The sequence below is a fragment of the Vibrio sp. Vb0349 genome, assembly GCF_033338975.1.
Genome location: NZ_JAWOTS010000022.1, coordinates 1 through 57,671 on the forward strand (window position 1 = coordinate 1; position 57,671 = coordinate 57,671).

The following is a 57,671-nucleotide window of genomic DNA, read 5'->3' on the forward strand; positions in this document are numbered from 1 at the left end:
TTAGCATGAGTAGTTTTACAGGCAAAGCCGAAACGGATGATAACCACCTACTGAAGTAGGTGGTTTAGGGCTGAAAATAAAAAACCCCGAAGATTCGGGGTTTTGATTCATACTGCTTTTTCTTTATTAATTACTTAGTTTTACTAGAAGAAGCCTAACGGGTCGATGCTGTAGCTAATCAGCAAGTTCTTAGTATTCTGGTAGTGGTCCAGCATCATCTTGTGCGTTTCACGCCCGATACCCGATTTTTTGTAACCACCGAACGCTGCGTGTGCAGGGTAAGCGTGGTAACAGTTAATCCAGATTCGACCAGCTTCAATATTACGGCCCATACGATATGCGACGTTCGCATCACGTGTCCAAACACCTGCGCCTAAGCCATATTCGGTGTCGTTTGCGATTTCCAACGCTTCAGCCTCATCTTTGAATTTGGTGATAGCAATCACTGGGCCAAAGATTTCTTCTTGGAAGATTCGCATCTTGTTGTGGCCTTCCAACATGGTTGGCTGAATGTAGTACCCCTGGTTGATAGACTCTGGCTGTTCTGACACTCCACCACCAAAGACCACTTTTGCGCCTTCTTCACGGCCGATTTCCAGGTAACTTAAAATCTTATCAAACTGTTCTTGAGAAGCCTGAGCACCGACTTGAGTATCGGTATCGAGCGGATTACCTTGTTTAATCAGCTGTGCACGTTCCGTCAGTTTCTCTACAAACTTGTCATAAATCGCTTCATGAACCAGTACGCGAGATGGACAAGTACAAACTTCACCTTGGTTGAAGAAACCAAGTAACGTACCTTCGATACACTTATCAAGATACTCATCTTCGTAATCGAAGATATCTGAGAAGTAGATGTTTGGAGATTTACCACCTAACTCAACTGTCGATGGGATCAAGTTGTCTGCTGCACATTTCAGAATGTGGTTGCCAACTTGCGTAGACCCGGTAAACGCGAGTTTCGCAATGCGGTTGCTGGTTGCTAATGCTTGACCCGCTTCAGAACCATATCCGTTTACAACGTTGATGACACCAGGAGGAAGAAGGTCACCGATTTTTTCCATCAGAACCAGAATGGATGTTGGGGTTTGCTCTGCTGGCTTCAATACCACACAGCAACCCGCCGCTAGTGCCGGTGCTAGTTTCCAAGCCGCCATCAACATTGGGAAGTTCCACGGAATAATTTGACCAACCACACCAATCGGTTCTGGGAAGTGGTAGCTTGCGGTGTGCTCATCCAGTTCTGCCGCACTGCCTTCTTGTGCGCGAATACAGCCAGCGAAGTAACGGAAGTGATCCACTACTAAAGGTAAATCTGCCGCCAAGGTTTCGCGAACTGGTTTGCCGTTTTCCCAAGTTTCTGCAACTGCAAGCTCTTCTAGGTGTTGCTCAATACGGTCAGCAATTTTCAGCAAGATGTTCGAACGTTCTGTCACGCTAGTTTTGGCCCATTTTGCTTTGATGTTGTGCGCGGCATCCAGTGCTAAATTAATATCTTCCTCGCCAGAGCGAGCAACTTTACAATACGCTTGCCCGTTGATTGGTGAGATATTGTCAAAGTACTCACCACCCGTTGGTTTTACCCATTCCCCACCGATAAAGTTATCGTAATGCGATTTAAAGTTAACAATGGCATTTTCACTACCTGGCTGTGCATAGATCATAACTCTTCCTTTTGTTTCTCGTTCAATGTGTTATTGCAGTGTCGTATCGCACTGTTCACAAAGAGCATTACGCAAGTCACACGCCAACTACGCCACACTTGTTGTTAATTGAATGTAAAACTATGATTACCAAGCGATAACAAACCAAGTGAGCGATGTTTGAGCGGATGTATGGTGTGAACACCAATGTTCAAGTGTTCCAAAATGGCACACCCTCACTGTGACAAAATGGTACAGTCATGGAACTTCAACACATTAGCGGTAACAATTGGCTTTCAACTTCATGGGTCAGAAGTGAACAAGCGGGTTTAAAACAGCGTCGACGCCCTGAAGATATTCGAGTAACGCCAGCAACGCTCCAAGATAGGCGTCACCAACTCAATTTCTTGCTAGAGGCAGTCACTCAATTTGCGCTCCCTTTGTTTAATCAGCTATTTGCTCATAGCGACAGTCGCTTAATTTTGACGGACTCAGATGGTGTCATCATCGGCAGTTGGGGACAACCTAGATTTCGTGAGAAGTTAACGGAAATCTCGCTAAGCTCTGGAGCATGCTGGCAAGAAAAGGTCAAAGGCACCAACGCGATTGGTACAGCTTTGGTTGAAGCAAAGCCCGTTTCTGTTATTGGTGATCAGCACTTTATCCAACACCATCGTTTTATTAGCTGTTCGGCTAATCCTATTTTCGATCATCTTGGTAACCTCATTGGCGTATTAGATATTACGAGCGAGCAAAAGAGACATGACTTCTCAACGCAAGTACTAGTACAAAACATGGTCCAGCAAGTGGAGAATCAACTACTTAACTTGATTCCTCAAGGGCATATTCGTGTGGATTTAGCGTGCGAAAAAGGCTTACTGAATAGTGGTTGGCAAGGAATTATCATTGCAAATGAAGACGGACAAGTTTTGGCTCACAATCAAGTAGCCTCTCAACTTTTTGCGCAAAAAAGTATCATTGGGCAATCCTTAGACGACATTCTATCCACTCGGGGAAATGAGCACCCTTTCGTTTTCAAAACAAAACCGCTTACTGATAAAGATAGCAAGGTCAAGTCTCGTGCTGTAGCGGCGTCCAATGATCTTCATTATGGCGACTCCGCTGTTGAGCACTGTTGGCAGCAAGCTAATCGCGTCATCGATAAAGACATCAGTTTGTTGATTCTCGGAGAGACTGGTGTTGGCAAAAACGAGTTTGTAAAAGCACTCCATAAAAACAGCCAGAGAAAAACGGGACCGTTAGTTTCCGTCAACTGCGGAGCGCTACCAAAAGATCTGGTTGAATCTGAATTGTTTGGCTACGTAGCCGGTGCCTTTACTGGAGCAAACAGCAAAGGCTATCAGGGAAAAATTCGCCAAGCACACAAAGGGATTTTGTTTCTGGATGAAATCGCAGATTTACCCTTGGAAGCTCAAAGCCGGTTGCTCCATGTATTGCAAGATAAAACCGTGCTTCCCGTGGGTTCAAACCAAAGTATTCAAGTCGATACGCAAATCATTGCAGCCACGCATAAAGATCTGGAACATTTGGTCAGCGAAGGATTGTTCCGACAAGATTTGTATTATCGCCTTAATGGCTTGATCATTGAGCTACCTCGCTTTGAGAAACGTGATGACAAACGACAACTGATTGAGAACATTCATCGGCGTCACGCCGAATCTGAACAACAGCTTTGCCCTCACCTCCTTTCTCTGATGCTGTCTTACTCATGGCCAGGAAATTTGCGTGAACTCGATAGTTTAATCAAAGTATCCGCCTTAATGGCGCAAGGTGAAGAAATATTGGAACTCACACACGTCCCAGCCCACCTAAGTAAGAAACTCAGCCAAGCTCAAGAAGGGGCAGCATCCGCTGAACCAACTTCAGAACTGCGTGCAACCGTCGAAGATAAGTTGCTCAAAACATATCAAGCCAACCAGGGGAACATTAGCAAAACGTCTCGTATGCTTGGTGTGAGCCGAAATACCATTTACAGAAAGTTGAAAAGCCTTGGCATATTAAGTTAATTCTACGACCTCAGATACAAAAAGAGCACCGTTGCGGTGCTCTTTCTCTTTGAAACCTAGCTTACAGGCCGCCTTGTTGTTGTGCCTGTTTTACTAATGCCTGACGTTGAGTTTCCTTCTCAGAGATCACTTGATTGTCCTTGTGCATTTCCTGTTCCAATTCTGCTGGAATGAAAACAAAGTACTTGTTAAGAGTCATCTTAGAACCTCAATTTGCTGTGTTAATTACCTTCTTGGTCGACGTAAACAAAACCAGAAAAACATGTTTTACTGGATCCTTGTTGCTAGTTTCAAAAAATAAAGGATGTTCATATAGTAAACATCCTCCATGTGGGCGCTAATTATAGGCGTAGTTTAAAGGCTTACCTAGCACTCTTTTTCACCTTTTATGCAATCTGAGTTTCGATCGAAAAACGGGTTTAATTGCCCGTAGTTACTAAGGTATTGTTAAACAGAGAAAAAAGCTTTTACTGTAACTGACGACAGGGATGAGCTTACGAGTGTAGGTTCACTTGCAATTGTGTATCGTAGAGTTCGAATACGATAATAATAGCGCTACATGCCCTTAATCTGCGTAGTTAAAAACTTTGAAGTGATAGACAACCGAAGTCATATCTGTGCAACTCAGTTTAACGATTTGTCTACCAGTTCAATATTTCACCTTTTTTGAGAAATCTTTAGCCACTTTTTTGTGTGAAACGTCCCAAAAGAGCAGACAATTAAAGTGTGGTATATGACCACAATTGTCTATTCCCACTTAGCTTCGGGAGGCGTTTATGAAAAGTAACAAACTTGGCCATGTAATGTCTTTCAGCAGGATGTTTTCCTTCATTGCATTCTTGACGGCCACATTCGCATGGATTCTCAGCATGTACGCCCTATTTACTGTTTCTTTAGTGGCTCTTGTGGTCAGTGCAATTCTCTACCTAAATGACAGGTTTTATCAAAACAAGAAAACGACCACTGAAAAGAGCGCCTAGGCGCTCTTTTCTATTGGATGTCATTTCCGTGTGACTTGATATAGTTATCAATCCGTTCGAGTTCGTGAAAATAACCATACATACCAATACGATTAATTTCTGGTTCTATACAGTATTTTTCTTCTTTTACCATAGCTTCTACAAACATTCCGCTTGATGCAATTGTGAAAGGTGGACACGCTGAGTAACCATTACTTTCTGCAATATACTTCAATCGCCCAAATTCAAAAATTTGACCTGGAATAGCAACGATAAGGGACAAGACAATTGTTATAGTTATCACTTTAATCGGCACTTTGACTAACTGAGTCATTCGATCAAATAAAATATAGACCAATAATGTAGGGCATAAGAGTAAGCTTGCGATACTTAAAACATATGACGCATCAATGTAGAGCACTTGAAAACCACTACTGAGCTGAAGCGGTAGAGATTCGAAAACGAAATGATGATAAAGGCGATAGATAGAGTAAGTAATCAGTAATATGAACATAAGCAACACGAAAGCTGTGTGAAATGGATGCTTCTGTTGTGTCATTTCTATTACCTTATAGTTGAGGAGACGGCAGAGAGCTGCTTAGCTTCACTCTTCGAAGAGAAATATTAAACTGCTAGCAAATGCATGCTCTCCCATTTCTGAGAAGTGCGTGACGAATCAACGTTTAATGTAACTTTTAAATCTACCAATATCTTACAGACACAAAAAAGGATGCCACTTGGGCATCCCTTTATATCTTTATATTTAGTCGGTTTACTTAAAACGATTACACGTCGTAAGTTGTAGACGCTGTGTCGCCGCCTGTACCAGTCCAGTTAGTGTGGAAGAATTCACCACGGGGACGGTCAATGCGCTCATAAGTGTGAGCACCGAAGTAGTCACGTTGAGCTTGAAGCAGGTTCGCTGGTAGACGAGCTGTTGTGTAACCGTCTAGGAAAGATAGCGCAGAAATCGTACATGGCATTGGGATACCAGACTCTAGAGATTTCGCTGCTACTTTACGCCATGCTGCTAGGCTGCCTTGTAGGATGTTTTTGAAGTACTCATCAGAACCAAGGAATGCGATGTCTGGGTTCGCTTCGTACGCATCACGGATGTTGCCTAGGAACGCAGAGCGGATGATACAACCACCACGCCACATTAGTGCTACGTTACCGTAGTTTAGGTCCCAACCGTTCTCGTTCGATGCTTCGCGCATTAGCATGAAGCCTTGAGCGTAAGAGATGATCTTAGAAGCTAGTAGCGCTTGACGTAGTGCATCAACCCACTCTTGCTTGTCGCCTTCAACCGGAGTGATTGTCTTACCGAATAGAGATTCAGCTTCAACACGTTGGTCTTTCAGTGCAGATAGACAACGAGAGAATACAGACTCAGAGATAAGTGTTAGTGGAATACCTAGGTCTAGTGCGTTAATACCAGTCCATTTACCAGTACCTTTTTGGCCTGCTGTGTCTAGGATCTTCTCAACTAGAGGCTCACCGTCTTCATCTTTGTAGCCAAGGATGTCAGCCGTGATTTCAACAAGGTAGCTGTCTAGCTCAGTCTTGTTCCAATCAGCGAATACTGCTTGCATCTCGTCAGCAGACATACCAAGACCGTCTTTCATGAACTGGTAAGCTTCTGTGATAAGCTGCATGTCACCGTATTCGATGCCGTTGTGTACCATCTTAACGAAGTGACCAGCACCATCGTTACCAACCCAGTCACAACATGGCTCACCAGCGTCAGTTTTCGCAGCGATACCTTGGAAGATAGGCTTAACCGCTTCCCATGCTTCAGCAGCACCGCCAGGCATGATAGATGGACCGAAGCGCGCACCTTCTTCACCACCAGATACACCAGTACCGATGAAGTGGATACCTTTTTCACGTAGTGCAGCAACACGACGGTTTGTATCTGGGTAGTTAGTGTTACCACCGTCAATAATGATGTCGCCTTTGTCTAGCAGAGGTACTAGCGCTTCGATGAACTTGTCTACAACGTCACCAGCGCGAACCATCAACATTACTTTACGCGGCGTTTCTAGCTTCTCTACTAGTTCTTCTAGAGAGTATGCACCGATGATGTTCGTGCCTTTTGCTGGACCTTCCAGGAACTCGTCTACTTTAGCAGCAGTACGGTTGTGAGCAACCACTTTAAAGCCGTGATCGTTCATGTTTAGGATAAGGTTTTGACCCATTACTGCTAGGCCAATTACACCGATATCACCTTTCATTGTTTCTCTCCAATTTTATTTCATCGACGAGCAGCGTCTTAAGCAATTTTTGCTGCCGCGTCTAAATCTAAATACCATTCCGTTAGGCCCGATTTCGCTTGAATCTTAGCCGCTGGGTATGGCAGTGCGTGTGCTGGTGAACTGTTAATTTCTTCAACAATGTCCGCTTTTCCTGCACCAAGCACTAAGTAACTAATGCGTTTCGCTGCTTCTAATACGCGTGCGGTTTTCGACACACGAAGTTGGCCCGATTCAGGATGCGACGCCACAAGAGATAGGTTCGCATCATCATAATTCGTTTGGCCAGGGAACAGAGAAGCTGTATGACCATCTGCACCAACGCCTAATAAGATCCAGTCAAACACAGGTGTGCCGTTTTCACTCGGGATCACCTCTGCCATCTCTTTTGCAAAGCGCTCGGCTTCTGCTTTAGGCTCATCTTCGCCACGGATGCGGTGAATGTTTTCTGCAGGAATATTTACTTGGCTAAACAACAATGTGTTCGCTTCACCGTAGTTGCTTTCTGCATCGTCAGGGGCAACACAACGTTCGTCACCCCACCAAAAGTGGAGGTTTTCCCATTGAATGGAGGTTGCGTAAACCTCTGAAGCCAGTAGTTTAAACAGCATTTTAGGAGTGCTGCCGCCAGAAAGAGAGATGTGAACAGGTCTGCCCATTTCGCTAAACGCTTTCATATCGTTAGCTAGGCTTTCAACTACCTGTTCTGCTGTTTGGTAGATCTTATGGTTGATCATAGTTCACAGTAATCCGTATCTGTTAAGTTTTTACATGGGAAACGCCAAGCGCGACCATCACGCTGTAACAAGTCATCTGACTCTTTAGGTCCCCAAGTGCCGCATGCGTACCCGAAGAGGGATTGTGGATCTTGCTTAAAATCTAAGATTGGCTGTACGTATTGCCAACACGCTTCCACCGCATCACTACGTGCAAATAGCGTAGCATCACCATTCAAAGCATCAAGTAGAAGGCGCTCGTATGCCGTTAGCATTTGCGTTTCTTGCAGGTCAGCGTAATGGAAGTTCATTTTCACTTCCTTCGCTTCAAAGCCTGCGCCTGGCTCTTTCAAGCCAAAGCTCATTTGAATGCCTTCGTCTGGTTGAATACGAATGATCAGCTTGTTTTCTGGTGCGTTTTGACCAAACACAGGATGCGGTGTTTGTTTAAAGTGGATAACCACCTCAGTAACGCGTGTTGGAAGACGCTTACCAGTACGCACGTAAAATGGCACGCCATTCCAACGCCAGTTGTTGATGTACGCTTTCAAACCGATGTAAGTCTCTGTACGAGAATCGTCTGCAACTCCCGGCTCTTCACGGTAGCCGCGTAGGCTTTGCCCACGAACTTCAGACGCCGTGTATTGGCCTAATACTAGGTCATTGCGCAGAGCGTTTTCGTCTAATGGCTTTAGGCATTGAAGCACTTTTACCACTTCATCACGCATCGAGTCTGCATTGATTTGCGCTGGTGGTTCCATACCTACCATTGCTAATACTTGTAGCAAGTGGTTTTGGAACATGTCGCGCACAGCGCCAGAGTTGTCGTAGTAACCACCACGCTCCTCTACGCCAAGGAATTCTGCGCCTGTGATTTCAACGTAATCAATGAAGTTACGGTTCCAAAGCGGCTCAAACATCGCATTAGAGAAACGAAGCACAAGTAGGTTTTGTACCGTTTCTTTACCTAAGTAATGGTCAATTCGGTAGATTTGATGCTCTTGGAAGTGCTCGTGAATTTCTTTGTCCAGAATACGCGCCGATTCAAGATCATAGCCGAATGGTTTCTCAATGATCAGGCGTTTCCAGCCATCCTCTTCACTGTTAAGACCATGTGCTGCAAGACTTGCAGGGATCACACTGTATAAACTTGGTGGGGTTGCTAAGTAAAAAAGCGTATTGCGTTGCTCGAATTGATATTCGTCCGCAAGTTGGTCTAAGCGAGAAGATAGCTTACCGTAATCTTGTGTGTCAGAAGTATTAATTGCTTGGTAGTGCAGATGGTTAATAAATGCATCAAGCGTTTCTGGCTCAGTCTTTTCCATTTCCTGAAGCGATTTTTTCAGCTTCGCGCGGTAAGACTCATCACTGTATTCAGTGCGACTTACACCCAGAATGGCAAAATTCTCTGGAAGCTGCTTGTTCGCGTAGAGGTGGTATAAAGCAGGAATGAGCTTACGGTACGTAAGGTCACCTGAAGCACCAAAAATAACGATGCTGCTGTTTTCTGGTATTACCATCATCTTTCCCTTAAAAACGAGGTACTTATTGTGTGCCCGGATACGGCTAGAGAATGAGCCAACCCTATCAATGGCACCTCAAAATAGAAAATTGGTCTTACCTATTACGTTGATAGGTAAAGTCTATGGGCCCAAAGAACCTCAAGAAGTTGCATTTCCGATTCTTGGAAACACGACGTATTGAGGTCATTTAAGTCACTTATGTCTCAAAAGTACACACTGTACTCGCTGGAGGAGAGTCCGACACGGGGCAATATTGTCTACGACTATTTGATTTACATCAACACTTGCCAGTGCAAACGTTTAAATAAGTTGCACAAAACGTCATAAGCGATTGTATTTTATTGATAAAAAAAGTTTCATCTGAACGCTCCAGAATTTAAGCAAAAACTCTAATATGGGCAATAATTACTCATACTTGCAATCCATTACAGTTTTATCGTGATCTGTGTTACTTACTTTTTATTTCATCATCCTATTGATAATGATACTCAATTAAAGATAATGAAATCACTATTAATGTGAAAGTAGAACGCCATGAAATCAAGCGCCATTAACCCACACCCCATAAACCGAATACAATCGGTGCTTGACTACATTCACACCAACTTAGACAGCACTCTGAGCGTAGATGAAATATCAAAAGCAAGTTGTTGGTCGCGCTGGCAACTGCAACGCGTATTTCAACAACACACTGGCGTATCCGTCGCTCACTACATCAGAGAGCTTAAACTTAGCCTTGCGGCTGAGCGCTTAATCCATACTTCTGACCGCTCGTTAGATATAGCGATAGAAATGGGATTTACATCTGAACACGCATTTAGCCGAGCGTTCAGGAATATGTTTTCAAAAAGCCCCCGTGAATATCGAAAAACGCAACAACTCTCCGGGTTGAGACAACCTTTGACGCTGCGTAAGACACCAAAAGAAGAGAAAAAACATCAGCGCTTTATTGAAGTTCGAATAGAAACAAAACCGGCTTTTGAACTTGCTGGTTATCATGAACCTATTCACGGATTGTTTTCCGCTGCGCCCGATTTCCAATCCAAAGTACCGTCACTTTGGTCACGTCTTTATTCATCTGAAAACCTTAACAATTCGGAAAGTAGTTACTTTGGCGTGATTGATGTGACTCAAGCGTATTCAAACAACCAACAACTTGAGTATTGGGCAGGTTATGAGTGCAGTCCAACAGCAAACGCACCAAGATCAACGAACTCTTCCAACTCGGGGTTAGACCTCTTGGCTGTTCCTGAGCAAACCTACGCCGTCATTACACACATAGGCAAAGCATCAGAGCTCGCCTCAACGCTGGAATGGTTTATTTTACATTGGCTACCCTACTCTAATTATCATGCTATCGATGGTTATGAGTTAGAGCTTTATCCAGAAGGTTATGATGTTGATAGCGAACAAGCACAAATGCAGTATTGGATTCCTGTCGAGCCAAACGACTCGCTATCTTTAAAACCTAAGAACAGAAGAATAAGTTCCAAAGATTAGTGTTTTGCACCAAATTGTTAACTTTTCCTATTTCTTTGAATATAGAATACAAATAACAATCATTATCAATAAATAGAAAAAGTAGTGGAATTTATAAATATGGAAAGTCCGATTCGATTTCATCGTTCAGCGGTTGCTATCGTCGTATCCGCATTGCTCGCTGGCCACGCCAATGCGACTGAGAGCGTATCCCAACACGAAACGATTACGGTGCTAGGAGAAACATACCGAAACACCGCAACTAAAACCGTTTTAGAACCGGAAGAAACACCGCAAGCGATCACGGTAATCACTAAAGATGACATGGACCTACGCGGCGTAAACTCGGTGAGCGAAGCATTGCGTTACGCGCCTGGCGTAAATACAGAATTGCGTGGCGGTGCCGTTTCCCGACTTGACCTATTCAATATTCGTGGTTTTATTAACTACACCAACTTTTATGATGGTCTTCCTTTGCTGTACAACGGTTGGAACCTTCAACCGCAGGTCGATTCCGTTGCTCTTGAGCAAATCGAGGTTTTTAAAGGGCCAACGTCTGTTCTTTACGGCAATATTCCACCAGGAGGTATGGTCAATATTATCGCCAAGGCGCCTCAGTCAACACCCTCACACTCTGTCTCGATTAGTACTGGGACTAACAACCTAAAAGAACTGACGTTCGACACCACAGGACAAGTTGGTGATTCTAATGTTGATTACCGTATCGTCGGCCTGGCAAAACAGCGAGATGGTCAAGCCGATACGTCTGAAGACGAACGTTATGTACTCGCCCCATCTTTCAATTGGCAAGCGACAGAAAGCACATTAGTGAACGTGAATGTTTACTATCAAAATGATCCATCAGCAGGTATCTACACGACTGTGCCTGCATCTGGCTCAGTGATTAAAAACCCACTTGGCTCGATGTCACCAAGCACCTATTTGGGGGATGAGGACTGGAACACTTACGAACGCGAAGTTCTGATGATGGGTTACAAAGTCCAACACGACTTTAACAACAATTGGCAATTTCTACAGAATGCCCGCTACATGACCGCCGATGCCTATCAGGAAAACACATATAACGGTGCACTTGAAGCGGATAACCGTACCGTTGGTCGAAATGCCTATTTAACCGATGAAAAGTCCAAATCCTTTGTGATTGACAACCAACTATCTGGCTACATTAAAACAGGAAATTTTGAACATAACTTATTGTTCGGGCTTGATTATCAGTATCTAGACTCAGATGTAAAATACAAAGACACGCTTGGGTATTCGCTAACTCAGGACATTTTTAATCCTGACCACAACAGCATTGATCGTAATGCACTGAATTTCCAATACAAACAAAACTTGGATATCAAAACGAAGCAGATTGGCGTTTATTTCCAAGATCAAGTTCGTTACGACCAACTTGTAATGATTGCAGGTCTTCGTTGGGATAAATACGATTCAAATACAGACGCCGTTAGCGATTATCTAGGAACAGTATCCAACAGCAAGGAAGAGTTAGACGATACCAACGTATCTTTCCGAGTCGGTGGTTTATATGAGCTAGACTTTGGTCTCTCGCCATACCTTACTTACTCGGAAAGTTTTGAGCCAATTGCGGGTGCCGACTCTTCTGGTAAAGCATTTGAGCCATCAACCGGTCATCAATGGGAGTTAGGCTTTAAATACGCACCATTATCTGGTGATATCTCAGGTAACTTAGCACTCTTCCATATTACGAAGAAAAACGCGATCTTGACCGATCCGAATAATCCATATGCACCGAACTATCAAGCGGGCGAAGTGGTATCACAAGGTATTGAACTTGAGGCAAAATGGCAAGCCACAGCACAAGCTGATTTCACTCTAGGCTATACATATACCGATATGGAGATTACCGAGGACAGTTATTACAACCAAGAAGGTAAAACGCCGGTTTGGGTACCTGAGCAAACGGCCTCTCTATGGGCAAATTACTTCTTTGAAGGAAATCTTTCAGGCCTTCGTACCAGTGCTGGCGTTCGCTATGTCGGAGAAGCACAAATTGATGCACAGAATAGTCAAAAAGTACCGGACTACACCTTGTTTGATTTAGCAGCAAGTTACGATTTCTCAACGGTATCTGAATCAATGAAAGGGGCTAGCGTCACGCTTTCTGCAAGCAATCTATTCGATAAAGAATACTATTCTTGTTACGACAAAAATAACTGTTGGTTTGGCGCTGAGCGCTCTATCGAAGCGAAGTTAGAATACAACTTCTAACCTCTTAGAGCGGAACAGCAGTAATTTGTAAAGCGATGGTTTCTAAAACAAGCCATCGCTTTGTATTTTGCATAGAGCATCAATATAAACGCTACCGTATCACTTTTTTATAGCACCTTTCTGGCCTACCAACAGAGCCATAGTTTAAATCAGCCTCTAGTTCACCAGTGCTGATCAGATACTCCAAATAGCGCCTTGCCGTTGTTCGGCTCACTCCGATTTTTTCACCTGCCTCATCAGCGGTCAGTACACTGCCATTTAGGAACAACTCTCTGATCTTGTCTAGGGTTACACCATCAATCCCTTTTGGTAATCGGTTCGGCAAGTTGTCTTGATTGGCGTGAGACTGCAGCATTTTATCAACGAGGTTCTGATCCAAACTCTCTACGATGTCTAGTTGTTGGCGTTGGGACACATACTTTTTCAGTGCGGCATCTAAGCGTGGAAACATCACTGGTTTTAACAGGTAATCGACAACGCCACCCCTCATCGCCTGTTGTAACGTATCGACATCCCTTGCGGCTGTAATCAAAATGACATCACACGTTTGGTTACTTGCACGCAGTGTATTTAGTATCTCAAGCCCTGTGCCATCGGGAAGATAGACATCCATCAATAGTAAATCTGGCTTAAGAATGTCGAGTTGCATTTCCGCTTCCATTCTCGTGGTCGCAATTCCGACCACTTCCAAACCTGTCAGTTGGCTTAAGTATTTGTGGTGCAGCTCAGCAATAGCCAGATCATCTTCAATGATCATTACGCGAGTCGCCATACTCATAATTGTTCTTCCTTGGGTAAGTACACCGTTATTCTTGTCCCATAATTTGTATTGGGTATCATCTCAACATGGCCGTGATATCGAGTAGCAAGCTGATTGACAAGGTGTAACCCAACACCTCGATTTTGACGAGATTTCGTCGAAACGCCTTTTGTAAATAATGTTTGTGGATCCATTGTTTTTGGGAGGCCACAGCCATGATCTATCACCTCAAGTATCACTTCATTTCCGTAATCGCTAACGGACACATCAATGTTTCTGCGTTCTGACGCAACATTTGATTCATCGCGAATTGAAGTTAACGTGGCATCGAAAGCGTTATCAATCAAATTACCCAAAATTGTGACAAGGTCTTCCGAATTTAGCCACTCAGGTAGGGGCTCCAGACGACTGCCTTCCTCAACCACCAGTTGTAAGCCTAACTCGCGAGCACGTTCAGTTTTTCCAAGCAACATACCTGCAATTAGCGGGTCCTTAACGGTATCTCTTAAAAACTCAATCATTGCTTGATAGTGTGCGGTTTCTTGTCCAATTAACTTTTGCACCGCATCAAGCTCACCCATTTGTACTAGCCCACTAATGGTGTTGAGCTTATTTCGATGCTCATGGGTTTGCGAACGTAACAAATCTGCATATTCCTTGGTTTGTGATAGCTGCTCGGTTAGATCATTAATTTCATCCCTTAAACGGAAACTCGATACCGCCCCCACGATTTTTCCATCAACATAAATTGGAGAGCGATTTGCAATCAGGCGCTTATGATTAAGGAATATTTCAATATCATGATCTTCCTGCCCGCTTTCTAATACTGTATATAGATCGCTATCACGCAGCGTGTCAGTCAAAGGTTTATTGAGCGCTGATTCTCTATCAATACCGAGAATCTGGCAGGCACTACGATTTATCGAGCGAAGTATCCCTTGGGCATCAATGCTTAACACGCCCTCTTTGATGGTGCTCATCGTCACTTCTAATTCGCCGTACAACCGCCCTATCTCTTCAGGCTCAAAGCCTAAAATGGCGCGCTGAAACTTTCTCGACGCATAATTGGATACAATGGCATTAGCGACGACAACTACGATGACCATTAAAATCAAAAAGGCCAAAAATGGTTCGATGCGGTCTTGCAGTCGGTCGAGCAAATAGCCAACCGAAACCACACCAATGATGTTCCCTTGCTCGTCAAAAATCGCAGCTTTACCACGAACTGAATAACCTAACGAGCCCTGTGCCGTCGAAACATAAGACAATCCCCGTTCTAGCGCTCGACGATTGTCGCCACCTCTCATTGGCTTGCCCAACCGCTCATCAACAGGGTGGATTAAGCGTACTCCCTTATGGTCGCCAATAACGATGAATGCAGCACCTATGGCTTCGGTCAATTCTCGAAAGCGAAGTTGGTATGGCTGGGGGTTTTGGGTTTCGATCATTTCACGAACAACCGCTGAGTCCGCTAAAAAACGGGCAACACCCAGTGCTTTTTCTCCCATTTCTTGCTCTTGATTGATTTTGAGATAAGTGAACCCCGCGGCGACAAGCAATAACAGCTCTATCAACCCCGATAGCGTCATGATAATGAGCATCCGCTTACGAAAGCTGATGGTTTTCCAACTCATTGATACATCCTTGTGATTCACTCTTGAGCGTAACGTTAACACTCAGTTAACAGCATGACGTTGTCGCGGTGATAAATCTGTGAGGAAGGCAAACAAACCGCAGAGTTTACGGTTAATTAATCGACGAGCTGAAACATAAAATTACAACCATTCACCAAATTTAGCATTCCTCTCTGATACTCAATTCCATACATAAATTGCCCTTAAAATCATGATCGCGATCACATCGATTTTAGCGGTTTTTGAGGCGTTTTTAGACTTTACAACGTATAATTTTTAATCAACGAAACCAATGAGAGTTTCGGTTTGAAAGCAGTGAAGCTGGAAGTCTATTAAAAGCTCAACATTGACGTCAGTGGTTTGGACACAAATAAAACAAAATACAAATACTGACTATATGACAAACACTTAGACACCATCTGAAAACTGGAAAACTATAAACAGAGGTGCATTTATAGTTAGAAGGAACACCAAACATGGAACGCGATACCTTTGGAATATGCCTGAATAAGGCGATGCTGTCAGAGAATATGTATTCAACATTTACACACGTCAGGGCTTATGAAAAAAACGGAGGCGGTACTTCTGATCTCAAAGTCCTGTTATCGTTCCCTCAAATGAGTGGAAAAGATCTATTGAATACGATGCGAGGTTCTCGTCAGCTGGAGTGGAGAGCGGAGTTTCACTGTCCATATACGAAATAAATTTGTAACATCTCCCGCGCCCAGCACAAATATAACTGGGCGCATACTACTGCCCAATTTTCCCTCCTACTTAACACGCAGTTACGAATCCTTTATATTAGAGCTAATACTCTACGACAAAGCAGCCATTATGAAAAAAACAGGAAAGGTTTGGATACTGGGCTTACTTAGCAGCTCGATTTCCCTTGCCTGTCATGCGGCACCGATCACTTTTGATACCGCATGGCAGCTATTGCTAGAAAACAACTATTCTCTCAAAGCTCAACGCTCAAACGTCGAGAACTACCAATACCAAGAGAGTGCCACCAGCAATCTCAACTTACCTCAGGTTACTATTGGCGCGAATTACACGCGTTTAGATACCGATATCACGCTTTCGGGAAAACAGATCCTAGACAGCACAGGAGCACACATTAACGTACCTCCTGCTTTTCAGCCTATTTTTGGTGCCTTAGCTAATACCACTTCGACCATAACCGAGCGCGATATTTTCTCTTCGTCTATTCGTGCGATTTGGCCAATTTTTACTGGTGGTCGAATTTCTGCGGCTCAATCAGCAGCAGAAGGCAAAACGGATGAGGCGAAAAGTCAGCTTCTAATGGAACAACAAGCGCGTTTTGAAGATTTATCGAAGTACTACTTTTCTGTCGTACTGGCAAAGGAAGTACTCGCAACGCGGCAAGCGGTTGAAGCAGGGCTAAAAAAGCATCGAGATTTTGCCATTAAGCTTGAAGAGCAAGGACAAATCGCGCACGTTGAGCGCCTGCAAGCCGAGGCTTCTTTAGATAAAGCATCTGTAGAAACACGTAAAGCAGCCAGCGATTTGAGTATCGCTCAGGCTGCATTAGGTAAATTACTCGCACAAGATGATGCCGTAGAGCCCGCTGAATCTTTGTTTATCAACGACAGTCTTCCCCCTCTTACTGCTTTTGTCGATCAAACGTTGCTTACCTATCCGGGGTTAGAACTTCTGAGCGCTAAACACAAACAAGCCTCTAGCTTAATCAAAGCAGAAAAAGGGAAATACTACCCTGAAGTTTATCTTTACGGCGACTACAGCTTGTATGAAGACGATTCTCTCGCAAGCCAAATGAAGCCTGACTGGTTAGTTGGTGTTGGTGTCAGCATTCCACTGATTGAATCATCAGGGCGAAGCGAAAAAGTCAAAGCCGCTCAAAGCGTCGTCTCGCAGGTCGACTCATTAAAGTCCCAAGCCAAACAAGACTTATCGCTGTTAGTCCAAAAGACATACTTGGAGGCTCAGCAAGCCATTGATGAAGTACAAGGGCTCGCATCTAGCATTGAACTCGCTAACGAAAATCTGCGCTTGCGTGAAAAAGCATTTACTCAGGGTCTGTCGTCTTCTCTGGATGTTGTGGATGCACAACTTTATGTCGCGAGTATAGAAACACAACGTTCAGCGGCGCGTTTCCGCTATTTAATATCTTTAACCAAGCTACTCGCATTGAGCAGTGAAATGAACAGCTTCGAACAATATCAAAATACCGCTTATATCCCTGCTTCAACATCCAAAGAGGTGAAATAAATCATGGCAGCTAAATCACTAAAACCCGTTTTACTCTCACTTTGTGCTTTGGGTGTTGCCTCTTGGGTTGGGTATCAATTTTACCAAGCCTATCAACCAGAACCGATCCGCTTACAGGGATTAATTGAAGCCCAGCAATACAGCATTTCCTCAAAAGTCCCAGGGCGTATTGATGAGGTCATGGTACGTAAAGGCGACGATGTAGAGAAAGGTCAGCTTATTTTTACCCTTCATAGTCCTGAAATTGAAGCGAAGTTAGAACAAGCAAAAGCAGGTGAAAAAGCGGCGGACGCCTTAGCTCAAGAAGCTGAGAAAGGCGCACGTGAGCAACAAATCCAAGCAGCAAAAGATCAGTGGATGAAAGCCAAAGCCGCTGCGAATTTAATGGAAAAAACCTACAATCGTGTGAATAACCTTTATAACGATGGCGTGGTTGCAGAACAAAAACGCGATGAAGCTTTAACTCAGTGGCAAGCAGCGAAATACACAGAAAGTGCCGCGTTTCAAATGTACGAAATGGCAAAAGAAGGCGCTAGAAGTGAAACCAAAGTGGCTGCGGCGGAAAAAGCGCGCATGGCATCAGGTGCCGTAGCCGAAGTAGAAGCGTATGCGAAAGATACTCAGATCTACAGCTGGTTCGACGGCGAAGTCTCTCAAGTTCTGCTTCAAAGTGGTGAATTAGCACCTCAGGGCTTCCCAGTAGTTACTGTGATAGATACAGAAGATGCCTGGGCGACACTTAATGTGCGTGAAGATTACCTTCAACACTTTAGAAAAGGAGCAACCTTTGATGCCTATTTGCCTGCCTTAAACAAAAATGTTGAGTTCAAAGTAACGCATGTTGCCGTTATGGGTGACTTTGCAACGTGGAGAGCAACCGATGCTTCTCAAGGTTTTGATCTTCGTACCTTTGAAGTAGAAGCTCGTCCAGCTCAACCCGAACCTGAACTGCGTATGGGAATGAGTGTTGTCGTTGAACTTTAATCACAACCACTAGGTTAATGCTATGACGATTAAGATTTCACAGCGGCATATCTTACGACGAGACAAGTGGTTGCTTTCGTGCCTTACTTGGATACCGATTTTGCTCGCGATGATGATTTGGGGTGTGTTCTCTGCGGGCATTGCCCGGGATCTGCCAATCGGTGTGGTTGATCTACAACATTCCCAACTTTCTCGAAAGCTCATTCAATCTTTGGATGCGTCGTCGAGTCTGGCTGTTAACTATCACTACACCAGTACAAGCGAAGCAAAAAATGCGATGATTGAAGGCGATATCTACGCTTACGCGGTCATCCCATCTAAGTTCGACCAAGATATTCTCCAGCACCGCCAACCTCAACTTTCTGTCTTTTACAACAGTCAGTACATTTTGGTAGCGAAACTGATCAACTCTGCCGTTGCGCAAGCACAAGGCTATTTCGACGCTCAGGTTGAAGTAATGGGCAACTTGGCTAAGGGTAACACCACAACGTTAGCAGCGGCTGGACAGGCTGTACCCGTGTCGACACAAATAACTGCATTATTTAACCGTAACAATAACTACGCACAATTTTTGGTAACGGCTATCGTGCCAGCCATTTGGCAAATATGTATTGTAGTAAGCACTATTTTGATTCTTGCCGCGCACTTTCGCATTTATGGTGGAAAGAATAGCTTTGCATTTTTGGGCGAAAAGCCATACGCCAGGCTCACTACCCTATTAAGTCAGTACATTCCGGTCTTTATGGCGCAAGGTGCGTTGTTCTTGTACTGGTTTTATTCCGTGCTTGATTGGCCAATGGAAGGCAGTTTTGTGGTTATGCTACTAGCACAATTGGCGACGGTTATCGCCTGTATCATTATGGGAGCGTTGTTCTTCTTCTTGTCGATGGATCCTGCACGTGCGATGAGTTTTGCTGGCGCGTTTACGGCTCCAAGTTTCGCGTTCATGGGAATTACATTCCCAGTTTCTGACATGAACACGCTCGCTTATGCATGGCGTTCATTATTGCCGATTACCCATTACATTGAAGCACAAGTGAGTCAAGCAAACTATGGAGCATCAGCCGCACAATCTTTAAGCTCGCTATGGCCTATGATTGGTTACGTTGTGCCCCTGATCATTACCGCAGCCTTGATGGGTAAACATCGAACAGATTCATCAACACGCCAAGCGAAGGAGGCGGTATGACATTGTGGCAACTGATTAAAGCGGAACTTAAGGCCGTTCTAACCAATCCAGTCGTTACGTTGACCGTGTTTGGTGGTGTCGTATTTTACTCGTTTTTATACCCTTTGCCTTATGCACAACAAACGCCTCGTGAACAACCAATCGCGATTGTTAATCTAGATGGTAGTCAGACGAGTTTAAAGCTAGAACGTATGGTTGATGCCACTCCGCAAGTCAACGTAGTCACTCGACTTCATACGATTGCCGATGCAAAGCAAGCATTTTTACAACGAGAGATCACCGGTTTTTTAGTCATACCAGAACACTTTTACAAAGACCTAATGCTAGGTAAAAGCCCGACTCTGGCCTACGCTGCGGACGCCTCGTATTTTCTCGTGTACGGAACCGTGGTAGAAGGATTGGCCCAAGCTGGAGGCACATTAGGGGCCCAAGTGAAAGTCAGTAAAATGGTGATAGATGGTGTGCCCATGAGTATGGCTAGCCATAATTACTCTGCTATTAAGCTTAATATGAAACCAACGTTCAACCCAACCATGGGTTACATCGAATACGTAGTGCCGGCAGTATTTGTTCTGATTTTACAACAAACGTTGATCATGGCGGTTGGATTACAAACGGGAACACAGCGTCATGGTCGTGGCTATTGGTCACAAGTATCAACGGGATCGCTGCTGCTTGTGAGAACGTTAGTATTTGTGGCAATTTATTATTTACTCGGCGCCTATTATTTTGGTTTTAGCTTCGAACGTTTAAACGTAAACCATATCGCCAATGCGGGCGAATTGCTGGCTATGTTGTTCCCGTTCTTTTTAGGTTGTTGCGGACTAGGCTTCTGGCTAGGTTACTTATTACCTCGGCGTGAACTTGTCACCTTAGTCGTCTTAGTGAGCTCTATGCCGCTCATTTTCTTGGCTGGTTTTATTTGGCCAATTGAAGCCATACCTACTCCCTTATTATGGATTGCTGATTTAAGCCCAAGCACTTGGGCGATAAAAGCTTTCTTAGCGCTAAACCAAATGGGGGCAACCTGGCAACAAGTCGCTCCACATTGGACGGCGCTTTGGGCACTCACCGTGCTTTGGGGTAGCGTTGCGTACTGGATTGCTAAGCGAAGTCACAAGCCAGTTGTAACAGAGAGCTTGGGGTGACAGCTGACATTTTTTATTACTATATTTTTTATTACTATAAAAAAGCCGGGTAACTAAACCCGGCTGAAAATCTGCGTCCTTGCAGCGGACATATGGTAAAAACACTTTTTGCTCTGGGCTTACCCATTGAGCGAGGTTAGATTAAGCCAAAAACTATGGACTCCATACTCTCATATAGAGGGTTATATCCTTCCAATAGACATTAGCTCTTCGCTAGAACGATAACGTTTTTCAGACACAAAAAAACAAGACTCACATTGAGTCTTGTTGTTGATAGGGATGAGCAGGATACATGTCGCCGCTAAGTCATATCACGGATTATTTTCTCTCGGTATTCTGTAACGACCTTCATGATTGAATTTTTTACATCACCGACTTGCTTGGAGGGTTGGCACCATAGGCCAAAACCAAACTTAAAACCTTCCAATAATTCAGAAGCTTCCACTGGCTCTATATGATTATTAGAAAACTCCGAATGGGCAAACGTTCTGGGGAGAATCGCCCATCCTAAACCTGCTTCAACCATTTTCACTACAAGGGCCAATTGGTCGACCTCTTCATGGTTCGAACTTACGATGACTTTTTCGCCCATTCCCTCTTCAATAAGAGACCGCAGTACAAATTGTTTACTATTCCTCAAGGCTGTCAATACTCGATCTGGTGCCATAGAAGCGAGTTCACCACCTTTCTGGACGAAAGGAACAAATTCAAAATGACCTAAAAACGTCGCATCCAGACTATGTATTGCTCGACTATCATGCACATTGACAATACCGAATTGATAATCACCATTCTGTAAACCCTCTTTAATTTCGTTGCGATTACGAACAAGAAAGTTAACTCGCATCATCGGAAAATCTGCTGCTAATTGAATACGAAGCAATACAAGAAAACGGTGTGGTATAGCGCTTGAATAGGCGATACTAACATTCTCTAACCCACCGTAAGCTAGACTTAATGCGACTTTATCGAAAGTACGTGCTTGTTCGATGGTTTGCTTAGCATAGTGGTAAAGAAGATGACCATCTTCTGTCGGTTCTACCGAGCGCCCCACTCGCTCAAACAGGTTGACCGCCAGTTGATCTTCAAGATTGGTAATCACCTGCCCTATTGTAGTTCGGTGCTTATTGAGTTTGACCGCCGCCTTACTAAACGAAAGCTGTTCATAAACGGTTACGAACGCGAGAAGTTGTTCAAAACTAAAATTCATAGGTTGTGCTTACTTTTTAGAGTTATCTAATTAAATTACCACAAGATCGTAGAATTGCTACTTGGTAACGGTAACAATCTGCGTTTGAATTCCTTCTCGACAACACAAAAAAAACCTACTAGCGTCAGTAGGTTTTCTCTAACTTAGTTGTACTCAACGACACGAGCTAAATAGTTGAATTCTCCTGAGTCACCATGGTAATCACGGTAGACATCGACACTGAAATATTTAGGTTGATCAGCGTAAATGTGGTCAACGACTTTTTGCTCAAGTGACTCCAACGTTTCACCGACCTGAGAGTACACGAACTGCTTGTTCACTTTTTCCAATTTACGTTGTTTCGCTTCTTTGTGTGACACATAGTTGTTGATCTCTTCCCACTTTCCCACGAACTCGACCGCCACGTAACTCGAGTTCTCGTCAATCATAATAAAGGCTGCACCTTCTTCTTTGATTGCAGACAGTTGCTGCATATCACTATCCACTTTTTGCTGGTCAAGATGGGCTCCACTTTGGGCGAATGCAGTCGCGGAAGCGGTAAGCATCATGAGTGTAAGAACGGCTTTTTTCATTGTATCGTTTTCCTGTATTAAGGGAGTTCAGTTACCCAAAGTTGCCCTTGGGTGGCTTTTTTGAATCCATATTCGTAAATCGTCAGCAAGTAGCGGTGATCGAACATATCTTTCGTTACTTTGGCGTATCTGAAATCTTGATCAATGTAGGTAAACTGCATCTCGATATCGTTGATTTCACTGATGTATTTCATTCGATAGAGATCACCACGAGTTTGCGCTAGCGTAAGGCTTGAGACACTCTTCGATACCAAGTCCAAACCTTTGTCTTTTAGTGGACGATACGGCGCTTTTAACGCACCATTGCGAATCACATCCAACTGAGGCGCTTTTTCTAACCCCAAAGCATCTGAGATTTGTTGATAGTTGAAGTTAGACGGATTAAAGAACACCTGCGCTGCGAGACCGCCATCTACGTGTAACTCCTCAAGTGTTTCTCCATCATGTTCAACATCGATAAATTGTGGAGGGAAAACACCAGGGATCGATGCGCTCGCAGCAAGCACCTTGTAAATAAGTTTAGATTTGTCCGCTAAATCACTGTTCGCAATCGCACCAATATTCCAAATCACCAGTTCGCCTGAATCAAAATGGGTACTGCCAATAAAGAGGCGTTTACCATTGCGGTGTTGCTGCGCCATCGCCTCGATCATGGGCTCAGGGTAAGCGTCTGCGATGAAATCATAGAGGTTCTCACCATCGGTAAACGCGTCCTTAAACAGGGTATTTAAGAAGTTCTTCTTACCCAAAATATTCTTATCATTGATGTTGAGCATGACTTCTTTCATCTTTGGCATCGCATCACCGCCAATGAAAACAAAAGGAGCGATTAGGGCACCCGCACTGACTCCAGTAATGATGGCATAATCTTTTAGCTCCCCCTTTTCCTGTAGCCCCATCAAAACGCCGGCCCCGTATGCGCCGTTTACGCCACCACCCGATAAGGCCAAAATATTGAGCTGTTCACCCTCTACTTTGATCGGTGTGGTTTGATTGTGCGCTGAGTAGAGAAAATCCGGCGCTTCATTGGCCCACATTCGAAGTGGCTCATTTGGTGTCGAACTCGCGATCTCGACATCTTTATAGTTGCTTTGAGAAACACGAACATCCAGCGTATGAGGTGAACTACAAGCTACTATCAGCAGCGAAAGTGCAACCGTCACACCAGAGGAAATTAAACGATTCATAATCAGTCTCATTTAATGTTCTCTGGCGTATGACCAGAGACTCAGTTTGAAGTTAATTGGGTCAAAATGAAGTCCGTTTCGTTGTGTGGAGTTACTATAGCTAGGCACGGCTAAACCCCATAATCGCGATTGTAGGATGCTATCCATCAAAGCAATTATGCCAAGTTTCTATATGCTAACTTTACGCTTCTCCGTTAATTAGGTACTGCGCTAAGCAATTTTCACGACGTTGAACTCATGCGTCGGTTCGACAAATTCGTATTGGGCATTGATCGTCTGTAGCTCCCATGTGCCATAGCCTTTGGTGATCTCCAATACACCGTAAACGGCGTTATGTGTATGACGAAAGGCTGCGACAGGAGACATCTTCTTCACCAAACAAGCGGTAAAAATCGCAGAAATTAAATCACCGACACCGACTGGCTGCATAGCAAATTCAACACTAGGGCGTTGGGCCAAATAGCTTGCTTTCGGCGTCGCTAAAATCATACTGAAGGCGTCATCTGTTAGAGCATGCAGATGTTTCACCAATACCATTTTCGGTCCTAACTCTAAGGCTTTTTTACATGCAGTGACCGCATCATAAAGAGAGTCAATTTTCACACCTGTTAACTCGCTCAGTTCAAACTGGTTAGGAACAATCACATCAGCGATGGGCAACAAGCTATGGCTTATCGCTTCTTTGACACCGTCTGCCACAATGCAACCTTTGTCTGGATCACCCATAACTGGGTCACACACATAAAGTGCACTATGGTTACGCGATTTGACTAAACTTACCGCTTCGGCCACCGCTCGAGATTGCTCTGCGCTGCCTTGATAACCGGACAGTATCGCGCCACATTCGCCTAACTTCTCAATGTTATCTAAGCCTCTCATTAGAGAATGAATTTCATCTGCCCCAAACTTCTGTCCAGTCCAACCTTGCTGGTACTGAGTGTGATTTGAAAACTGAACCGTGTGAATTGGCCAGACTTCGAGGCCCATTCTCTGCATCGGGAAGACGGCAGAACTGTTTCCTGCGTGGCCATAAACCACATGAGATTGAATAGAAATAATGCTTTTCATAAGTCACTCTTAATTGAGAAGTTTGTTAGCTTGGCGACTAAATAAACACAATATTGCGCACTGTGCTTATTTGGTCGGAATAGCCTCGACAACGCCGAGGCTTATTCTTAATCAGGTTGGATTCATTAGCCTTTGAACTCAGCAAAGTACTCATCCAACACTTTGCGTGTTGCACGACCGATAAGCTCGTATTCGTGGTGAGTAAGGTTTGCTAGCGAAACTCGAACTGATGCATGCACTACATCGAAGCCTTGGCCTGGAAGTAGGATAACGCCGGTTTCATGTGCAAGGCGGAACAGGAAGTCTTTGCCTTTCTCGCTCGCTTTGAACCATTCAACGAATGCTGGTCCGTACAATTTGCCGCCCAGAGTGTCGAGCTCAAGCAGTGTGTAGTAGTCCACACGATCTTTGTTTTCTTCAATTTCTACACCCATGTTTTTGTACAGAGTTTTGTAACGCTCGCGGATGATGCGTTTACATGCTTCTTTGTAGTTTTGTTCCGAGTCCATCAAGCAGTTCAAAGAGAACAGCGCCATTTGAACTTGTTGAGGAAGAGACAAACCTGCTGTGTGGTTAAGCGCTACGCTGCGGCTGTCTGCTACGATACGGTCAATAAACTTAATCTCACGAGGTTCCGGAGTCAGTGTTTTGTAACGATCGTCCAACTCAAGTTGAAGCGCTTCAGGAAGGCTGCGCATTGCATCGTCAAACACGTTGTTGTGTTGAATCGCAATCGAGCCTAAACGCCAGCCTGTTGCACCGAAGTACTTCGAGAACGAGTAAACACAAAGCGTGTTGTATGGCAGTTTCGCGAACAGTGAGACAAAGTCGTCCGCGAATGTGCCGTATACATCGTCAGTCACAATGAACAGGTCGCTGCGTTCGTTGTTCACAAAATTTGATAGGTTATCCAGAGTCTCATCCGAGAACTTCACAGACGCTGGGTTTGCTGGGTTCACGACACAAAGCAGTTTGATGTCTGTATCTGCAAGCTTTTCGATTTCAGACATCGGCAGCTGCCATGTTGTCTCATCCAAACGTAGTTCAACGATTTCCAGTTCGTATTCACTCAGTTCTGGAATTTCTAGGTACGGCGTAAAGATTGGAGTGATTAGCGCGACCTTGTCACCTTTCTTCAACAGACCGTTGTTGAACATAGTTTGGAACGTGTACGTCATAGACGCTGTGCCGCCTTCCGTTGCAAACAGATCGAAGTCTGTTGTCATTGGCATTGGGCCGTACATCTCTTCTGCGATGTACTGCTTCACAACGGTTTCGATGTTCGTCAACATACGTGGTGGCACTGGGTAGTTACATGCAAGGTATGCATTAACCAGTTCATTCAAGAAAGCTTGCTTCTCTAGACCCAAACGGTCTTTTGCGTAGCTCAGCGACTTTTCTAAGAACTGCACACCTTGGTCTTTCTTATTGTCGCTTGCAAACGTGTCAAAGCGTTCAACAATGCCCACACCATCTGGAATGCCACCGAAACCACCATCTAGGTATGAGTAAGTGCGCTCGGCTTCCAATATTGCGAATTCACCCAAACGAATGAACGCTTTACGTGGTAGTGTCGCTAGAAAATTAGGGTTACCACGACCTGCATCTAATAAAGCGCGGTCAGGAACAGTTTGTGCCACTTCAATAAGTTTATCTTTTAATTCAAATGGGCTTAAATCTGCAAATTTCGAAAAATCAATTGTTGTGTTTTGCGTAGTCATAATATTTACCTGAATCTATTATTTAGTAAAATTTGGATAATACTTCCCCTACCGCCTATTTAATTAGGCGATAAGAGTGTTCGAATTTATTTAAATTACATGCCTGCGTTTAAAGTAATAATGCCGACAATAATTGGGCCCCATAGGGTAAGCAGTACATTGGCGACTGCATAAGTCACAGTGAATGAGAATACTGGCGTTGCGTTACCAGTTTTTTCCATTAAAGCCGCGAATGCTGGGTTCGCACTTCGTCCACCTGTAACACAGCCAAGTGCTTCAACTGGGTTCTTAATCTTCAATACAAAGTATGAGAAGAAGAACGAAATAATCTGAGGGATAATCGTTACACCCATGCCAAGGAACAACAGAGACATACCGTGTTCTTTGATGGTGTCGACCGCTTGAGGGCCAGCCTCAAGGCCAACAATACCTACAAATGCTGCCAAACCGAAATCTCGAATAAAGTTCGCGGCACCCACAGGAAACTGAGCAACATGCGGATTGCGGCTACGCAACCAACCGACGATCAAACCTGAGATCAAACAACCTGCACCAGAACCGATAGTAACGGGAATACCAGCAATCTTAAAACTGATTAGACCAATTAATAGGCCAACCACCATGCCCATACCAAGCACGATTAAGTCAGTCACGTTTGCTGAGCCCATTCGCTGACCAATGTTTTTCTCAACGCGATTGATGTCTTTTGCGGTACCTGTAAGCTGGATGACGTCGTTTTTCTTCACCACAAGATCCGGCGTCATTTCAATTGAGATGCCTTCACGAATATAGTCTGTCACATAAATACCGCGCATAGAGCCTTGGTTCGAAGCCTCTTTAATCTCTTGCAGCGACTTACCAATCAGTTTGCGGTTGTCTGCGATCAGTTGACGGTTTTCTTCTATAACTTCATAGCCTTCTGGAAGTGCAATCTCGTTGTCAGCCAAACCATCTTGCAGCTGATGTACCGCATTACGACGACCTGTTACAACAATGACATCCCCTTCTTTCAGTGCTGTGAATTTGTCCACGTCTAGCACTTTGCCATCGCGTTGAATCAATTCAATACAAGCAGCCAGAGCGTGTTGGTTTAACTGAGCTAAGGTTTTGCCTGCTAGCCCACCATCTTTGCTCACTTTAAATGCTCGTGTAACCAGCGCTGTGATAGCGTTGAACTCACCCGGCGCTAAATCACGCTTACCATTTGAATTTTTCTCTTCTAGAGCAATCGCTTCTGCTCGGATATCCCATTTCATCAGTGTTGGGAATACCCATGTCACCATCAGAATTGGACCAAGCGAACCAAAGATGTACGTAACTGCGTAGCCTACTGCGACGTTGGTCTGCATTAGGTGCTTAGCTTCTTCTGTCACAACACCAAGACGTGCGATCGCATCACCCGCTGTACCGATGATTGCCGATTGAGTCAAACCACCAGCTGCAAGGCCTGCTGCCGTACCTCTGTCTAGATCAAACATCCAAGCTGCTGCTAGTACACAAAGCAGGCCAGACACCGTCATCACTACAGCGGAAAGTAGAATGTTGATGGTTCTAAAGTTCAGTGCTTTGAAGAACTGCGCACCACCTTGATACCCTACTGCGTAAATAAAGAGCGCAAAGAAAATGCTTTTTACGCCGGGATCAATATGAACACCAAATTGCCCAATAATCACACCCATTAATAATGTTCCGGCAACACCGCCAAGAACAAATCGACCAATGGTAATTTTACCAACCATATAACCGAGCGAGAGCGTAATAAAGAGAGCAACAAATGGTGCCATGTCAAAAAGGTTAGAAATAATTTCCATGACAATTTTACTCTTACTAATAAATATAAAACTCAAATAATCTAACGAATAATCTTTCACTCATATTTGTTGGATTATTTAATTTAAAAAGCATCTCGTTTGCTTCGAAGCGAATATTAGAAACAAAACCTCACAACTCGTAATCCCATTTGAAGGATGAAACCATCACTTCGCATATTCAAACGCAAACATTGAACAATAATTGTCGAAAATTTAATAACTTAGTGGTCTGAAATGAACATCAAATAAATTGGAAAATAAATTTATTTTTATTTTCACTGTCCAAAAAGCTACTTTGTTGCGCTATTCCCTCTATATAGCGCATAACACCTTTCGTTTGATGGATTAGATCCTCCAAAAGCGATTATCACGGATGCCATCATTTGCCTTATCTTTCCATTCATCAAGTTAATAGAGAAAAACACCATGAACTCAATGCCACATGAACTTGTGTGGGGCGAAGTTTACTTCCCTCCCTTGTTGCTGGTTATTGCATTGGCTTACATGCTCACCATTTTGGTCGGAACCGTTGCTACAAAACTGGGACTCCACAAATACGTTGCATTTCCTGCACTCGCAGAGCTAAGCCTAATTGTGATTTTTACTGGCGTTATTGGTCGATTCATTACCATATTTTGAGGCAAATTCCGTGATAAAACGTTATCTCATCACACTGCTACTACTGTGTTCAGCTGGCACCGTGATTTTCAGCTACTACCAATCATACACTGACAACCCATGGACTAGAGATGGCCAAGTTAGCGCGCACATCGTTTCTATAACCCCCCGCGTGACAGGACAAATCATCCAAGTCTACGTTGAAGACAATTCGCAAGTGAAACAAGGCGATTTGCTGTTTGAGATTCACCCAAGCATCTATAAAGCGGCGTACCACAAAGCGCTAGCAGCTCAAAAGCAAGCCATTGCATTACTAGCAAAGGCCAAAAATGAAGAGCAGCGAGCACTTAAGTTAGAAAAGCGCACACCTGGCGCTGTACCTGTACTGACATTGAATAACCTAGACAATGCGGTGGAGACAGCCGTTGCCAACGTAGAGCTCGCGAAAGCCAATGTTGAAGAAGCCAAGCTAAACCTTGATTACACAAAAGTTTATGCGCCAACGAATGGTTATATAACTAATTTGAACTTACGCGTCGGCTCTCAAGTCGTCGCTAACTCCCCAGTCGTGGCTTTGATTGATGAAGACAGCTTTTGGATCGAAGGATATTTCAAAGAAACGGATTTAGTTGGCGTTGATCCACAAGATAAAGCCTACGTGACCTTAATGATGCACAATGAAGCTGTGCTGGAAGGAAAAATCAAAAGCATTGGCTACGGCATTGCGAAGCAAGATGGTAGTACTGGTAACGATCTTTTGCCCAATGTGAACCCTAACTTTCAGTGGATACGCTTAGCTCAACGCATTCCAATTAAAGTTAAATTAGATCACTTACCGAAAGATTTTCAACTACGTGTTGGTATGACGGCCTCTATCAAAATCATCAAACAATAATGCGGTGGAATGTATGTTTAATGCCTCAACCAAAGAAGCAATCAAAGCTGCGCTGTCTATCGTTATCGCGATCTGCCTTGCCTTATGGTTTCAATGGGAGAAACCGTATTGGGCAGCGATCGCAGTCGCGGTAATGGCATTAAATGAAAGCTTCGCTCACTCAATAAACAAAGGTCATAATCGCTTATTAGGAACCCTCCTTGGCATCGGTTATGCCTTTTTCCTCATCACGACGTTTTCTCAAGATCGCTTTTTGTTTCTCACCTTCTTCACCTTGTTTTTAGGTGCGTGCATTTTTATGTCGAGCGACGAAAAGTATGGTTATGTGTTCTCTATCGGTTTTGCTGTGTGCTCCATCATCGCATGTATGGGAGGATTTGATAGTCAAGCAACGTTCCACTTCGCTGTTCTTCGCATGCAAGAGACGATTCTTGGTGTGATCACGTTTTCTGTTGTGTACCGATTAGTCTGGCCAGTCAGTACAGAACAAAACTTCATTCAACGTTTTGAGGCCAGCAGAGAGGCGATGCTTAACGCTATGAAATCGCCCAATGATATAGATATTGAAGCTCTTGAGACCAACACCGCCAACATAGAAAAGTTATTCCAACTGGTCGGCTTACCACTTACTGGCAGCTACCACTTGAAAGAACATCGTCAGCTATGGCGTGCGCGTTTAAATGAGATGGCACAAATCCAAGACCGATTGCTAGAACAAGCAGATAAATCGCAAAGTCGTGAGATCGATTGGCCAACGCTAACGCAGCAACTTCAAAGCTTTGATATTAAAAATCCAAGTACGTCTCTCATCGGTCACGTTGCTTGTGTCATGCAAAGAGAGAAAAACACAGTTTGGCATCACGAGCATCGAACGTTTATCCAGCATTTGAATGAAGACGGCAGAAAGGTACTGCAAGGTGTCTCCATGTTCGTGACGTCGCTGTTGATCTGGATTTATCTTCCTGTGCCCGGAGGTTTCATTTTTCCGATGCTAGCAGGCGTGTTCTCTTCAATCGTTCCTACTATGCCACCAAGCATTATTAAAGATGCATTTTTTGGTGTGATAGGCACTGGCACGGTGATTCTATTGCAATACATTTTCCTAATGCCAATGATGACCGAGCTTTGGCAGCTTGGGCTATTCTACTTCATCAACATCATCGTGATTTGGAAGGTATTTTCCACACCAAAGCTGATGGTACACAGAATTCTAGGTATTAACTTATTGGTTGTCTTGACATCAGGAGCGCTCAATTTAACCCCAGCGTATCGAATTGAAACGCCCTTGCTGATGCTGGTAAACATTATGATTATTTTGATGATTGCCAAGTTGTTTACTGATCTGTTTCGTGTTCGCGTTACGGTCTAAGCGTCACCTCCGTTCTTGAAACTAAAGCCCTGCATTGCTTCTGCTCTGCGGGGCTGTTTGTTTGTGAGCTAGCCATTATTCCTCCGTAACCCATAAAGCGAGGATAGTATCCATCAAAAGCGATTAACGGTATTTCTCTTCACCTCATAAAATCCTCTCATTGATTCACGAAATGCAATCGAAAACTCTGCATTCACAACGTCAATCACAGCAAACACATCTATTTAACTGAACAAGAAGTTCAGTGACACATTAACTGTCTGAGTCTCGAAGGTTTGAGACTATTCAGAGTGGAAACTGTCATGAGTTTTTTTGAATTACGCGCCGGCAAGACGTCTTCTCTTACTGTGCTCGCGAGCGCACTAATGCTTACTACCCCCACTTTTGGCTTCGCCGCTGAAGAGACGACGACCTACAACGAAGTAATCGAGCAAGGCCGAGCACTGTTCGACAAATACGGTATCAGTCATGATTTACCAAAACTGGCCATCAGCTCTCTAGTTCAAGGCGAGCATTTGGTCGAGCATGCCCACCGAAGTGTTAAAATCGGTGATAGCGTTCGCGATTCGTCCGTCTACTTGGTCAAGAACACCGATAACAAAGGCAACATTGATCTGCGTATCAAGTACAACCCTGAACAACTCGATGAAAATGAAAAAGTACTTGATGAGATCGAAGCTTTCACACGAACAGAATACCGCCTTCGAAACTACGCGGAGAGTTTTGATCCGTCATCAGTAAGAGCCAAAGAGGATCAGAATGGTAATGTGATCATCAGTTTTAATTACTCAAAATACGGTCTTCCTCAAGATATCGCCTACTTTCGCTTTTTAAGCGTTGATATTGAGTTGGTTAATGGTGAACCGAAACGTATGGTCATTACCAACGATAAACCGTTCACACATCACAACTACCAAGTGGATTCTTACGATCAAGAGATCCTCTTCCAGAAGTTAACATCAGGCAAAATTGCGATTGCCAGTAAAAACACCAAGATAGTTGGTTCAAAGAAAAATAAACCCCTCGAAATGATGAGCAGCGTAAAACCGGTAGCGATTTATGAAGATAAGCTTGGCGTGCAAGTACTAGACGAAAAACGCTTGAATGAGGTCTCTGATCCACGCATGCAAGAAGCCAGTGTTAAGCTAGACCGCGTTTTTCCTTTAATGGGTGATATGGTTCGTCGTCAAGGTATCGATTTGCCTCTGCCGTTTGGTGTATCGCTAGCGTATCGAAATCAAGATATGAATATTCCATTTAATGATTTCACGATTGAAGGCATCGGCCTTAATGAATTGTTTGATCCAGAAGACAGTGTCGGCATCGTGAGTGCTGAGAGCATGACGCTTCGTGGCGATGTAAACATCCTGCCATTTTGGAATGTATTTGGTTACATCGGAAAAGTTAATGTCGATGCCAATGTTGATGCCGCCTACACGGGTGAAGGTGGCCAGTACATAAAAGATAAGCTGAACGATAAACTGCCAGGATTAGGTGATAAGTTTTGCGATGGTTTATCTGCACTTTGTAGTCGCGGACGCCTAGACGTGCCGCTGCATTTGGAATATGACCTTCGTGGTATAGGTACAACCCTTTCGGTTGGCTATAAAGAATTCTTTGCTTCTGTCACTGGTACCTATTCGCAAACTCGCTTAAAGGGCTTAGATGATTGGGGCGATGGTATTGTTACTGTACAGCCGATGTTGGGTTATCAACTTGTCGATTATCGCACGCAGTTCTTTGTCGGAGCAGAATATCAAGGACTGGACGCTCGAATGGACGGGCATGTAAAAAGTGGTGATATCGAATTCGATTACGACATTGGTGTAGATCTTAATCAATGGGCGTTTTTGACTGGTTTCAATAAGCAAATCGGCAAAAACTACAACCTGACCTTTCTCTATAACAAAGGGGAAACTCGAGAGTCAGTAACCTTAAATCTTGGTTACCGTTTCTAGCTCTCATAAAGAGCCCGCCCCTAGACGATGGTAGGACTGCATCCTACAAAGGCGATTACTGAAACTGTCGCCGATGTCCTACCATTTGAGCCATCAATACAACAAGCCATCCAACCATTCACGGATTAATGCCAAAGCGTCAGGACGTCGCTTGTTAGATGCCGTTTAACATTTTCGGTGTACGCACCAAATGACTTTTTGGACATAACAATGACTTTACTCAATCGCTCAACTTTAGCCATTACCATCACTCTTGCCTTAGCAGCTTGCAGTGATGACTCTGGTAAACCTAGCGTTCCTAACGGCCCGAAGCCACTACAACCCTTACCACCAGAGCAAATCGCTTTGGAAATTGGCGATGCAACCATTCAAGCGACCAAAGAGTCCCTTGTCATCACGCCTCTTGATGCGGATGAAAAACTGGCAGCGGTAGAGGCGTTCAAAGGTATCCAGTTTGCGCAAGCAGACCGCTTTCAGCACAGCATTGCAGTCCCACTTGAAGGCGATATTGATGCGACTCAGTTCGGTGATGCGTGTCCGCAATTAAAAACCACGACACAAACGCAGTCAGAAAATTGTTTGAACCTAAACATTTGGCGACCTGCCGGGACAGAAGCGTACGCAGATTTGCCAGTTTATGTCTTTATTCACGGTGGAGACTTTGAATACGGCGCGGGCTCAGAACCGCTGATTCATGGTGATATGGTGGTTGCACAAGGTGCCGACGATGGTAACCCGTTTATTGCTGTTACTTTTAACTATCGTTTGGGCTTGCTGGGCAGTGTTTGGGTCGATGGTTTGGACAACCCTGAGGGCGGTAACTTTGGCCTAGGTGATCAAAAACACGCGCTTGAATGGGTTCAACAAAACATAGAGACATTCGGCGGCAATCCGAAAAACGTGACACTCATGGGTCAAGGTGCGGGTGCCATGTCGGTGGGAATTTTACAGCAATCAAAAGGCGATGCTGCAATCGCAGGTGAGCACTTTCAACGTGCCATCATGCAAAGCAACGCTTACGGCTTTGAATATAAAAGTTACGATGTTGCCAAGAGCCAAAGACCAGAGCAAAGCGTTGAAGATCTTGCGTTACTGCCACTTGAAGAGGTTATGAAGGTACAGAGCGAGATGCTTGACCCTATTCAACGTCTTAAGAGCTGGGTACTGACCGCCGCGAATATTCCGGTTATAAGCCCAACACGCGACAACAGCCCATTAGCTACGTTGATGCCATTTTCGCCTTACATCGAGCATCGCCCACCAGCGTTTCTAGTGAAAGAAGTACCGGGCTATCACTTTACTGAACAAGCGATTGAGAGTGAATGGATCGTACCGACGGTAATTGGCTCAAACAGTGCAGAAAGCAATACTCTGGGCATGCTGCCGAGCCTGACATTTTTGATCCCAACTATTATTGAAATCTTGAGCCAAGAAGCGCCAGAAATCATTGAAAGTGGTGACGAAACCTTAATCGTCGAATACATGGTTGAGTGGCTAGAATCGGAAACGAACTTAAACCGTTTACGTGCTGAATATCGTTCACTACTCAGCGATTCAGCTTCAATTGAACTCGATCTTTCTGACTTATTTGAACTGCTACCTAGCACCGCTTATGAGGCGATGACTAAGTTGTTCTTCGGTTTGGGGAACTCCGATTCAACCACTGAGTTACTTGCTCTGACTGACTTCTTCCCTAACGATGAAAGCGAACTGAATGGCGCGGCCAAAAACATGCAGCAATTCAAAACCACGTTGCATGATTTGCTCTTCACGGGTCCAAACCGTCATAAAGTTTCAACGGAAGAAGCAACAGGAGCAACGCCAAGCTTCTACTACTTTGACTACAAACCTGGATTCAACGTATGGACTTACAACACCAAAGGTGTAAATGGCGATCTCGACGTTGGTGATTTACTCAAAAGCATCAGTTGTATTGTGGGCGCTTGTAATGCATCGGAATTATCATTTGTGTTTAACAAGGCATTAAAGCTTGATGGTTCAAGTGTTCGCCCAGGTAGCAAAGACAAAGCGATGATGAACGAGCTCTCTCGTATGTGGTTTAGCGAACGTTTATTTGAGGACTTCCAATACAACAGCGCGACTGACCGAGTATTGCTGATCGATAACGATGGCGGTATTCAGTCCACACAAGACTGGGACAATGCTCATCACTCAGGCATCGATCCAAAACTGCGCCAAGGTCGCCTCAACGGTCTCGAGGAACTTGGGTTAATTCTTAGCCACATGTAACTTCATCCTCAGCCACTAAAAACTCGTTACCGAATACCTAAAAGCCAGTTCGCTGGCTTTTTTCATCCTTATTCCTTGAACATAATTAGGAAGGTTTACTCATGTTTCCTAACGCCCTTCGTGCTCTGCTACTCTTTATCTTCGGCGCGCTGTTGGTTGGCTGTGCCCAGCCCTACCCTCAAGTTGAACCGGATTTTGAAGCCAATTGGCAAACTACTCAGCATCAATCCGAAGTTTACTTAATTCCTACCGCTCCAGAAGCCTTTGCTCGTCGTGTTGAACTGGTAAGAAACGCTCAGCAAAGCATCGATATGACTTACTTTTCTTGGGAGAGTGACACGCTTGGTTTGATGCTACTCAATGAACTCAAGCAAGCAGCAGATCGAGGCGTGCAAGTTCGACTCACTCTCGATGATTTATTGGTGTTTAACGAGAAATGGCTTGCTGATCTCAGCGCTCACGACAACATTCAAATCCGTTTATTCAATCCGTTTGATTCACGTAAGTCAGGTTGGATTGGTCGCGCCGTCAACTTCTCTACTCATCAACAACGTTTGGACAATCGTCTGCACGAGAAGTACTTCAACGTCGACCATCAATGGATGATTCTAGGTGGACGCAACATTGGCGACGACTATTTTGGTTACAGCCGCAAAGCCAACTTCTTTGATATGGATGTCTTGTTCAAAGGCAGCATTATTCGAGCGTTCGACCAGAACTACCAACAGCTTTGGGACAGCCAGTATGTTACGCCAATAGAAAACATCGTTAACGTTACCCCAAACTATTCCGCGTTTACTAAAGCGCTTAATAAAGGTGAGAAAGACAAAAGCATCATTCTGGCGGAAGTTGAAAAACAAGTTAAGCAACTGACCAGTCCCGAATTCATCACTGCGCAAGTCACCCCCGTTTTCGACTCATTAAACAAGTTAGCAAACAACAAGCCCTACTTTAGAAAACGTGCAGAACACCAAGTTTGGCAACAAATAACCACTGCATCCAAAGCAGTGATATCAACGCCTTATGTGGTACCAAGTGATGGTGAATTTGCCTTTATTGATACCTTGATGGAGCAAAAAGCGGACATCACGTTAATGACGAACTCGTCTGCATCTAACGACTCTGGCTTTATTCCGGCTTATTACGAGGAGCACCGCCAAACCTTGTTGGATAAGGGCGTTCATATACTTGAGTACAAAAACCAAGCGAAAAATGATGACCATTACTTCCATGCGGATACTTATTATCACAACAAGACGGTGATACTCGATGATCGGCTGACTTATATTGGCTCATCAAACTTCGACCCAAGATCGGATTTCCTCAATGTGGAATTTGGTGTGTTGGTCCAAAGCGAAGCCTTTGCAGAACATGTCATGCACTACTTAACTCGACAACAAGATGAACTGTTTTGGCGAGTATCTCGAGATGAACAAGGCCAAACTCAGTGGCAATCAATGAATGAAACCCATACTAAGAATCCAAACTATGGTGGATGGCATAAGGCGCCTAACTGGATATTCAAGAAACTGAATGGTGAGTTCGAACTCTAAACAATCAAGACTTAAAAGGCTCTCTATCTGCAAGGATGAGAGCCTTTTTAATGTCCGCTAAAACTGCGGGCCTAGCGAAAAGTGAACGCAGAATTGGTCTCCTTGTGGGGCATCTAAACCATAAGCAAAGTCCACTTTGACAGGCACGTATTTTGAATTCCATATCAAACTCAACCCTGTACCGCTTTTCCAATCCACCCTATCGTTGAAGGCATCACCAACATCATAAAATGCCCCAAGCCACAATTGGCGGTAGACCTGATATTGATATTCCAGCCCAGCAGTAAACATGTAACGAGCACCGGTTAAATCGCCATTTTCATCTCTCGGAGAGATAGACTCATAACCATAACCACGAAGATTGCCATCACCTCCCGCAAAGAAGCGTAATGATGATGGGATATCACTCAAAGTGTCAGCGACATTAATGCCAACATTGGAACGAAAGTGAAACTTGTGTTTTTCACTAATATCCCAAGACAGCACACTGTTGCCCTCAATACGCAGCAAACGAGAATCGGAGAAAAAATTAGGGTCTGAGTATTCCAATGAGTAGACGTGACGGTGCTTTACTTCTAATTGATCGTTCTTGCGATCAAGCAGTGAAAATGTCACCCCCGGTAATAACAACTGTGATTCGTTATTCTCCGACGCTTGTCGATAACTTTCTTGCAAATAACGAACGTGCATGGTGCTTTGCCAATCACTGTCTAACTGCCAGTGTTTTTCAAACGATAAATCATTAGAAAAACTCGATGTGTCTCGATAGTCGACATGCTTAGATTCAAACTGAATCCCGTAGTAATCCGTTAGAACATTTTGGGTGGGAATTTTATAACCTAGTAATAGCGATTGTTCCGGTTTGGAAGCGTACGCTTGTGCCTCAAAACTGTGTCCACGTGCGTTATACCAAGGCTTGGTCCAGTTCAGCGAAGCGCGTAATCCCAAGTCTGTCGAATATCCTCCACCGACTTGCACAATATTGCATGAATTCGGCTCTGCGAGCACTTCTATCGGCACCTTATAGCCATCGGATGTCTCCTCGAAATCCGCTTTCACAATCACACTGCGAAACCAATCAGTATTGGAGAGGTCGGCCTGATATTGACTCAATTTCAAAGTGTCAAAATCGTCGCCCCTTTCAAATGTTCTCATCGCTTCTATTCGTGCCGTTTCGATACCCGACGTAAGGACAGACAGCTCTCCAAATTGGTAACGAGAACCACTAGAGAAATGCAGATTCACATGGGCTTGATTCACACTAGGAATGACTTCCAAAGACGATTCGATAAAACGTCCATCCAAGTAACCTTTTTGCTGAGCCAATGAAATCAAGTTTCGCTTTAGCGTATCGTACTCAGAATGAAGCAACGGCTGCCCTTGTTTAAGTTGAGCTTGATTAATTAGTTCGATGAAATCCTGGTCGTTACTGGCCTCCCCCGACACAGCAAGGTTAGATTTTTTGACTAACATCACCTCCCCTGCGTCAACCTCAAGCGTGATGAGATCATTCTCTGATCTCTGAACATTGAGCTCGGAATGATAGTAGCCATAAGGGTTTAACGCATTATTAACCATCTGCGTTAGTCGATTTGAGGTAATGTTTGAAACAGAGAGTTTCGTTAGTGGTGTAAGGTGACTTTCAAGATTTTTCTCTAATATTGGTGTTAGCCCTTTGATTTTAAATTGCGCTCCGAGTGCATGATGTAAAGGCATAGAAGCTAAAACTGATATACCTATTATTTGTTTAATGAGAGGAGACACACCGCTACCTAGTTTAGCAATACACTCGACAAGGTTAATGATGGAATGGCATATCAGTTAATCGCGTTTGTAGGATTGCTCCCTACGAAATCCTCTCGAAAATTCACGTTTCACAAGTAGATACTTTGAACGATAAATTGGCTCAAGCTAGGAGGTGGCAAATCATGCGGTCTGAAATAGGTATACTGTTTGTCAAAAATACAAAACCCAACGCTGTATGGATCTCATCAAGCGTTGGGTTACATTGATAATGTGTTTTTTAATCTAAAAAGCGGTCTGTTAGTAAAACTAGATCGAAGAACAGTTTCCTTTTTCTGCCATGTCTACTTTTAGTACTTCTGCTTTACCTTTGCTTTCGTCTACGAGTTCCACGCCCGCACCACCAACAAATACACCCATTTTAATGTATTGATTAACGAAATAGTTACGGCCCTCTTCCGTTAAGATAGTTAAGTGATTTTCAGAAAACTCAGACTCTGTACTTACTTGATGTTCTTTATTGCCTTCGACCTCATGGTAGAAGAATACACCAGGAGCGGTTTCACCAATACATTCCCCATCGACGTAAACATACTTTTTAAGCGCTGCTCCGACAAAAGCATCTTCTCGGTAAATGTAAATCCCTGCGTTCCCCTTTTGAGGTGCTTCAAATGATTTCATTTGATTTGATACTGTCGAATCAACAGTAGGAACAGAAGCACAACCTGACAAACCCAAAAGGAATGCGGAACACAGAATTACTTTATTTTTCATGTTATTAACCTAGCTACGATAAAATCGCGCCAACCATACTATAAATAAATACGTTCACTTATTGGTATTTTTGAAATTTGTGATTCAACCTATGCAATAGCACTCATTTAACGTATGGATTGAGCAAACATTAGCCATATAATAATCACGAGAATAAAATACCCCGTATCTAACGATCACTAAATGCCACTTTACTCGCTAGACTGATAAGTAGAATACCTGAAACACCTTCAAGAGTTCTTGCATAACGCTGAGAGTGTGGACGACTAAATACCCAATTACCCACAGAGGCGTACAAAACGTTACATGTCGTCGCAAGTACGCTGAACAGCAAGCCAAGTACTAATAATTGCATTGATGTTGAGCTTGCAGACGTATCAATAAATTGAGGCAGAAACGAGAGAAAGAATAGCGCTACTTTTGGATTCAAGACGCTGACGATAACCCCCTGAACAAACACATTTTTATTATTATCAACATTTTTGTTTTCAACGATTTTATTTTCTCCACGCCACATGGACAGTAATGACTGAACACCTAAATAAACTAGGTAAGCGGCCCCTAACCATTTAACAACGCTAAAAGCCAAAGATGAACTCAGAATTATTGCTGACAAACCTAAACATGCCGCTAGTGTATGAAAAAAGTAACCAACACCAAGCCCCAGAGCCGCTTTCAGCCCAGCAGATAATTTACCTTTCATTGTATTGGAAACAATATAAATTACATCAGGTCCAGGAATCATGTTGATAGCGAGACAAGCGACAACAAATAATAATAGTGAGTTTGAATCCATTCTTTTCTCCAAATTAACGTCTTGCGGGATAACATTTCATCGAACTACAAGTAATGCAACGTCCAAGTTTCAATTGGTTATATTTCGTATTAACAACACGTTACTAATACTACAGCACTGCGCGAAGAGCACAATCATGAACAGTGATACGAATTAAATTATGGGCCTTTGTTAGCCCTTTGAATGATAATATTTAGCATCATTTGGTTGTAAGCTTTTTCTAGCCAGCAGCTCTTATGGAAGTTAACAAATCGGCTACTTAGTATACTTAATAGACCGTCAAATCAGATAGATTATCTATTCTTATTTCTTCAAGCCTTTTGTGCTTCATTTTCCTGCCTCACTAAGCAGCAACTTAATACTTGCTACACCAAAAAATAACGCGAACACGCCTTCAAAAACTGCTTTGGATCTGAGATAGGTTTGTCTGACCTTTTTATGCGCGAAAAGAAAAGCATAGCCAAAGAAAACCAAAGCACTAACCAGCCCCACAACAAAAATGACCGACAACAATTCCAACGGACTGGCCGTAGGAGGAACCCCTATCGAATAAAGCGCACCAAAAAACAGAATAGCCTTTGGGTTAGTTAAGTGAATTAACACTCCGGTTAAGTAGTTACCCTTCTCTGTCGTTACGTATGTTTTGGGTAACTTTAGCTGCTCGATGTTGCAGGCAGAATGTACAGACTTTAAAGCCAAATATAAAAGATAAAATGCCCCACAATATCTAAGAATTTCAAAAAGCCAAACATTGCTATAGAGTATGGTTGCGAGACCAAAAGCGGCTGAGGTTGACCAAAATAAAGACCCCGTTAAAACACCTGCAGCCAAATACCCACCAAAGCGCCGACCGTGGTTCATTGACGTGCCTGCTATCGCAAGAGTTGCAGGTCCGGGGCTAGCGATGGCAGCGATAGCTGATACGACAATCAGTGAATAATTTATCTCTTCCATTTTTACTCTAAGCCTCCAAATGGAGTTTTATCAACACTTATCGCAGAATAGTCTATTGAACGTACATCAGAAGCGTAATACTGATTAAAACACCAAGTGTCACGAATCGAGTTGAGATTCTTTGGTATTTTACTGCTCCAAAATAACATCAAATCCGCCATAAATGAGACGCTTTCCATCAAAGGGCATTGGGTTATTATCTGGACTCATTCGAGGATCACCCATGATCCGCTGCCACCCTGAGTCCCGAACTTCTTTTGAAGGCCAGACTACCCACGAAAACACAACGGTTTCGTTGCTTTCAGCGTTAACTGCCATGGGAAATGATGTGATCTCACCATCTGGTACTTCACTCCCCCACGTCTCAACAACCTTTAAGGCCCCAAACTCCCTGAACATTTCTGCTGCTATTTTTGCGTGTGCGATATACTTTTCTTTATTCGCTGTCGGTACTGCAGCGACAAAACCATCAATGTATGACATAAGTAAACTCCTTTCATTGGAGTTATAACCATAGCTCAATAAAAAGAATGCACATGATGCCAAACCATAGGAGCAGGTACGTAATACAGCTTGAGAGCTACATTCCTAGCTTGGACTTTATATACATATTTGAAAGGTATGTGTTTGGATCAAGCTTAGTTAGCATATTTATAATCTCCAAAACACTCGAATACTCAATACGTTCCTCTTCAGCATGCCCGATCCCACCTATTGTAAAATGAGTAAAGCGGTAATCACGATAAACGTTTTGCAGCTGGCTAGAAATATCTTTGAGTAATCTTTTACTGAGGGCGAATGCAGGGTATTCACTACTTTCTGAAAGCTCTGCTGTAGAGCCAATAGATACAATATTGCATTTATCGTTAAGTGAACCTAAAGCGTTAAGCTCATTGACTAAATTAAGATACCCAATCGGACCAACATTCATAAACTCAATCAGTTCGCTTGTTGTCAATTCTGAAGACTCTCCCCACATCGACGCCAAATAAACGATGATGTCAAACTCTACACCTTTGAAGCACGTATAATCTGGCTTTTTACCGGGATCAACGTCAATACAAACAGAAGCGACTCCCTCCTCAACTAGCTTTGATCTAGAAACCGCATAAATATCTGTACCCTGTAAGTTCGTAGCCAAGAACCTTCCTAGCCCCTTACTACCTCCAACAATTAAAATCTGCATAACCCTATTCCTTGATTAAGGTTGTCTTTCATATTGTCCGTCAAACTGTTCATTAGGCATCACTTTAACGTTTCTATTGCCCTACTTAGTTCTATCTTCAATTTCATCGAATGGTTCAACTGAAATACGCTCTGCAATTTCACTCATCTTCTTCATTTTTTCTGGGTTACTAGTTCCCCAAAACCGCTCCCAGTCTTCACGTGTTCGCCACTTGGCAATAGTTAAAACCTTTTCCGGTACATCGTAAGAACGAAGCATAAAACTACCAAGCGCCCCATCTACTGACTGATGAATTGAATCTGTCGTCGAACGCCATATATTTTGAAACTCATCCATTTTTTCACTTGGCACACGCCATTCATACACAACTCTAAACATAACACTTCCATTAAAATTTCTAGATTTAATACGGCAAAGTATCAAGAACACTAAGCCAGGTTAATAGATGAATAAAGCAACATAGTAGAGCGTAGAGCAATCTAAAAAACAAAGCGTAAACGCTCTAAATCACTCCGATTCGATTAGTCATGCACACATTCAAAGATTTCGTATTGCCGTTTAACATTGGCTGTTACTTTTCCCCAATGTGAGGCTTGAACTCTTTCCTGATGTTGTTTAAAAGAGGCTTTGTCGACGAACTCCTCATAGACATCAAAACGAAACGGATTAGTCGAGCTTTGAGTCACAAGAAAAGTAAGGCAGCCCGACTCTTCTAACGTGAGCCTTTTGTGAATTATTAACTCATGTTTTACTAATTCTAAATCCTTTTCCGGAACTAAAATAAAGCCTTTCAATGTTACTTTCGACATATCATCCTCTCACCCCTGTAACCTTTCGTTCAGAAGTAGCCAACACGCCCTCAATCTCAACCTTCATATCGCAAATGTGAATCTCACCATGAATTAAATGCCACGTGTTAGGAATCTATTTCTAATGCCCTATCGACTTACGAGCATAAGGTTATCTCTACCCTTTCTTTGCCTTTACCGATGTTCTTGCGTTTTAATTGAATTTGGCCGACTTCTGATGTGCGCTTTAAGTGAGTGCCACCGCAAGGCACTTGCGCAAACCCATCCACTCTCCAATACCTTCTTTTACTCTCTTGATCGGAAAAGTCACTAATAATAACTGAATCAGAGTTAATCAAATCTTGCACATCAGTTTCAATTTCTTTCAATAGCGGGCCAATACTTTCAGACCACTCGAAATCTATGCGACTCTTATTTTCAGAAATATGCGCGCCTATCTTAACAATGCCTTCCCGACGCTGATAAAACATCTCGAGCACCACTTCAGCCGCAAAGTGTAGCTTCATTAAGGCGTATCTACGCTTCCAATCAATATTCGTAGTTACAATGTCACCAAGAGTAAAATTTGGAGAGGATTCCAATGTGTAAATAAGTCGAACACCTAACTTTTGAGCAATCAAAACCGGAATACCGTTAATCGTTCCTTTATCACTCTCTTGGCCTCCAGACTCTGCAAAGAAGATAGTCTGGTCCAATTCAACCTTATTTCCGTCTACATTGGTCACTCTTGAGTTAAGTTCTGTTTGGTAGGGATTAACCCAAAATAATTTCTCGCTCATGCTGCTATCCTTGCAGTAAGTCCTATCCTTGATAGTACATTCAGTGACCACCAAGTCAATTCAAGAAACCTCACCGTCAAATGTAAGGCTGTGTATAGAGCACGAGCAGGCTAGACCTATTAGATGCGTTTAAGGCCGGATACTAAACGCTGTCTAGGGGTTTAGCTAACAACCCGTAAATTGCGGAATCTGAGACTACTCCATTCACTTCCCAACGCTGCCTTAGGAAACCTTCCTTTATAAAACCTAACCGTTCCAAGACTTTACCTGAAGAAGTATTGTCTGGATCTATCTCAGCCTCGATTCGACGTAGATTCAGTGTTTTGAATGCGTGTTCGATTAATGCAGTTCCCGCCTCTAATACCATGCCTTTACCCCAGAAATGACGACTAACGCCAAAGCCAATTTCTGCGCGCCTAGACTCTTTCACGTGATTAAACAGCATTATCTTACCCAGAAGTTGGCCATTGCTCTTTAGGAAGATGCCTAGTGTCACTTCTGTATTGCTATTCATGGCCTGTGTACTCTTGGCTATAAATGTCCGCGCTTCTTCAATTGAAACCCAAGGGCCAGAGTTCCAATATTTCATGACCTCATGGTCTGAGAAGATGTCAAACAATTCGCTTGCATCATCTTCAACTAGCTCTCTTAGAATTAATCGTTCCGTTTCAATCTTTGTTACTAACATTTTGGAGCCAGCCTTTTGGTTTGTTATTGGTGACGAAAATACAATAAAAGTGTGAGACACGTAATACAAATGATTTCGTATGAGACTTTTAAACAAGCTCAACGCACGGTAAAAGCGCCACGTGTCACGATTCTATATTGAAGCAAATTTTAGACATTCAAGTGCGTCAACAAGTAACCGCTGAACGCATCAAAGCTTGGAGTGAGTTGATCATAAGTCCTAAACTCAGGCTCAAAATAGTCCATATACTTTATTATCGCTTAGTGACGATTTCCTTCAGTACTCTGGCTGGGTTGCCACCAACAACGACATTGTCTCTAAAACTCTTTGTAACGACTGCGCCAGAGGCTACCACCACGTTGTTCCCAAGTGTTACGCCAGGGTTGATTACGGCATGGCCACCTATCCAACAATTGTCACCAATGTTTATGGGCTTTGCTAGCTCTAAACCACTGTTCCTCTCGATAGGATCTAAGGGATGAGTCGCAGTATAAATTCCAACTTGAGGCCCAAGTAAACAGTTATCACCAAACTTAACTTCCGCAACATCCAAAATCACACAACCAAAATTAGCGTAAAAATTATCTCCAACGTGAATGTTGGATCCGTAGTCGCAATTGAAAGAAGATTCAACATGAATATCGTCACCTGTTGTGCCGAACAAGCGCTTAGTTATTTGAACTCGCTTTTGTTTATGCTCAACAGACGTGGCATTCAATTTTTCAGTTAGTAACCTAGCGCTCAACCTTAACTTTAATAACTCTTCATCACTTGGGTCATAAAGCTCACCTGCTAACATTTTCTCTTTTTCTGACATAAAACTTGGACTCCAATACCAATTTTCTTACAACGCTACATTAAGTATGTGAGTAACGCTACCTCCTAAGCGAGGCTGTTCCACCACGAAAACAAAGCCCGACTTGAACCCTAGTCCTCAGCGCTATCAATTTAGTGCACTACCACCACCGTTCTCACTAACTTATCACCGAGCCGTTGCCTCTTTTTACCAAGAATGAAAATTGAGTCAATAAAACCTAAGAATGGAGTAATAACATTTCGAAAGAGCGACTGAAAAATATTGCACTTTTTACCCGTTCTTGCACTTATAACTGCAATGCCCAAAAGTTTTTTACCCACACTTTGACCATTTGGTAAACAATCAGAAAAAAGGTAATACGATACAGTCGCAGTTACTGCTGTAGCGCGCACAAGCTCTTTTTCAATACCGATTTCTAAGCCGCCCCATAAAACGAGAGTAAAAATGCTAAAACTGACAAAAAGATCAATCATTTGTCCAACACACCTAACTCCCGGACTAGCCAAAACGTAATTTTCTAGAGTAAATTTTTCTGCATTTTTCATTTTAAAATTTGGACTAACAATTGCTTATTGGTGAACTAACATTATTGAGACAGTAACATCCCCACTAAACCTAATCCATACTTCCGCAGAGCACGGTCGAACCTAATTTTTCTATCTTTTCAATATATTACCACGCTCGTTCTAAAGGCTAGATTGGTAATATTTCAACATCTCTTCTTGATTAAGCGCTTTACTTTCTAACTTTTGTTGATCTTTAAAGATTTGAGCTAATGAAGGGAGAATTGAGCGATTTACTTTATAGTCATCAGACCAAAGTTTCCCTCTCATCACCGCTTTCGCACAATGAAAGTACATACTCTCTATGACTATTTTGATAACAACCTTAGGATCTTTACTTCCATCGGGGCAAGCAGATATCAAGTAGGCATCGGTGTGAATACTTGCGATTCCTTTAATACGGAGCACTTCATCAATACCATTTACCATCAATAACAATCCTACCTTGGGGTTACTAATGATATTTTTTAGACTATCGATACGATTGTTCCCCGAGCTATCAGGGAGCAACAATGTTGATTCATCTAAAACTTTTACGAAGCCAGGCTCCCCTCCTTTAGGAGAAAGATCGATATACCCTTGTGAATCAGCGGTACTTAGAACTGCAAAATGGCAATTATTAATTAATGTAATCGCATGAACATCCAGCACAGGCAGAGCTTTATTTTTAGCTCTCGCACTTGGCTCTGCGTAAATTTCTTTTAACTGCTCTATTGTTTTGATTTCACTCATTCAATGTTATTCCTTCACTATCGTATAATGCTTTGCTTGTAAGCAAGCAGTAACTCTGATTTCTTGTATAGGCACTCGACATAACTCATCGTAAAAATACTAGGAATACAAATTATCTCTTTAATGCCTTGTTATCTAAAGATTTAAAGTTTTTCACTAAACTCCCCACACTGCTTACACTTATAACCATGCTTGTAAAAAAACAGTGGAAAACCCAGTAAAATAAAAACTAAGAAAGCTGGGCGTTTACCTTTTGTAAATGCAAATAGATCTTTACTACCACATTTAGGGCAAACGTCTTTTTCTTCATCAACGTCAACTTCGTTTCCCAATGATTCTGAGAAATCGCTACTAAGTATTTGTTTCACATCTTCTGCATCACTTTCAGCCACCATCAGACGGACGCCGCCTATTGCATTTGAATAAAGCCACTGAGTATTTACCGTGTGCTCGTCAGCGATGTAACTTTCTATTCCGACACTATCTAGGCTTGCTCTCGCAATATGAGCTTCATGAGGAAAAGAAAACCTTGCTACTACAATCACATATTGCTCCTTGTGGGAAAACGCGCTCGTAAGGTATAAGCAACGCTAATTGGAAATGCCACGTGTAGTATTTCTTTTTGAACAATTTATTAGCCCACTACAGACTAATACATATACCCTAACCAATCTATATGACCAACAGCCCAAGTTTTACCGCTGATAGGTTTAACATATAAATCATATAGTTGCTCTACAGCAACACCGTAATTTTTATGTTCATGAACGCGCAACCAAGAACTTAGAGAGTTAAGGCGCTGATAACCATTAGCCAGATAAAAGCGCTCCAAATCGGAGACTAAAATGATGAAGTCGACATCTTTAGTGGACGCATACTCGCTGAGTTGAGACAACATTGTTGTGCCAATACCTTGTCTTTGAACTTTGCTCTCGACACAAAAGTCACTCACACCTAATACTTTATAAATTTCATCACCAACGCGAACAACTCTGTAGTCTAATCCCATGTAACCAACTAACTGATCACCTTCGTAATTCAGAACTCTCATATGCGGGAGTTGCTTATAGTAAGAGCGAGTAACTTGGTGTTCAGGAAACGACTTGTTTCTAAGAGCTTCAATTGCATTATGCTGCGCTTTAGATAATTCGATTTCTGGGTAAATATCCATATTTGACCTTTGAGTATTAATGACCTTTTGGAGTTGAGCAACGCAATACAAAAGCCGCCGCATACCGCCTTAAACACTAAAACCAACGCATAGTAAAAATGCTACGCGTTGCGAATCGCTATTGAACAGTTTGTTAGAATAAATTTATTTACAGCACTTTTTCCGCTGTTTAGTTGAACCGCAAAAGCACAGATCATTTTTTGAAGTTACTTCTTGCGCTAGTTTTTCAAGCTTTGAATACGCTAGAGCACGTCTAAAGTCGAACTCGTTAGCTACTTGCGCCGTTATTGCTCCAGCACCTGAAAGATGCAAAGCCTCAAATTCTGCCTCAATGTCTAAAACTTGTTGAACAAGCTCATGTTCTTTTATTGCCATATGCTTTATCGGCATACGACCATTTTTGATGAGAACGGAGATTTCAGGGTCTGGTATGAACTTTACTTTTTTTTGCATTTAACGCCGATGGCGATACACAGACTAATTTTCCGTCGGGCTTCTGAACAACTACGTGTGCAGTTAGTCTTAGAACAAGATTACCCCAGACTGAAGTTATCCAGCCAAACACCATCGTGCCAGCATTGTTTTCTAAATGCTTTTGAACATTGTTATAAATAATTCAATTGAGAGAACGACTCCGGTTGAATTGGCACATCTAAAACGCTTGATAAACCTAACTTAGTGAGAGCACTTGAAGGAATTATTTTTGGTTCGAACGACTTATATTTAGATATCATCTCTGAAGCTTCCAATTTATTCTAACGCCTTGCTAAGGTGTGAGTAACGCAATACAAAAGCTACCGCACAGCGCCTTAATCACATAAGCCACTGCAAAGTAAAAATGCCACGCGTTACGAATCACTCTTAAGCAATTTGTTAGTACATGCGCTACTTCTATTTATGCGCTCCAAGATATTGAAAAGTGAGATGATATGAAAGGCTTTGAACACTGAAGTGAGACGGGCAACTACAAAACTTCAACTCGATTAAGAGACGAGAGTTGGCTAGAAGACAAATGCACTGAGTTTCCCTACTTTCACTGGTTTCGAATTAGAAAAGGATTCGATCCTCGCACTTCGACAGCAGCACCAAAGATAACAAAGGCTCACTCAGAACCCGCGACAAAAATGAAGAAGCGCCAAAGAAATAGGCTAAGAGTTAGAAACCGTAAACGATGAAATCAAAGCGAGCACTCAACATATAGTGCCACCGGAAAGAACGTGAAAGGCACTAACTGAAAGGTGTAAAGACGAGCGCCAAAACAGATAAACACCAAAAATTATGACCTTCGATGTCAAACCCATACTAACGCCCTGTTAAGGGGTGAGCAACGCAATACCGATGCCGCCGCGTACCACCTTAAACACTTAAACCAACGCATAGTGAAAATGCCACGCGTTGCGAATCCCTCTTGAACAGTTTGTTAGGCTACTAACCCACTCTCACCGCTGAAGTTAATGTATCACCAATATTAATTTGGCAATTCTTAAAGAGGAGTTTCTCAAAATCTTTAACTACCACAAACATGGCTTCGACAGTTTCAGGCGTTAGGTTAACATCCCAAGGACAACTCATTCTTTCACGGAGTTCTTCACGAGTATTAACCTCAGTGTCAATTTCGATGGGCTTACCATGAGCAACATCATCTCGTAACTTCTTTAATTGCCATAGTTGTGCGTAAATACCGACATTTTTGTCGAACTCTACACCAGCTTTGGCACATACTTTTGTGATTTTATTTATGTATCGATCAAACTCTTTCCACTTATCGATCTTCTTGTACCCCACAAAGTTAACCAATGCTTCGACAGAAAAAGCCAAAGAGATTAAACAAGAAAGACAATCTAGTTTAATCCCATCACGATCTTCATTAGCAACTTTTCCACGAATCGTTTCTCGCTGATAATGAGCTAAATTCATAAGGTCATTATGTGGGTAAACTCTTACTCGATGTGTCATATTTTCTCCTTGTAGCCTAACGCCCTGTTAAGGTGTGAGCAACGCAATACCGATGCCGCCGCATACCGCCTTAAACACTAAACGCAACGCATAGCGAAAATGCCACGCGTTGCGAATCACTCTTAAACAGTTTGTTAGCACTTAGATTATCGCTGCTTCATAAACGCTATTGCTAACCCAGAAGACACGAATGTGATACCTGCACCAATATTTAACCCTGATACTAGTTTAGGCTTGTTTCTAAACCACTCAGAAAATTGAGAAGAAAACACACCCATTAAGCTAAAGCCAATTGCTGTTAATGCTGCAAACCACACACCGTAGCCAATCATTTGAGTTGTCACTGAGCCTAAACTTGGGTTTACAAATTGAGGTACAAAAGCAAGAACAAACATACCTGGCTTCGGATTAAGTGCTGCTGATAGAAACCCAGTAGAAAAGATAAGCTTCAGAGACTGTTTTTTCGCTGGTTCCAGTGAGAACAGGTTTCTCGTAAGGAGTACTTTCACACCTAACCATATTAGGTAAGCAGCACCAACCAGTTTTACAACATAAAACGCCACTTCAGAGGTTTGAATTAAAAGGGTTAGCCCGAATGTTGCTGCGACTACATGAAATAAAATACCAGCACCAGAAGACATGCCTAACATTACTGCCGCCAGTCGACCTTGGCTTAAACCTCTACCTATAGCGAGCAAGTTATCCGGACCCGGCGAGATCACCAAAAGTAAACAAGCTAATGTATAAGTAACAAATACCTCTAATGGAAACATAAAACCTCCTTGTTGAATGATTCTGAGTGCTAACGCCTTGTTAAGGTGTGAGGCACGCAAGACCGAAGCTTCTGCATACCACCTTAACCGCTAAAACCAACACATAGTCAAAATGCCACGCGTGCCGAATCACTCTTGAACAATTTGTTAGCATACTTTTTCAACGCTCATAGATCTTTAAGTGATTCTCTAAGTTTATCCATAGTTTGAATCCCAAGTTCACTACTAATCCAACCATACTGGTTGCCATGGAACCGAGGGAAAATATGCAAATGGTAATGGTCGAGCTCGTTGAAATGAGGTGCCTCTCCGTTGTTTTGCATAAAGCCGATACCAGCGGGATTGAACTTAGCTTCTATACGCTTATATAAATCTCTTGCGACGTCGGTGATCTCTAAAAACACAGACTCGGGCAAGTCGATGAAAGTGCGGTATTGAGTCTTGGGACAAATTAAAATATGTCCAAAGTTGATTGGGTCATGGTCTGCAAAAGCTATAACTTGGTCAGATTCGTACACGATGACCGAGTCAATTTCACGATTAACAATTTGTTCGACTATCGTAGTCATCTAAACTCCTATCAAAGTATGCTAACGCCGCATTAAGGTGTGAGCAACGCTACTACAAAACTAAACCTTATCACCGTAAACACGAAACCCAACAATGAAATGAAAAATGCCATGCGTTGGGAATCACTCTTAAATGCTTTGTTATGCGTTTGAACGGTGATATATAAAGCATTGTAAAAGCTCAGAAAGCATGTCTCTGTGCCCTTTTTCCATGTCATCAAAATTGTACTGCTTGAAACGCTTTGCAGCTCTAATACGACCAGCAATCGCCAGCACTAAATTCTGTTCATCAATGTCATTATACGAGCCATTTTCTAGAATCCAGCCGTAGTCTTGCCCAATCCAGAGTTTACCTTGCTTTCTGATTGTAGAGTCTTCCAAAGCACTGTACTTGGCAATAATATCTTCAAACTTATGATAATTCTTAGGTGCAACTACTGCATCTAGCTCATCAAAGAGCTGATTCAGATAACAAGCAAAGCTATCTTCACTTTCTGTAAGTTTATCGCCCACCCAATCTAGCTCGTATTCAGGTTTAATATAATACAGAGGCTTAGTAACTAGGCGTTCAAAGTAATCTGAATTTTGAAAAAAAGTGCGCATTTACTATCCTGACGCATAACGCCCTGTTAAGGGGTGAGCAACGCAATACCGAAGTCGCCGCATACCACCTTAAACACTAAAACCAACGCATAGTGAAAATGCCACGCGTTGCGAATCCCTCTTAAACAGTTTGTTATACGAATTACTCCAGCTGCCAAATCTCTGTAGATTTAAATGCATACATATACAACGGATACAGGTAAACAAACATTAGTCCCATTCCTGTAACGAAAAAGAACAAGGTTCCCGGGCTTAGATAAGTCAGTAAGAAGAACACACTAAATATCGCAAAGCCCAGCATGGAAAGTGCATTTATCCCAAAGATGATGATCGCTAGCACTTTGCTACCGACAGCAACTCGATAACTGAAGCCGTAGAAGCTGACAAGAGATATTGCGGATATAAATGAGCCTATAAATGCTCCAATACTTAACTCTTCAGAAAACGGGAGTTGAATAATGCTTAAAACCGTTAAGAAACACATTACCCAGAATACAAACTTCCACTTTTTCACGAATCCTCCTCATTCGTATAACGCCCTGTTAAGGTGTGAGCAACACAATACAAGAACCGCCGCAAACCACCTTAATCACTAAAACCAACGCATGGTAAAAATGCCATGCGTTGCGAATCGCTCTTAAACAGTTTGTTATACATCATTTACTGTGACTTCGATAACCTGAGCTTTTGCCTGCAGAAACTCATATGCAGCTCTAGTTTTCTTTACAAAAGCTATGTCTCTAGAAAAGACGAAGTCTGCGAAACTGCCTATTGATGCATGCCCAGCATCACTCATAGCAGCAGTGAACCTTTTCTCTTTTTTCATTTTCGAATCTGGGTGATAGCCAACAATATTTAGTACATTGTATATCGATGTTATTTTTTCGAAGAGGTACATTTCTCGGTTGTAAATAGGATTCAAGCTAATGCCGTAGAATTGCTCAATGGTGAAATTTAGCCCAACATAACCGTCAACATATTTATGTGCTTCCCATATTTGCTCAAGAACGTTTGGTGGTTCAATGTTATTGAGTTGAACAGGACCAATGCCAGTACTTTCCCTGTAATCACTCACTCCTGAGTAATTACTTTCGTCTGAAACATGCTTACGTAACTTTTTTGAGGCTTGCTTAAGTGCTTCATCATGTGACTTTTTTAGTTGTAGTGTATAAGCAGATACTTGTTTGATAATCTCAGGGGAAAACTTCTGAACTTCATCCACGCTTACCAAAGTCTGAATATGACTTAATAAATTATCAAACGCACCAATTTGCTCATTATTTATATCATCAAAAGTATCTCCGAGCCGACCACCATAGAATTTTAGTAGTGATTGAGATGTCGATTTTTCCAATTGCTCATAAACTGGCTCAGTGTTTTCGCAATAATTCCTGAACGCATCCACTGGCTTCGTGATACTTATCCTTGCATCACCGGTAAATTCGAACTGGGGAGTTAGCGCTAACCTTAAATGCATAGCCTCTAGGTCATCTAATACATCCAAGTAAAGCGAACCATTTTCGCCAGTCCGTCTTATCTCCTTGAGGTTTTCGTCTGAGTATAAAATCTGGAACTTTTGCCGAAGTTCTTCTTTGAAGCTCAATGAGGGATTTTTTACTAATAAATCCAAGATATTATGATCAAGGTAAGCTGTTGGCTTTCCCTGATATGTAGGAACAGAATTTTTCACCTAGCCATCCTTTGATGTATAACGCCCAATTAAGGTGTGAGCCACGCAACCACGACACTAAAATTGAACACCGTAAACACTACACCCGACCTAAGCCGAAAATGCCAAGCGTGGGGAATCACTCTTAAATTGCTTGTTATGTTCGGAGCTCACGTAGTCCCTGAATTGCTCTTTCGGTAGACTTAACTAAGTGTTCCTGCTTTAATTCTTTTCTGATAAGCAATGCTCCATTTAACTGTCTCAGAGCTTCATCGTAGTTGCCAGCTTCAACATTCAATTTACCTAAATGTTGCAAACTAAAACTTAATGTCAGATCACAGCTATAGGCTTGGCTTGATATAAAAGCCCTTTTTGCCTCAGCTAAGTTGCCTGCATAGTGAAGTGCAACACCAGAAGCATGTAAAGACCAGAATTTATGTTTTTCGTTTACAGTCGTCGCCTGCACTCTTGTAGCCAACCAATAGGCTAAATTGTTGATACCTATAATCCGTAAACAATCAGCGATTAGTATCTGCTGCCATTCTAGTTTTTCTATTTGCCCAAGCACTTTAAAAGAAACTGCCTTGTAGATATGTGAAAGTAATTTGAAGAAAGTTTTAGTCGATACCTTATCTCTCTGAAATTTCAATATTTACTCCTAGAACATAACGCCCTGTTAAGGGGTGAGCAACGCAGACCACCAAACTAAAAGCATGATGCCGTAAACACCGAAGCTAAAGCAAACCAAAAATGCCAAGCGTTGGGAATCCGTCTTAAATGCTTTGTTATACGCGCTATTTTCGATACCAAGTACGTTCTGGTTCCTGTCCTAACTGCCACTCTATATATGCTTCTGGTGGTCTAGTTATATTAATAATGTGTTGCGGCTCAAATGGAATCTCCGCACCAAAACATAAATAGAAATCATCATTACCTTGTTCTATTGTTGCTGGCTGAAAATCTAAGATACCTAAGTATTGCTCACCGATAACTTCGCTGACGATTACATATCCACGTTCGCCTGAAATTATTAATGAGCCATCTTCATCTTCACATTCGATTTCCAAGATAATCCTAGCAGCATCACCTCTTTTTAATGCTTTTCTGGCATCTAAGGAAGGTATCCAAAAGGTTTCTGGGTTTTCCTCGTTACACTTTTCTCCATTGCGTAACTCCCAGAAGTCATTTTTAATTGTCGCTAATTCCATTTATCCCCCTAGCGTATAACGCCGCGTTAAGTGGTGAACAACGCCTACCACCAAACCCAAACCCCTTGCACCTTAAACACTTAAGCTGACTTGAACTGAAATCGCCAAGCGTTGTGAATCCGCCTTAAACGCCTTGTTAGGTGTGTGTTCCAATTGTTTTGAAGAAGACAGAACCAAACAAATACAAAATCAGTGGCGATACGATACTTTAGACATCTTCGTGCCAAATTTGGCTTAACGCCACTCCCTTACTGAAGACTTTTTCACTGTCGTCTTCAAAGTTAACTACCACTTGGATGTCATTTTCGTCATCAGACAGTTGCACCCAATCAACCCATTCTATAGCAGGTGAAATTTGTCCATCTTCATAGACTATCCGAAACCCTTCACCCAAATTTTCAGACAATACTAATTCTATCTTTTCTTTATTCATGCGCAGTTTTTCCATGAAAACTTGAATACACCTAACGCCGCGTTAAGTGGTGAACAACGCCAACCACCAAACCTAAACCATTGCACCTTAAACACTTAAGCTGACTTGAACTAAAATCGCCAAGCGTTGTGAATCCGTCTTAAACGCCTTGTTAGGTGCGTAGCCAAAGTTGGTAAAAGTCTGTTTCATGGTGCTTGGGATTCTTACGCACGAACTCCCAACCATAACGCTTATAGAATGTGAGGGCTCGATGGTTAGTTCGGCTTACTGACAGTACAGCACGTAAACAACCTGCTTGACTCAAAGTGCTTACAATATAATCCTGCACTTTTGGAGCGAGCCCCAACCCACGAAAACTCGGCTTTAAGTAAATGAGATGTACATAGCCAGTTTCCGGTTCAGGTGAAAAACTGCGAAACTCCAACTGCCCTGCGAACTGACCATTCACAAATATATGGGTATAAAACCATCCTGATGTTACTAACCGGTCTAAGAGTCGTTCGCGATAACCACTGATGAAGTCGTCGAAACCATCGTAATGCCCGAAACTACAAAAGTATGCATCTTTTCTCGCAGCAACGCATAATTCGAAATCATCAATGTTTATCTGCCGAAAAACAATTTCCATACTTACTTTTTCCTTCAAGCACCTAACGCCGCATTAAGGCGTGAACAACACTATACAACGGCTACCGCATTGCACCTTAAACACAAAATTCGACGCAAACCAAAAGTGCCACGCGTTGTGAATCGCTCTTAAATGCTTTGTTATACGCCCGACGCTGAAGCTACGATTTTAAGCCAAGCCCCACTTTGTAAGCACGAACTTTTATGTGTATTGATGCACTTTTGTGAGACTAAGACATTCAGCGATTTTTGATTGAAGTGCACTTGAAACACACAACACCAAAGAAAGCAGTATTTCAGCAAGCACATAAGCTTTTGGGCAGACAACTTGATAGGGCTGAGTTTCAACAACCACTACCGCGTCGAATTTGGATCTGAAGGCTTCGGGGAGATTACCTGATGATTTAACTAAAACACGAGGAAATACAAAGCGATGAACCACAAGAAAAGGTGACTTTGACACAAGGAATAATCAGCAAAACTCGCCCTGCGTATAACGCCTTGCTAAGGTGTGAGTAACGCAATACAAAAGCTACCGCACGGCGCCTTAATCACCCTAAGCCACCGCAAAGTAAAAATGCCACGCGTTACGAATCACTCTTAAGCAATTTGTTAGTACATGCGCTACTTCCATTTGTGCGCTCCAAGATATTGAAAAGTGGCATACTATGAAAGGCTTTGAACACTGAAGTGAGACGGGCAGCTACAAAACTTTACCTCGATTGAAAGACGGAAGTTGGCTCGAAGAAAAACGCACTGAACTCCCCTACTTTTACTGGCTTCAACTTAGAAAAGGATTCGGTCCTCGTACTCCGACGACAGCATCAATTCCAGCCAAGATTCACTCAGAAGCCGCCACAAAAATGAAGAAGCACCAAAGAAATAGGCTAAGAGTTAGAAACCGTAAACGGTGAAATCAAAGCGGACACTCCGCATATAGTGCCACCGGAAAGAACGTGAAAGGCATTAACTGAAAGGTGTAAAGACGGGCGCAAAAACAGATAAACACCAAAACTTATGACCTTTGATGTCAAACCCGTACTAACGCCCTGCTAAGGGGTGAGCAACGCAATACAAAAGCCGCCGCAAACCATCTTAATCACTAAATTCAACGCATAGTAAAAATGCCACGCGTTGCGAATCCCTCTTGAGCAGTTTGTTAGCTGTGTTTTACAACACGAGCTTTGCTCCCAACATACCAAGAGCTGCGATAGCTACCATCGTAAACCAAAGGTAAATCATAAAAGATAGGTATAACGAAAATAAACCTCTCACAGCTTTATCTAAGTTTGCACCTTCATCGTGCTGTAAGAAGTACGCTAGTTCTGCTGTAGGTATTGATCCAGCAAAGCTCTTAAATTTGAACTTTACCATCATCAAGCCCATTGAGACTGGAAGACTAGATACTAATAAAATGATTCCCACCGAAATCCAGACATTCTCAGGGGATTCATTACCTAAAACTACTGCTGCCCCGATCAACACTAAAAGCATTCCCAGAAAGCCCTTAAAAGATGACAACAATGAGTCTCTTGTTTTTATATATAGCCAGAATAGCGGCTTATCGAATTTTCTCATTTTTTCCTCAAACAGCTAACGCCTTGTTAAGGGGTGAAGCACGCAACACCGATGCTACCGCATACCACCTTAATCACTTAAACCAACGCATAGTAAAAATGCCACGCGTGCTGAATCCCTCTTGAACAATTTGTTATACGCGTCCTATCGGTTGTACTTAACCTTATTCAGAACTTCTTTTAGTTCATGCGTTTTCTCAAGGTTTACACCG

The 57,671-nt window shown here is 42.9% G+C and carries 57 protein-coding genes (1 of these 57 running past the window's edge); 15 read left to right on the forward strand and 42 right to left on the reverse strand.

The features are described from left to right. Nucleotides 1–143: 143 nt before the first annotated feature. Nucleotides 144–1,664, reverse strand: coding sequence for an aldehyde dehydrogenase family protein (locus R7Q47_RS18515; protein ID WP_017634560.1), 1,521 nt, complete (start codon nt 1,662–1,664; stop codon nt 144–146). Nucleotides 1,665–1,903: 239 nt separating this feature from the next. Between R7Q47_RS18515 and R7Q47_RS18520 the strand changes: the two genes are divergently transcribed. Next, nucleotides 1,904–3,670 carry a sigma-54-dependent Fis family transcriptional regulator gene (locus tag R7Q47_RS18520; protein ID WP_318089316.1) on the forward strand — a complete coding sequence of 589 codons (1,767 nt, stop codon included), beginning with the start codon at nt 1,904–1,906 and terminating at the stop codon, nt 3,668–3,670. A gap of 61 nt (nt 3,671–3,731) precedes the next feature. Here R7Q47_RS18520 and R7Q47_RS18525 read toward each other — a convergent pair whose 3' ends face one another. After that, complete coding sequence (locus tag R7Q47_RS18525) at nt 3,732–3,869, reverse strand: hypothetical protein (RefSeq protein ID WP_005377165.1); 138 nt, start codon at nt 3,867–3,869, stop codon at nt 3,732–3,734. Between the two features lie 577 nt (nt 3,870–4,446). Here R7Q47_RS18525 and R7Q47_RS18530 point away from each other — a divergent pair. Then, entirely contained in the window at nt 4,447–4,650 is a 204-nt protein-coding gene (locus R7Q47_RS18530; protein WP_318089317.1) for a hypothetical protein, read from the forward strand. A gap of 10 nt (nt 4,651–4,660) precedes the next feature. Here the strand turns inward: R7Q47_RS18530 and R7Q47_RS18535 are convergent, their stop codons facing one another. The 4 genes from R7Q47_RS18535 to zwf form a co-directional block, all read right to left on the reverse strand. Further along, on the reverse strand, nt 4,661–5,188 hold the full coding sequence (locus R7Q47_RS18535) for a hypothetical protein (protein WP_033906174.1): 528 nt from the start codon (nt 5,186–5,188) through the stop codon (nt 4,661–4,663). A gap of 226 nt (nt 5,189–5,414) precedes the next feature. Continuing rightward, nucleotides 5,415–6,863 carry a decarboxylating NADP(+)-dependent phosphogluconate dehydrogenase gene (gene gnd / locus R7Q47_RS18540; RefSeq protein ID WP_005377160.1) on the reverse strand — a complete coding sequence of 483 codons (1,449 nt, stop codon included), beginning with the start codon at nt 6,861–6,863 and terminating at the stop codon, nt 5,415–5,417. Between the two features lie 38 nt (nt 6,864–6,901). Then, nucleotides 6,902–7,618 carry a 6-phosphogluconolactonase gene (gene pgl / locus R7Q47_RS18545; RefSeq protein ID WP_154204531.1) on the reverse strand — a complete coding sequence of 239 codons (717 nt, stop codon included), beginning with the start codon at nt 7,616–7,618 and terminating at the stop codon, nt 6,902–6,904. Further along, nucleotides 7,615–9,117: a glucose-6-phosphate dehydrogenase gene (zwf, locus tag R7Q47_RS18550; protein WP_017634563.1), complete on the reverse strand. Its 1,503-nt coding sequence runs from the start codon at nt 9,115–9,117 to the stop codon at nt 7,615–7,617. Before zwf ends, pgl begins: the two co-directional genes overlap by 4 nt. Nucleotides 9,118–9,654: 537 nt before the next feature. Here zwf and R7Q47_RS18555 point away from each other — a divergent pair. Further along, complete coding sequence (locus tag R7Q47_RS18555) at nt 9,655–10,620, forward strand: helix-turn-helix domain-containing protein (protein WP_137282067.1); 966 nt, start codon at nt 9,655–9,657, stop codon at nt 10,618–10,620. Between the two features lie 99 nt (nt 10,621–10,719). Further along, nucleotides 10,720–12,855 (forward strand): TonB-dependent siderophore receptor, encoded by a 2,136-nt coding sequence (locus tag R7Q47_RS18560; protein ID WP_262639587.1) that lies wholly within the window; start codon nt 10,720–10,722, stop codon nt 12,853–12,855. Between the two features lie 91 nt (nt 12,856–12,946). Here the strand turns inward: R7Q47_RS18560 and R7Q47_RS18565 are convergent, their stop codons facing one another. After that, complete coding sequence (locus R7Q47_RS18565; protein ID WP_318089318.1) at nt 12,947–13,633, reverse strand: response regulator; 687 nt, start codon at nt 13,631–13,633, stop codon at nt 12,947–12,949. Continuing rightward, nucleotides 13,630–15,249, reverse strand: coding sequence for a sensor histidine kinase (locus tag R7Q47_RS18570; RefSeq protein WP_104975367.1), 1,620 nt, complete (start codon nt 15,247–15,249; stop codon nt 13,630–13,632). The genes R7Q47_RS18565 and R7Q47_RS18570 overlap by 4 nt, the downstream gene beginning before the upstream one ends. Nucleotides 15,250–15,725: 476 nt before the next feature. On the opposite strand from R7Q47_RS18570, the gene R7Q47_RS18575 reads away from it, so the two are divergent. The 5 genes from R7Q47_RS18575 to R7Q47_RS18595 all read left to right on the forward strand — a co-directional run bounded on the left by R7Q47_RS18575 (nt 15,726) and on the right by R7Q47_RS18595 (nt 20,820). Then, nucleotides 15,726–15,953, forward strand: coding sequence for a hypothetical protein (locus tag R7Q47_RS18575; protein WP_005377125.1), 228 nt, complete (start codon nt 15,726–15,728; stop codon nt 15,951–15,953). A 130-nt stretch (nt 15,954–16,083) separates the two neighbouring features. Next, nucleotides 16,084–17,499 (forward strand): TolC family protein, encoded by a 1,416-nt coding sequence (locus R7Q47_RS18580; RefSeq protein ID WP_104975368.1) that lies wholly within the window; start codon nt 16,084–16,086, stop codon nt 17,497–17,499. A gap of 3 nt (nt 17,500–17,502) precedes the next feature. Continuing rightward, the gene (locus R7Q47_RS18585) at nt 17,503–18,483 is read left to right on the forward strand and encodes an HlyD family secretion protein (protein WP_033906180.1); all 981 of its coding nucleotides are present in this window, start codon (nt 17,503–17,505) and stop codon (nt 18,481–18,483) included. 22 nt (nt 18,484–18,505) lie between these two features. Further along, nucleotides 18,506–19,672 carry an ABC transporter permease gene (locus R7Q47_RS18590; protein ID WP_154204528.1) on the forward strand — a complete coding sequence of 389 codons (1,167 nt, stop codon included), beginning with the start codon at nt 18,506–18,508 and terminating at the stop codon, nt 19,670–19,672. Beyond that, entirely contained in the window at nt 19,669–20,820 is a 1,152-nt protein-coding gene (locus R7Q47_RS18595) for an ABC transporter permease (protein ID WP_154204527.1), read from the forward strand. The genes R7Q47_RS18590 and R7Q47_RS18595 overlap by 4 nt, the downstream gene beginning before the upstream one ends. 301 nt (nt 20,821–21,121) lie before the next feature. Here R7Q47_RS18595 and R7Q47_RS18600 read toward each other — a convergent pair whose 3' ends face one another. From R7Q47_RS18600 to aspT, 6 genes are all read right to left on the reverse strand, one after another. Then, complete coding sequence (locus R7Q47_RS18600) at nt 21,122–22,030, reverse strand: LysR family transcriptional regulator (RefSeq protein WP_017634569.1); 909 nt, start codon at nt 22,028–22,030, stop codon at nt 21,122–21,124. Nucleotides 22,031–22,173: 143 nt separating this feature from the next. Continuing rightward, nucleotides 22,174–22,602 carry a hypothetical protein gene (locus tag R7Q47_RS18605; RefSeq protein WP_047102715.1) on the reverse strand — a complete coding sequence of 143 codons (429 nt, stop codon included), beginning with the start codon at nt 22,600–22,602 and terminating at the stop codon, nt 22,174–22,176. A 17-nt stretch (nt 22,603–22,619) separates the two neighbouring features. Then, nucleotides 22,620–23,789: a patatin-like phospholipase family protein gene (locus R7Q47_RS18610; protein WP_318089319.1), complete on the reverse strand. Its 1,170-nt coding sequence runs from the start codon at nt 23,787–23,789 to the stop codon at nt 22,620–22,622. Between the two features lie 210 nt (nt 23,790–23,999). Further along, nucleotides 24,000–24,857, reverse strand: a complete 858-nt coding sequence (gene pdxY / locus R7Q47_RS18615) for a pyridoxal kinase PdxY (RefSeq protein ID WP_318089320.1) — start codon at nt 24,855–24,857, stop codon at nt 24,000–24,002. A gap of 125 nt (nt 24,858–24,982) precedes the next feature. Continuing rightward, entirely contained in the window at nt 24,983–26,578 is a 1,596-nt protein-coding gene (locus R7Q47_RS18620; RefSeq protein ID WP_318089321.1) for a bifunctional aspartate transaminase/aspartate 4-decarboxylase, read from the reverse strand. 95 nt (nt 26,579–26,673) lie between these two features. Then, on the reverse strand, nt 26,674–28,389 hold the full coding sequence (gene aspT / locus R7Q47_RS18625) for an aspartate-alanine antiporter (protein WP_213963047.1): 1,716 nt from the start codon (nt 28,387–28,389) through the stop codon (nt 26,674–26,676). Nucleotides 28,390–28,815: 426 nt separating this feature from the next. Between aspT and R7Q47_RS18630 the strand changes: the two genes are divergently transcribed. The 6 genes from R7Q47_RS18630 (at nt 28,816) to R7Q47_RS18655 (ending at nt 37,032) form a co-directional block, all read left to right on the forward strand. Further along, nucleotides 28,816–29,028: a DUF1656 domain-containing protein gene (locus R7Q47_RS18630; RefSeq protein WP_005377106.1), complete on the forward strand. Its 213-nt coding sequence runs from the start codon at nt 28,816–28,818 to the stop codon at nt 29,026–29,028. 10 nt (nt 29,029–29,038) lie between these two features. After that, complete coding sequence (locus R7Q47_RS18635) at nt 29,039–29,902, forward strand: HlyD family secretion protein (RefSeq protein WP_318089322.1); 864 nt, start codon at nt 29,039–29,041, stop codon at nt 29,900–29,902. A gap of 13 nt (nt 29,903–29,915) precedes the next feature. Further along, the gene (locus R7Q47_RS18640; RefSeq protein ID WP_253657391.1) at nt 29,916–31,271 is read left to right on the forward strand and encodes an FUSC family protein; all 1,356 of its coding nucleotides are present in this window, start codon (nt 29,916–29,918) and stop codon (nt 31,269–31,271) included. A gap of 302 nt (nt 31,272–31,573) precedes the next feature. Continuing rightward, complete coding sequence (locus R7Q47_RS18645) at nt 31,574–33,229, forward strand: hypothetical protein (protein ID WP_017821369.1); 1,656 nt, start codon at nt 31,574–31,576, stop codon at nt 33,227–33,229. 210 nt (nt 33,230–33,439) lie between these two features. Beyond that, complete coding sequence (locus R7Q47_RS18650) at nt 33,440–35,479, forward strand: carboxylesterase family protein (RefSeq protein WP_213963050.1); 2,040 nt, start codon at nt 33,440–33,442, stop codon at nt 35,477–35,479. Between the two features lie 101 nt (nt 35,480–35,580). Beyond that, complete coding sequence (locus tag R7Q47_RS18655) at nt 35,581–37,032, forward strand: phospholipase D family protein (protein WP_167415252.1); 1,452 nt, start codon at nt 35,581–35,583, stop codon at nt 37,030–37,032. A gap of 57 nt (nt 37,033–37,089) precedes the next feature. Here the strand turns inward: R7Q47_RS18655 and R7Q47_RS18660 are convergent, their stop codons facing one another. The 28 genes from R7Q47_RS18660 to R7Q47_RS18800 form a co-directional block, all read right to left on the reverse strand. Further along, nucleotides 37,090–38,748: an autotransporter assembly complex protein TamA gene (locus R7Q47_RS18660; RefSeq protein ID WP_233072712.1), complete on the reverse strand. Its 1,659-nt coding sequence runs from the start codon at nt 38,746–38,748 to the stop codon at nt 37,090–37,092. A 336-nt stretch (nt 38,749–39,084) separates the two neighbouring features. Beyond that, nucleotides 39,085–39,549: a DUF2846 domain-containing protein gene (locus R7Q47_RS18665; RefSeq protein ID WP_005377099.1), complete on the reverse strand. Its 465-nt coding sequence runs from the start codon at nt 39,547–39,549 to the stop codon at nt 39,085–39,087. A gap of 169 nt (nt 39,550–39,718) precedes the next feature. After that, nucleotides 39,719–40,345: a LysE family translocator gene (locus R7Q47_RS18670; RefSeq protein WP_167415254.1), complete on the reverse strand. Its 627-nt coding sequence runs from the start codon at nt 40,343–40,345 to the stop codon at nt 39,719–39,721. 327 nt (nt 40,346–40,672) lie between these two features. Continuing rightward, entirely contained in the window at nt 40,673–41,299 is a 627-nt protein-coding gene (locus R7Q47_RS18675) for a LysE family translocator (RefSeq protein ID WP_167415255.1), read from the reverse strand. A 129-nt stretch (nt 41,300–41,428) separates the two neighbouring features. Then, nucleotides 41,429–41,782, reverse strand: coding sequence for a DUF1428 domain-containing protein (locus tag R7Q47_RS18680; protein WP_017821465.1), 354 nt, complete (start codon nt 41,780–41,782; stop codon nt 41,429–41,431). Between the two features lie 97 nt (nt 41,783–41,879). Next, the gene (locus R7Q47_RS18685; RefSeq protein WP_213969879.1) at nt 41,880–42,485 is read right to left on the reverse strand and encodes a hypothetical protein; all 606 of its coding nucleotides are present in this window, start codon (nt 42,483–42,485) and stop codon (nt 41,880–41,882) included. Between the two features lie 81 nt (nt 42,486–42,566). Then, nucleotides 42,567–42,863: an antibiotic biosynthesis monooxygenase family protein gene (locus R7Q47_RS18690; protein ID WP_025768092.1), complete on the reverse strand. Its 297-nt coding sequence runs from the start codon at nt 42,861–42,863 to the stop codon at nt 42,567–42,569. 143 nt (nt 42,864–43,006) lie between these two features. Next, a complete protein-coding gene (locus tag R7Q47_RS18695) occupies nt 43,007–43,294 on the reverse strand; it encodes a putative quinol monooxygenase (protein WP_158173947.1) in 288 nt (95 codons plus the stop codon). A gap of 137 nt (nt 43,295–43,431) precedes the next feature. After that, entirely contained in the window at nt 43,432–44,073 is a 642-nt protein-coding gene (locus tag R7Q47_RS18700) for an alanine--tRNA ligase-related protein (RefSeq protein ID WP_213969878.1), read from the reverse strand. A gap of 142 nt (nt 44,074–44,215) precedes the next feature. Continuing rightward, complete coding sequence (locus tag R7Q47_RS18705; protein WP_054579576.1) at nt 44,216–44,761, reverse strand: GNAT family N-acetyltransferase; 546 nt, start codon at nt 44,759–44,761, stop codon at nt 44,216–44,218. 253 nt (nt 44,762–45,014) lie between these two features. Beyond that, the gene (locus R7Q47_RS18710; protein WP_047102727.1) at nt 45,015–45,578 is read right to left on the reverse strand and encodes a sugar O-acetyltransferase; all 564 of its coding nucleotides are present in this window, start codon (nt 45,576–45,578) and stop codon (nt 45,015–45,017) included. A gap of 131 nt (nt 45,579–45,709) precedes the next feature. Beyond that, nucleotides 45,710–46,123 (reverse strand): RDD family protein, encoded by a 414-nt coding sequence (locus R7Q47_RS18715; RefSeq protein ID WP_154204483.1) that lies wholly within the window; start codon nt 46,121–46,123, stop codon nt 45,710–45,712. A 141-nt stretch (nt 46,124–46,264) separates the two neighbouring features. After that, nucleotides 46,265–46,873, reverse strand: a complete 609-nt coding sequence (locus R7Q47_RS18720) for a pyridoxamine 5'-phosphate oxidase family protein (protein ID WP_318089324.1) — start codon at nt 46,871–46,873, stop codon at nt 46,265–46,267. 143 nt (nt 46,874–47,016) lie between these two features. Next, nucleotides 47,017–47,418 carry a DUF2007 domain-containing protein gene (locus R7Q47_RS18725; RefSeq protein ID WP_154204482.1) on the reverse strand — a complete coding sequence of 134 codons (402 nt, stop codon included), beginning with the start codon at nt 47,416–47,418 and terminating at the stop codon, nt 47,017–47,019. A gap of 104 nt (nt 47,419–47,522) precedes the next feature. Next, on the reverse strand, nt 47,523–48,044 hold the full coding sequence (locus R7Q47_RS18730) for a GNAT family N-acetyltransferase (RefSeq protein WP_213969877.1): 522 nt from the start codon (nt 48,042–48,044) through the stop codon (nt 47,523–47,525). Between the two features lie 144 nt (nt 48,045–48,188). After that, a complete protein-coding gene (locus R7Q47_RS18735; RefSeq protein ID WP_213969876.1) occupies nt 48,189–48,497 on the reverse strand; it encodes a hypothetical protein in 309 nt (102 codons plus the stop codon). 975 nt (nt 48,498–49,472) lie between these two features. After that, the gene (locus R7Q47_RS18740; RefSeq protein WP_154204480.1) at nt 49,473–50,000 is read right to left on the reverse strand and encodes a hypothetical protein; all 528 of its coding nucleotides are present in this window, start codon (nt 49,998–50,000) and stop codon (nt 49,473–49,475) included. A 146-nt stretch (nt 50,001–50,146) separates the two neighbouring features. Beyond that, complete coding sequence (locus R7Q47_RS18745) at nt 50,147–50,773, reverse strand: LysE family translocator (protein WP_248486659.1); 627 nt, start codon at nt 50,771–50,773, stop codon at nt 50,147–50,149. A gap of 167 nt (nt 50,774–50,940) precedes the next feature. Then, nucleotides 50,941–51,342: an HIT family protein gene (locus R7Q47_RS18750; RefSeq protein WP_154204476.1), complete on the reverse strand. Its 402-nt coding sequence runs from the start codon at nt 51,340–51,342 to the stop codon at nt 50,941–50,943. A gap of 141 nt (nt 51,343–51,483) precedes the next feature. Then, a complete protein-coding gene (locus tag R7Q47_RS18755) occupies nt 51,484–51,945 on the reverse strand; it encodes a hypothetical protein (protein WP_154204475.1) in 462 nt (153 codons plus the stop codon). 142 nt (nt 51,946–52,087) lie between these two features. Then, nucleotides 52,088–52,459, reverse strand: a complete 372-nt coding sequence (locus tag R7Q47_RS18765; protein WP_045381734.1) for a hypothetical protein — start codon at nt 52,457–52,459, stop codon at nt 52,088–52,090. Between the two features lie 135 nt (nt 52,460–52,594). Beyond that, nucleotides 52,595–53,635, reverse strand: a complete 1,041-nt coding sequence (locus tag R7Q47_RS18770; protein ID WP_154204474.1) for a hypothetical protein — start codon at nt 53,633–53,635, stop codon at nt 52,595–52,597. A 136-nt stretch (nt 53,636–53,771) separates the two neighbouring features. Next, complete coding sequence (locus R7Q47_RS18775) at nt 53,772–54,263, reverse strand: hypothetical protein (RefSeq protein WP_248486661.1); 492 nt, start codon at nt 54,261–54,263, stop codon at nt 53,772–53,774. Between the two features lie 145 nt (nt 54,264–54,408). Beyond that, complete coding sequence (locus R7Q47_RS18780) at nt 54,409–54,822, reverse strand: hypothetical protein (RefSeq protein WP_248486663.1); 414 nt, start codon at nt 54,820–54,822, stop codon at nt 54,409–54,411. Between the two features lie 208 nt (nt 54,823–55,030). Continuing rightward, the gene (locus tag R7Q47_RS18785; RefSeq protein ID WP_005389136.1) at nt 55,031–55,270 is read right to left on the reverse strand and encodes a hypothetical protein; all 240 of its coding nucleotides are present in this window, start codon (nt 55,268–55,270) and stop codon (nt 55,031–55,033) included. A 136-nt stretch (nt 55,271–55,406) separates the two neighbouring features. After that, complete coding sequence (locus tag R7Q47_RS18790; protein ID WP_086495500.1) at nt 55,407–55,883, reverse strand: GNAT family N-acetyltransferase; 477 nt, start codon at nt 55,881–55,883, stop codon at nt 55,407–55,409. A gap of 1,169 nt (nt 55,884–57,052) precedes the next feature. Then, complete coding sequence (locus tag R7Q47_RS18795) at nt 57,053–57,460, reverse strand: hypothetical protein (RefSeq protein WP_025506483.1); 408 nt, start codon at nt 57,458–57,460, stop codon at nt 57,053–57,055. A 144-nt stretch (nt 57,461–57,604) separates the two neighbouring features. After that, a protein-coding gene (locus tag R7Q47_RS18800; RefSeq protein ID WP_179000634.1) for a MazG nucleotide pyrophosphohydrolase domain-containing protein crosses the window boundary here: on the reverse strand, nt 57,605–57,671 show its 3' portion. The gene runs 218 nt beyond the window's last position; only the last 67 of its 285 coding nucleotides appear in the window; its start codon lies beyond the right edge, outside the window; its stop codon occupies nt 57,605–57,607.

Excerpts from the sequence above, each read along its gene's own strand:
- R7Q47_RS18555 (WP_137282067.1), top strand. The coding sequence starts at position 9,655 with ATGAAATCAAGCGCCATTAACCCACACCCCATAAACCGAATACAATCG.
- R7Q47_RS18610 (WP_318089319.1), bottom strand. The coding sequence starts at position 23,789 with ATGAATCGTTTAATTTCCTCTGGTGTGACGGTTGCACTTTCGCTGCTG.
- R7Q47_RS18605 (WP_047102715.1), bottom strand. The coding sequence starts at position 22,602 with ATGAAAAAAGCCGTTCTTACACTCATGATGCTTACCGCTTCCGCGACT.
- R7Q47_RS18530 (WP_318089317.1), top strand. The coding sequence starts at position 4,447 with ATGAAAAGTAACAAACTTGGCCATGTAATGTCTTTCAGCAGGATGTTT.
- R7Q47_RS18710 (WP_047102727.1), bottom strand. The coding sequence starts at position 45,578 with ATGTCAGAAAAAGAGAAAATGTTAGCAGGTGAGCTTTATGACCCAAGT.
- pdxY (WP_318089320.1), bottom strand. The coding sequence starts at position 24,857 with ATGAAAAGCATTATTTCTATTCAATCTCATGTGGTTTATGGCCACGCA.
- R7Q47_RS18670 (WP_167415254.1), bottom strand. The coding sequence starts at position 40,345 with ATGGATTCAAACTCACTATTATTATTTGTTGTCGCTTGTCTCGCTATC.
- R7Q47_RS18785 (WP_005389136.1), bottom strand. The coding sequence starts at position 55,270 with ATGGAAAAACTGCGCATGAATAAAGAAAAGATAGAATTAGTATTGTCT.
- R7Q47_RS18795 (WP_025506483.1), bottom strand. The coding sequence starts at position 57,460 with ATGAGAAAATTCGATAAGCCGCTATTCTGGCTATATATAAAAACAAGA.
- R7Q47_RS18660 (WP_233072712.1), bottom strand. The coding sequence starts at position 38,748 with ATGCCTTTACATCATGCACTCGGAGCGCAATTTAAAATCAAAGGGCTA.
- zwf (WP_017634563.1), bottom strand. The coding sequence starts at position 9,117 with ATGGTAATACCAGAAAACAGCAGCATCGTTATTTTTGGTGCTTCAGGT.
- R7Q47_RS18570 (WP_104975367.1), bottom strand. The coding sequence starts at position 15,249 with ATGAGTTGGAAAACCATCAGCTTTCGTAAGCGGATGCTCATTATCATG.
- R7Q47_RS18745 (WP_248486659.1), bottom strand. The coding sequence starts at position 50,773 with ATGTTTCCATTAGAGGTATTTGTTACTTATACATTAGCTTGTTTACTT.
- R7Q47_RS18655 (WP_167415252.1), top strand. The coding sequence starts at position 35,581 with ATGTTTCCTAACGCCCTTCGTGCTCTGCTACTCTTTATCTTCGGCGCG.
- R7Q47_RS18735 (WP_213969876.1), bottom strand. The coding sequence starts at position 48,497 with ATGCAAAAAAAAGTAAAGTTCATACCAGACCCTGAAATCTCCGTTCTC.
- R7Q47_RS18675 (WP_167415255.1), bottom strand. The coding sequence starts at position 41,299 with ATGGAAGAGATAAATTATTCACTGATTGTCGTATCAGCTATCGCTGCC.
- R7Q47_RS18520 (WP_318089316.1), top strand. The coding sequence starts at position 1,904 with ATGGAACTTCAACACATTAGCGGTAACAATTGGCTTTCAACTTCATGG.
- R7Q47_RS18565 (WP_318089318.1), bottom strand. The coding sequence starts at position 13,633 with ATGAGTATGGCGACTCGCGTAATGATCATTGAAGATGATCTGGCTATT.
- R7Q47_RS18575 (WP_005377125.1), top strand. The coding sequence starts at position 15,726 with ATGGAACGCGATACCTTTGGAATATGCCTGAATAAGGCGATGCTGTCA.
- pgl (WP_154204531.1), bottom strand. The coding sequence starts at position 7,618 with ATGATCAACCATAAGATCTACCAAACAGCAGAACAGGTAGTTGAAAGC.
- R7Q47_RS18580 (WP_104975368.1), top strand. The coding sequence starts at position 16,084 with ATGAAAAAAACAGGAAAGGTTTGGATACTGGGCTTACTTAGCAGCTCG.
- R7Q47_RS18740 (WP_154204480.1), bottom strand. The coding sequence starts at position 50,000 with ATGACACATCGAGTAAGAGTTTACCCACATAATGACCTTATGAATTTA.
- R7Q47_RS18665 (WP_005377099.1), bottom strand. The coding sequence starts at position 39,549 with ATGAAAAATAAAGTAATTCTGTGTTCCGCATTCCTTTTGGGTTTGTCA.
- R7Q47_RS18640 (WP_253657391.1), top strand. The coding sequence starts at position 29,916 with ATGTTTAATGCCTCAACCAAAGAAGCAATCAAAGCTGCGCTGTCTATC.
- R7Q47_RS18620 (WP_318089321.1), bottom strand. The coding sequence starts at position 26,578 with ATGACTACGCAAAACACAACAATTGATTTTTCGAAATTTGCAGATTTA.
- R7Q47_RS18590 (WP_154204528.1), top strand. The coding sequence starts at position 18,506 with ATGACGATTAAGATTTCACAGCGGCATATCTTACGACGAGACAAGTGG.
- R7Q47_RS18600 (WP_017634569.1), bottom strand. The coding sequence starts at position 22,030 with ATGAATTTTAGTTTTGAACAACTTCTCGCGTTCGTAACCGTTTATGAA.
- R7Q47_RS18690 (WP_025768092.1), bottom strand. The coding sequence starts at position 42,863 with ATGTTTAGAGTTGTGTATGAATGGCGTGTGCCAAGTGAAAAAATGGAT.
- R7Q47_RS18790 (WP_086495500.1), bottom strand. The coding sequence starts at position 55,883 with ATGGAAATTGTTTTTCGGCAGATAAACATTGATGATTTCGAATTATGC.
- R7Q47_RS18515 (WP_017634560.1), bottom strand. The coding sequence starts at position 1,664 with ATGATCTATGCACAGCCAGGTAGTGAAAATGCCATTGTTAACTTTAAA.
- R7Q47_RS18595 (WP_154204527.1), top strand. The coding sequence starts at position 19,669 with ATGACATTGTGGCAACTGATTAAAGCGGAACTTAAGGCCGTTCTAACC.
- R7Q47_RS18645 (WP_017821369.1), top strand. The coding sequence starts at position 31,574 with ATGAGTTTTTTTGAATTACGCGCCGGCAAGACGTCTTCTCTTACTGTG.
- R7Q47_RS18705 (WP_054579576.1), bottom strand. The coding sequence starts at position 44,761 with ATGTTAGTAACAAAGATTGAAACGGAACGATTAATTCTAAGAGAGCTA.
- R7Q47_RS18680 (WP_017821465.1), bottom strand. The coding sequence starts at position 41,782 with ATGTCATACATTGATGGTTTTGTCGCTGCAGTACCGACAGCGAATAAA.
- R7Q47_RS18750 (WP_154204476.1), bottom strand. The coding sequence starts at position 51,342 with ATGACTACGATAGTCGAACAAATTGTTAATCGTGAAATTGACTCGGTC.
- R7Q47_RS18780 (WP_248486663.1), bottom strand. The coding sequence starts at position 54,822 with ATGGAATTAGCGACAATTAAAAATGACTTCTGGGAGTTACGCAATGGA.
- gnd (WP_005377160.1), bottom strand. The coding sequence starts at position 6,863 with ATGAAAGGTGATATCGGTGTAATTGGCCTAGCAGTAATGGGTCAAAAC.
- R7Q47_RS18525 (WP_005377165.1), bottom strand. The coding sequence starts at position 3,869 with ATGACTCTTAACAAGTACTTTGTTTTCATTCCAGCAGAATTGGAACAG.
- R7Q47_RS18700 (WP_213969878.1), bottom strand. The coding sequence starts at position 44,073 with ATGAGCGAGAAATTATTTTGGGTTAATCCCTACCAAACAGAACTTAAC.
- R7Q47_RS18535 (WP_033906174.1), bottom strand. The coding sequence starts at position 5,188 with ATGACACAACAGAAGCATCCATTTCACACAGCTTTCGTGTTGCTTATG.
- R7Q47_RS18755 (WP_154204475.1), bottom strand. The coding sequence starts at position 51,945 with ATGCGCACTTTTTTTCAAAATTCAGATTACTTTGAACGCCTAGTTACT.
- R7Q47_RS18730 (WP_213969877.1), bottom strand. The coding sequence starts at position 48,044 with ATGGATATTTACCCAGAAATCGAATTATCTAAAGCGCAGCATAATGCA.
- R7Q47_RS18685 (WP_213969879.1), bottom strand. The coding sequence starts at position 42,485 with ATGCAGATTTTAATTGTTGGAGGTAGTAAGGGGCTAGGAAGGTTCTTG.
- R7Q47_RS18585 (WP_033906180.1), top strand. The coding sequence starts at position 17,503 with ATGGCAGCTAAATCACTAAAACCCGTTTTACTCTCACTTTGTGCTTTG.
- R7Q47_RS18695 (WP_158173947.1), bottom strand. The coding sequence starts at position 43,294 with ATGTCGAAAGTAACATTGAAAGGCTTTATTTTAGTTCCGGAAAAGGAT.
- R7Q47_RS18650 (WP_213963050.1), top strand. The coding sequence starts at position 33,440 with ATGACTTTACTCAATCGCTCAACTTTAGCCATTACCATCACTCTTGCC.
- aspT (WP_213963047.1), bottom strand. The coding sequence starts at position 28,389 with ATGGAAATTATTTCTAACCTTTTTGACATGGCACCATTTGTTGCTCTC.
- R7Q47_RS18630 (WP_005377106.1), top strand. The coding sequence starts at position 28,816 with ATGAACTCAATGCCACATGAACTTGTGTGGGGCGAAGTTTACTTCCCT.
- R7Q47_RS18720 (WP_318089324.1), bottom strand. The coding sequence starts at position 46,873 with ATGAGTGAAATCAAAACAATAGAGCAGTTAAAAGAAATTTACGCAGAG.
- R7Q47_RS18715 (WP_154204483.1), bottom strand. The coding sequence starts at position 46,123 with ATGAAAAATGCAGAAAAATTTACTCTAGAAAATTACGTTTTGGCTAGT.
- R7Q47_RS18560 (WP_262639587.1), top strand. The coding sequence starts at position 10,720 with ATGGAAAGTCCGATTCGATTTCATCGTTCAGCGGTTGCTATCGTCGTA.